The sequence below is a fragment of the Candidatus Accumulibacter propinquus genome (assembly GCF_056856495.1).
In genome coordinates this window covers 1-57671 of record NZ_JBSEHC010000003.1, presented here as the reverse complement: position 1 = coordinate 57671, position 57671 = coordinate 1, and the positions used below count along the sequence as shown (strand labels likewise).

At 62.8% G+C, this 57671-nt stretch carries 47 protein-coding genes and 2 pseudogenes (1 of these 49 running past the window's edge); 21 read left to right on the top strand and 28 right to left on the bottom strand.

Annotated features, from left to right (window positions below):
- Window positions 1-564 carry the 3' portion of a YihY family inner membrane protein gene (locus tag AC15MQ_RS06410; protein WP_287667052.1) on the top strand. 279 nt of this gene lie to the left of the window's left edge, so 564 of the gene's 843 nt are visible here — the last part of the coding sequence; its start codon lies beyond the left edge, outside the window; it ends in the stop codon at window positions 562-564.
- Here the strand turns inward: AC15MQ_RS06410 and AC15MQ_RS06405 are convergent.
- The gene (locus AC15MQ_RS06405) at window positions 561-2081 is read right to left on the bottom strand and encodes a hypothetical protein (RefSeq protein WP_287667050.1); all 1521 of its coding nucleotides are present in this window, start codon (window positions 2079-2081) and stop codon (window positions 561-563) included. The two genes, AC15MQ_RS06410 and AC15MQ_RS06405, sit on opposite strands and share 4 nt — an antisense overlap.
- A 305-nt stretch (window positions 2082-2386) precedes the next feature.
- Here AC15MQ_RS06405 and rpsP point away from each other — a divergent pair, with 305 nt between their 5' ends.
- The 4 genes from rpsP to rplS are packed head-to-tail and all read left to right on the top strand — an operon-like array spanning window position 2387 to window position 4393.
- Window positions 2387-2641, top strand: a complete 255-nt coding sequence (rpsP, locus tag AC15MQ_RS06400) for a 30S ribosomal protein S16 (RefSeq protein ID WP_287653018.1) — start codon at window positions 2387-2389, stop codon at window positions 2639-2641.
- Window positions 2642-2644: 3 nt separating this feature from the next.
- Window positions 2645-3205 carry a ribosome maturation factor RimM gene (gene rimM / locus AC15MQ_RS06395; protein ID WP_483079693.1) on the top strand — a complete coding sequence of 187 codons (561 nt, stop codon included), beginning with the start codon at window positions 2645-2647 and terminating at the stop codon, window positions 3203-3205.
- The gene (gene trmD / locus AC15MQ_RS06390) at window positions 3202-4005 is read left to right on the top strand and encodes a tRNA (guanosine(37)-N1)-methyltransferase TrmD (RefSeq protein WP_287653022.1); all 804 of its coding nucleotides are present in this window, start codon (window positions 3202-3204) and stop codon (window positions 4003-4005) included. Before rimM ends, trmD begins: the two co-directional genes overlap by 4 nt.
- A gap of 22 nt (window positions 4006-4027) precedes the next feature.
- On the top strand, window positions 4028-4393 hold the full coding sequence (gene rplS / locus AC15MQ_RS06385; protein ID WP_287653024.1) for a 50S ribosomal protein L19: 366 nt from the start codon (window positions 4028-4030) through the stop codon (window positions 4391-4393).
- A 77-nt stretch (window positions 4394-4470) separates the two neighbouring features.
- Here the strand turns inward: rplS and folE2 are convergent, their stop codons facing one another.
- The 4 genes from folE2 to AC15MQ_RS06365 are packed head-to-tail and all read right to left on the bottom strand — an operon-like array spanning window position 4471 to window position 8399.
- Window positions 4471-5295 carry a GTP cyclohydrolase FolE2 gene (gene folE2 / locus AC15MQ_RS06380; protein ID WP_287653026.1) on the bottom strand — a complete coding sequence of 275 codons (825 nt, stop codon included), beginning with the start codon at window positions 5293-5295 and terminating at the stop codon, window positions 4471-4473.
- Window positions 5296-5310: 15 nt separating this feature from the next.
- Window positions 5311-7206 (bottom strand): 1-deoxy-D-xylulose-5-phosphate synthase, encoded by a 1896-nt coding sequence (dxs, locus tag AC15MQ_RS06375; protein WP_287653027.1) that lies wholly within the window; start codon window positions 7204-7206, stop codon window positions 5311-5313.
- A gap of 48 nt (window positions 7207-7254) precedes the next feature.
- A complete protein-coding gene (locus tag AC15MQ_RS06370; RefSeq protein WP_287653028.1) occupies window positions 7255-8178 on the bottom strand; it encodes a polyprenyl synthetase family protein in 924 nt (307 codons plus the stop codon).
- Window positions 8175-8399: an exodeoxyribonuclease VII small subunit gene (locus AC15MQ_RS06365; RefSeq protein WP_287653029.1), complete on the bottom strand. Its 225-nt coding sequence runs from the start codon at window positions 8397-8399 to the stop codon at window positions 8175-8177. Before AC15MQ_RS06365 ends, AC15MQ_RS06370 begins: the two co-directional genes overlap by 4 nt.
- Before the next feature lie 307 nt (window positions 8400-8706).
- Between AC15MQ_RS06365 and AC15MQ_RS06360 the strand changes: the two genes are divergently transcribed.
- Both AC15MQ_RS06360 and AC15MQ_RS06355 read left to right on the top strand, forming a co-directional pair.
- On the top strand, window positions 8707-9066 hold the full coding sequence (locus AC15MQ_RS06360; RefSeq protein WP_483079692.1) for a SpoIIAA family protein: 360 nt from the start codon (window positions 8707-8709) through the stop codon (window positions 9064-9066).
- Window positions 9063-9911 (top strand): sulfurtransferase, encoded by an 849-nt coding sequence (locus tag AC15MQ_RS06355; protein WP_287667047.1) that lies wholly within the window; start codon window positions 9063-9065, stop codon window positions 9909-9911. The genes AC15MQ_RS06360 and AC15MQ_RS06355 overlap by 4 nt, the downstream gene beginning before the upstream one ends.
- A gap of 4 nt (window positions 9912-9915) precedes the next feature.
- Here AC15MQ_RS06355 and AC15MQ_RS06350 read toward each other — a convergent pair whose 3' ends face one another.
- From AC15MQ_RS06350 to AC15MQ_RS06290, 13 genes are all read right to left on the bottom strand, one after another.
- Window positions 9916-10503: a TetR/AcrR family transcriptional regulator gene (locus AC15MQ_RS06350; RefSeq protein ID WP_287653032.1), complete on the bottom strand. Its 588-nt coding sequence runs from the start codon at window positions 10501-10503 to the stop codon at window positions 9916-9918.
- A gap of 5 nt (window positions 10504-10508) precedes the next feature.
- The gene (locus AC15MQ_RS06345) at window positions 10509-12533 is read right to left on the bottom strand and encodes an oxidoreductase (RefSeq protein WP_483079691.1); all 2025 of its coding nucleotides are present in this window, start codon (window positions 12531-12533) and stop codon (window positions 10509-10511) included.
- Window positions 12534-12740: 207 nt separating this feature from the next.
- Window positions 12741-13178, bottom strand: coding sequence for a hypothetical protein (locus AC15MQ_RS06340; protein ID WP_287653034.1), 438 nt, complete (start codon window positions 13176-13178; stop codon window positions 12741-12743).
- A gap of 13 nt (window positions 13179-13191) precedes the next feature.
- Complete coding sequence (locus AC15MQ_RS06335; protein WP_332337704.1) at window positions 13192-13587, bottom strand: CBS domain-containing protein; 396 nt, start codon at window positions 13585-13587, stop codon at window positions 13192-13194.
- A 51-nt stretch (window positions 13588-13638) separates the two neighbouring features.
- On the bottom strand, window positions 13639-13986 hold the full coding sequence (locus AC15MQ_RS06330; RefSeq protein ID WP_332337705.1) for a transcriptional regulator: 348 nt from the start codon (window positions 13984-13986) through the stop codon (window positions 13639-13641).
- Entirely contained in the window at window positions 13983-15491 is a 1509-nt protein-coding gene (locus AC15MQ_RS06325; protein ID WP_332337706.1) for a DUF1538 domain-containing protein, read from the bottom strand. The genes AC15MQ_RS06330 and AC15MQ_RS06325 overlap by 4 nt, the downstream gene beginning before the upstream one ends.
- Before the next feature lie 151 nt (window positions 15492-15642).
- Entirely contained in the window at window positions 15643-16692 is a 1050-nt protein-coding gene (murB, locus tag AC15MQ_RS06320) for a UDP-N-acetylmuramate dehydrogenase (RefSeq protein ID WP_483079690.1), read from the bottom strand.
- Between the two features lie 26 nt (window positions 16693-16718).
- Window positions 16719-20426, bottom strand: coding sequence for a methionine synthase (gene metH / locus AC15MQ_RS06315; protein WP_483079689.1), 3708 nt, complete (start codon window positions 20424-20426; stop codon window positions 16719-16721).
- Between the two features lie 66 nt (window positions 20427-20492).
- On the bottom strand, window positions 20493-21455 hold the full coding sequence (locus AC15MQ_RS06310; protein ID WP_332337707.1) for a transglutaminase family protein: 963 nt from the start codon (window positions 21453-21455) through the stop codon (window positions 20493-20495).
- Between the two features lie 5 nt (window positions 21456-21460).
- Window positions 21461-24022, bottom strand: a complete 2562-nt coding sequence (locus AC15MQ_RS06305; RefSeq protein WP_483079688.1) for a circularly permuted type 2 ATP-grasp protein — start codon at window positions 24020-24022, stop codon at window positions 21461-21463.
- A gap of 39 nt (window positions 24023-24061) precedes the next feature.
- Complete coding sequence (locus AC15MQ_RS06300) at window positions 24062-27436, bottom strand: transglutaminase family protein (protein WP_483079687.1); 3375 nt, start codon at window positions 27434-27436, stop codon at window positions 24062-24064.
- Window positions 27437-27558: 122 nt separating this feature from the next.
- The gene (locus tag AC15MQ_RS06295) at window positions 27559-30147 is read right to left on the bottom strand and encodes a [protein-PII] uridylyltransferase (RefSeq protein ID WP_287667033.1); all 2589 of its coding nucleotides are present in this window, start codon (window positions 30145-30147) and stop codon (window positions 27559-27561) included.
- Between the two features lie 8 nt (window positions 30148-30155).
- Window positions 30156-30551: a hypothetical protein gene (locus AC15MQ_RS06290; RefSeq protein ID WP_287653044.1), complete on the bottom strand. Its 396-nt coding sequence runs from the start codon at window positions 30549-30551 to the stop codon at window positions 30156-30158.
- Between the two features lie 425 nt (window positions 30552-30976).
- Between AC15MQ_RS06290 and gltA the strand changes: the two genes are divergently transcribed.
- From gltA to AC15MQ_RS06270, 4 genes are all read left to right on the top strand, one after another.
- Window positions 30977-32272, top strand: a complete 1296-nt coding sequence (gltA, locus tag AC15MQ_RS06285) for a citrate synthase (RefSeq protein ID WP_483079686.1) — start codon at window positions 30977-30979, stop codon at window positions 32270-32272.
- Between the two features lie 167 nt (window positions 32273-32439).
- On the top strand, window positions 32440-33858 hold the full coding sequence (locus AC15MQ_RS06280) for a circularly permuted type 2 ATP-grasp protein (RefSeq protein ID WP_287653046.1): 1419 nt from the start codon (window positions 32440-32442) through the stop codon (window positions 33856-33858).
- A gap of 18 nt (window positions 33859-33876) precedes the next feature.
- Window positions 33877-34812 (top strand): alpha-E domain-containing protein, encoded by a 936-nt coding sequence (locus tag AC15MQ_RS06275; protein ID WP_287653047.1) that lies wholly within the window; start codon window positions 33877-33879, stop codon window positions 34810-34812.
- A gap of 69 nt (window positions 34813-34881) precedes the next feature.
- Window positions 34882-35616 (top strand): proteasome-type protease, encoded by a 735-nt coding sequence (locus AC15MQ_RS06270; RefSeq protein WP_287653048.1) that lies wholly within the window; start codon window positions 34882-34884, stop codon window positions 35614-35616.
- 29 nt (window positions 35617-35645) lie between these two features.
- Here the strand turns inward: AC15MQ_RS06270 and AC15MQ_RS06265 are convergent, their stop codons facing one another.
- Complete coding sequence (locus AC15MQ_RS06265; RefSeq protein ID WP_287653049.1) at window positions 35646-36233, bottom strand: superoxide dismutase; 588 nt, start codon at window positions 36231-36233, stop codon at window positions 35646-35648.
- Between the two features lie 90 nt (window positions 36234-36323).
- On the bottom strand, window positions 36324-37733 hold the full coding sequence (gene xseA / locus AC15MQ_RS06260) for an exodeoxyribonuclease VII large subunit (RefSeq protein WP_483079685.1): 1410 nt from the start codon (window positions 37731-37733) through the stop codon (window positions 36324-36326).
- Window positions 37734-38071: 338 nt separating this feature from the next.
- On the opposite strand from xseA, the gene AC15MQ_RS06255 reads away from it, so the two are divergent.
- From AC15MQ_RS06255 to AC15MQ_RS06220, 8 genes and pseudogenes are all read left to right on the top strand, one after another.
- Window positions 38072-38680, top strand: a complete 609-nt coding sequence (locus AC15MQ_RS06255; RefSeq protein ID WP_287653052.1) for a MotA/TolQ/ExbB proton channel family protein — start codon at window positions 38072-38074, stop codon at window positions 38678-38680.
- 10 nt (window positions 38681-38690) lie between these two features.
- The gene (locus tag AC15MQ_RS06250; protein WP_287653054.1) at window positions 38691-39107 is read left to right on the top strand and encodes an ExbD/TolR family protein; all 417 of its coding nucleotides are present in this window, start codon (window positions 38691-38693) and stop codon (window positions 39105-39107) included.
- Window positions 39107-40153, top strand: coding sequence for a tetraacyldisaccharide 4'-kinase (gene lpxK, locus AC15MQ_RS06245; RefSeq protein WP_483079684.1), 1047 nt, complete (start codon window positions 39107-39109; stop codon window positions 40151-40153). The genes AC15MQ_RS06250 and lpxK overlap by 1 nt, the downstream gene beginning before the upstream one ends.
- A complete protein-coding gene (locus AC15MQ_RS06240; protein WP_287653057.1) occupies window positions 40134-40310 on the top strand; it encodes a Trm112 family protein in 177 nt (58 codons plus the stop codon). Before lpxK ends, AC15MQ_RS06240 begins: the two co-directional genes overlap by 20 nt.
- 56 nt (window positions 40311-40366) lie before the next feature.
- Window positions 40367-41135: pseudogene (kdsB, locus tag AC15MQ_RS06235) on the top strand (3-deoxy-manno-octulosonate cytidylyltransferase).
- A gap of 131 nt (window positions 41136-41266) precedes the next feature.
- Window positions 41267-41920 (top strand): adenylate kinase, encoded by a 654-nt coding sequence (adk, locus tag AC15MQ_RS06230; RefSeq protein ID WP_287653058.1) that lies wholly within the window; start codon window positions 41267-41269, stop codon window positions 41918-41920.
- 210 nt (window positions 41921-42130) lie between these two features.
- Window positions 42131-44548 carry a sodium-translocating pyrophosphatase gene (locus AC15MQ_RS06225; RefSeq protein ID WP_287653059.1) on the top strand — a complete coding sequence of 806 codons (2418 nt, stop codon included), beginning with the start codon at window positions 42131-42133 and terminating at the stop codon, window positions 44546-44548.
- A 402-nt stretch (window positions 44549-44950) separates the two neighbouring features.
- The gene (locus tag AC15MQ_RS06220) at window positions 44951-45991 is read left to right on the top strand and encodes a GGDEF domain-containing protein (protein ID WP_287653060.1); all 1041 of its coding nucleotides are present in this window, start codon (window positions 44951-44953) and stop codon (window positions 45989-45991) included.
- 88 nt (window positions 45992-46079) lie between these two features.
- Here AC15MQ_RS06220 and AC15MQ_RS06215 read toward each other — a convergent pair whose 3' ends face one another.
- The 7 genes and pseudogenes from AC15MQ_RS06215 to AC15MQ_RS06185 form a co-directional block, all read right to left on the bottom strand.
- The gene (locus AC15MQ_RS06215; RefSeq protein ID WP_287653061.1) at window positions 46080-46709 is read right to left on the bottom strand and encodes a YbhB/YbcL family Raf kinase inhibitor-like protein; all 630 of its coding nucleotides are present in this window, start codon (window positions 46707-46709) and stop codon (window positions 46080-46082) included.
- 20 nt (window positions 46710-46729) lie between these two features.
- A complete protein-coding gene (gene murJ / locus AC15MQ_RS06210) occupies window positions 46730-48268 on the bottom strand; it encodes a murein biosynthesis integral membrane protein MurJ (protein WP_483079683.1) in 1539 nt (512 codons plus the stop codon).
- Window positions 48269-48328: 60 nt separating this feature from the next.
- Window positions 48329-49443 (bottom strand): annotated as a pseudogene (locus tag AC15MQ_RS06205) (ISAzo13 family transposase).
- A 405-nt stretch (window positions 49444-49848) separates the two neighbouring features.
- Window positions 49849-52014 (bottom strand): 3'-5' exonuclease, encoded by a 2166-nt coding sequence (locus AC15MQ_RS06200; protein WP_287667016.1) that lies wholly within the window; start codon window positions 52012-52014, stop codon window positions 49849-49851.
- A gap of 106 nt (window positions 52015-52120) precedes the next feature.
- Window positions 52121-52882, bottom strand: a complete 762-nt coding sequence (locus AC15MQ_RS06195; RefSeq protein ID WP_287653065.1) for an ABC transporter permease — start codon at window positions 52880-52882, stop codon at window positions 52121-52123.
- Complete coding sequence (locus AC15MQ_RS06190; RefSeq protein ID WP_287653067.1) at window positions 52879-53805, bottom strand: ABC transporter ATP-binding protein; 927 nt, start codon at window positions 53803-53805, stop codon at window positions 52879-52881. The genes AC15MQ_RS06195 and AC15MQ_RS06190 overlap by 4 nt, the downstream gene beginning before the upstream one ends.
- Before the next feature lie 114 nt (window positions 53806-53919).
- Entirely contained in the window at window positions 53920-55014 is a 1095-nt protein-coding gene (locus AC15MQ_RS06185) for an isocitrate/isopropylmalate dehydrogenase family protein (protein ID WP_287653069.1), read from the bottom strand.
- 414 nt (window positions 55015-55428) lie between these two features.
- Between AC15MQ_RS06185 and AC15MQ_RS06180 the strand changes: the two genes are divergently transcribed.
- Window positions 55429-56457, top strand: coding sequence for an IS1595 family transposase (locus AC15MQ_RS06180; RefSeq protein WP_483079682.1), 1029 nt, complete (start codon window positions 55429-55431; stop codon window positions 56455-56457).
- A gap of 5 nt (window positions 56458-56462) precedes the next feature.
- Here AC15MQ_RS06180 and AC15MQ_RS06175 read toward each other — a convergent pair whose 3' ends face one another.
- Window positions 56463-56897, bottom strand: a complete 435-nt coding sequence (locus tag AC15MQ_RS06175; protein WP_483079681.1) for a hypothetical protein — start codon at window positions 56895-56897, stop codon at window positions 56463-56465.
- Between the two features lie 96 nt (window positions 56898-56993).
- On the opposite strand from AC15MQ_RS06175, the gene AC15MQ_RS06170 reads away from it, so the two are divergent.
- Window positions 56994-57125: a hypothetical protein gene (locus AC15MQ_RS06170; RefSeq protein WP_483080661.1), complete on the top strand. Its 132-nt coding sequence runs from the start codon at window positions 56994-56996 to the stop codon at window positions 57123-57125.
- Window positions 57126-57671: the final 546 nt, after the last annotated feature.

The following is a 57671-nucleotide window of genomic DNA, read 5'->3' as shown; positions in this document are numbered from 1 at the left end:
GTTACGGCCATCGGCCTGCTGGTTCTGGTGACGACCGTGCTGATGTTGCTGCTGACCATCGAACGGGCCTTCAACCACGTCTGGTCGGTCAGGGAAACGCGTCCGTGGTGGCAACGCCTGCGACTGTTTGCCGGATTGATCGCACTGTGGCCGCTGCTCATCGGTGGCGTGTTGCTTGCCACCTCATACGCCGTAACCATTTCGCTGGGCTTTCTGGACGAACCGCCGTGGGTCAGATGGCTGCTGGTAAAGGCGCTTGGGCTGATCATTGCCGGTTTGTTCTTGGGAGGGCTGTACCATGCGCTACCCAACACCCGTGTGGCGGCCGGCGACGCCGCGCGGGCCGGCGTGTTTGCCGCAGTCGGTTTTCTGCTGATGCAGCAGGCCTTCGAACTGTATCTGTCGAATTTCCCTTCGTATACGGCAGTTTACGGTGCCTTTGCGACGCTGCCGATGTTCCTCGTCTGGCTCTATCTGTCCTGGGCGGTAGTCCTCATTGGTGCACTGGTTGCCGCGACCCTGCCCGAGTTCAGATCCGGAGGGAACAGCGAGTCGGTACCCTAGAAAGGGTCCTGGTCAGGCTCGATCGACAGGATCTCGACGCTGCCCGTCTGTTCGTCAACGTAAATGCTCTTCACCTCGCGCACGGCGACGTTTTCTTCTTCGATGACGAGAAGCAGTTTATCGCGGTGTTTGGGTAGGGCACCCGCTGCCACAATCAGCCATTGACCGGTGCGCAGCTTCGGAATCTCCGGCAAGATGAGTACGCGCAGGTGTTCGGTGCCGGTGCTGCCGTCCGAAGGCTGCGCGAGAATCGCCGGCACAGCCCTTGGCGCCAGAATTTGCAGGCCCAGTTCAAGATGCTCCGGGTTCTCCGAAACGGCCCAACGAACCATGCAAATCTGCCAGTTCTGGTCGGATCCCGTACGCACGGCGGCAACGTCGCCAACCGACAGCGCTCCGATATTGCCGGAGACATGCATGACCGAATATCCTTCGGGACTTTCGTTGGTGATCATCCAGGTCGACAACTCAACATTGGCGGCCGTGCCTTTTTGACTGAGTTGCCAGAGGCCGTCGATGCCCGCGCCCACCAGCGCCCTCTGGTTCTGCATGCGGCGCTGAAAACGGCGCTTTCCCGAATTGCTCCAGCGCACCGACAAACGCACGAGAACGCCACGCCCGGCGGGCGTACCTGCGAAATCGGGCAGATTCAGCTCCTGTGGCGGTGTGCCGGCGTCGAGTTGGGCGATCTGCACCTTGAGCAGCGCGCAGAGCCCGGCGATCGAATAGCAATCCAGATCGGCTGTCGGCAGCGCAATCTTGCGGAAGGACGACATGGCTGCCGCGTCGCGCAATGGATCGATACAGAGAGTGGCTGCATTCACCGCCGCGGACGAAGAGAGTGGCTCAATTTGGTTGGCAAAGCGTTCAAAGTAGTCGGTGAGGAACAGCACTTCGCGTGCAGTCAACGACGCCGGTTGCGCCCAGCCAAGCAGGATTGCGGCGTGATAGAGATGCTGCAGGCTATGAACTTCGCCCCTGGGAACCGTCGCGTGCAATTGCAGCCTGCGTGCTTCAGCATAGGTCTGATGCAGCAGCAGCCAAGTGCCTGCGCGCGCGGGCGAGGCAATCAAGTCACTGATCATCAATTGCTGCGCCAGCACATATACGCTGCGCCACAGTGCCAGTTGACGCTCCTTATCGGGTGCGTGTTGCCGATCATGTTCGTCGAGTTGCGCAAGCGTGTCATCGGCAAGCATCTGCAACAAGTCCAGGAGGCTGCGGACGATGCGGCGCGTTTTCCGCGGCACTGGTAATACCAGATCGACGCTTAGCGAAGGAATCAGTCGGGAAGTAACCATCGTGCTGCGGGAGTACAAGCCGTCCAGTATGCGCACGCGCTGCGGCAGCGTTCCGTCAATCTCCCGCAAGGCCTTCAGATGTGCTCGCAGCAAGGGGAGTTCGTCGGCGGGCTGAGGTGCCAATGGCATCTCCAGCCACTGCTGGATGCTTCGGATGCCGGACGGAATCGTTGCGGTTCGTTCTGTGCCAGCGGCGTTGAATACGGTGTCGGTCATCAGGCCACCTGCCAAAGGGGGTTCCATTGTTGCCTGTCAGCCATGTCGCTGGGTACCTTTCGGCTGCGCAGGGCAACTTCCGTGCAGTCTGGGCGCAAGTCATAAAATCAATGCCTTGACCGACTGCCGCCGGTTTGCCGATTATACCTGTGAGGCCGCCTGCTGGGGGTCATCAAGTTTCCCCTGTTGTCCGGCTCGATGGTGTCCGGTAGCCCGGATTGTTCTCGAACCAGCCAACAGGTGCTTCATTATTCGCAATTTCTTGCTATAATCGTCCCCTTTTTCTGGATTCGGAAGAGACTATCATGGTTGTTATTCGTCTGGCCCGTGGTGGCGCGAAAAAGCGTCCCTTCTACAACATGGTGGTGGCTGATTCGCGCGCTCGTCGCGATGGCCGTTTCATCGAGCGCGTAGGCTTCTACAACCCGCTGGCCGCAGGCCAGGAACAGGGCCTGTACGTTGCCGTCGACCGCCTGAGCTACTGGCAGCAGCAAGGTGCCCAGACCTCGCCGACCGTTGCTCGTCTGCTCAAGCAGTCCGCCGCCAAGGTGGTAGCCTGAACCTTGCCTGACACGACTGGGTCCGCTGTTCCGGGACTCGACCCGCCGCCAGCCGATATCGTTGTCCTGGGCAAGATCATGGCCGCCTGTGGGCTGCAAGGCGAGGTGCGGGTTTTTCCGTTTGCCGATGATCCCCTCGGCTGGTCGCAGTTGCCCTACTGGTGGATCGGTCACGAGGGTGATGCGCCACAACTCTGGTGTCGGACAAGACTGATCACCTGCAAGCTGCGAAATGACCTGCTGGTGGCGCGGCTGGCGTCCGTGACCGACCGCACCGCTGCGGAAGCCATGCGCGGTGTTCTGGTGGGCGTACCGCGGGCCGCGTTGCCGCCGACCGATACGGGTGAATACTATTGGGCTGACCTGCTTGGCCTGACGGTGCTCAACACTCGGGAGCAGTCCCTGGGGCGGATTCTCGGCATGATCGAAACCCCTGCCAACACCGTTCTGCGGGTTGGCGATGGCGAGAGCGCCGAAAGGCTGCTGCCTTTCGTGGCGACGGTCGTACTGGATGTGGACCTGGCAGCAAGGCAGGTTCGTGTCGAATGGGAAATGGATTGGTGATTGCGTCGGAGCCGGTGCCGCCAGCAGCGGCTCCGTTCGTCGCCGATGTCGTGACCTTGTTTCCCGAGATGTTTGTCGCGCTGACGCAGTCGGGCGTGACCCGCAAGGCTCTGAATTCCGGCCGCTGGAGCCTGCGGCTGTGGAATCCGCGCGATTTCACCAGCGACCGGCATCGCACCGTCGATGATCGTCCGTACGGCGGTGGGCCAGGGATGGTGATGATGCCGCAGCCTCTGGAAGCGGCAATCAAGGCGGCGAAAGCGCGGCAACAGGCGCTTGGCGAGGCCAGCCGCGTCATCTGCCTGTCACCGCAGGGGCCACTGCTGACGCATCGGCGGGTGTTGCAGCTGGCGCAGGCCGGCGAAGCGCTGGTGCTGGTCTGCGGTCGCTATGAAGGGATTGACGAAAGGCTCATCGAGCGTTGCATCGACGAGGAGATTTCGATTGGGGATTTCGTTCTCTCGGGAGGCGAAGTCCCGGCCATGGCTCTGCTCGACGCCGTCGTCAGGCAGTTGCCGGGAGTGCTGAACGATGCCGAGTCGGTACTGCAGGATTCTTTTGTGGCGGGCTTGCTGGATTGCCCGCACTACACGCGGCCCGAGGAATACGACGGGTGGCGGGTGCCGGAGGTACTGCTGTCCGGTCACCACGAGGAGATACGGCGCTGGCGCCTGCAACAGGCGCTGGGTCGCACGTGGCAGCGGCGTCCCGAGCTGTTGGCGGGGCGTTTCTTGTCAAAATCGGAAACGCAACTCCTGGTGCAGTTTCAGGAGCAATGCGGTCAGGACAATAAAGCGTAATTCGCATGTATGGAGTTAGAAAATGAATCTGATCGAGCAACTTGAGCAAGAAGAAATCGCCCGTCTGGGCAAAGTGATTCCCGTGTTTTCGCCAGGCGATACCGTCGTCGTTCAGGTCAAGGTGAAGGAAGGCACGCGCGAGCGCCTGCAGGCCTACGAGGGCGTCGTGATCGCCAAGCGCAACCGTGGTCTCAACTCGAGCTTCATTGTCCGCAAGGTTTCCTCTGGCGAGGGCGTCGAGCGTACTTTTCAGACCTATTCGCCACTGGTGGCTTCGATTGAAGTCAAGCGCCGTGGTGACGTACGGCGTGCCAAGCTGTACTACCTGCGCGAACGCTCAGGCAAGTCGGCGCGGATCAAGGAAAAACTGATCCGCAAGCAGCGCTGAACACCAGCGTTGCTGCGAGGGACAAGAAGCGGGCGGAGTCGGCAGACTTCGCCCGCTTCTGCGTACCGGTAACAGATTCAGGTGGCGCTTGCCGAGCGCTTGTCGTTTTCGATCAGCGCGTACGCCGAATGATTGTGAATTGACTCGAAGTTCTCGGATTCCACCACATAGGTATCGATCCGACGCTCGGCGTTGAGCCGCGCCGCGACATCGCGCACCATATCCTCGACAAACTTCGGGTTGTCGTATGCGCGTTCGGTGACGAATTTTTCGTCAGGTCGCTTGAGCAGCCCGTAGAGTTCGCAGGAGGCCTCGGCTTCGACGAACTGAACCAGTTCCTCGATCCACAGGTGCTCATTGATGCTCACCGTCACCGTCACGTGCGAGCGCTGGTTGTGAGCCCCGCGTTCGGAAATTTCCTTGGAGCACGGACATAGGCTGGTCACTGGAACGACGACCTTGATGGTCGACTCGATCCTGCCGTGGCAGATCTCGCCGGTCAACGTCACATCGTAGTCCATCAGGCTCTGCACAGCGGAAACCGGTGCCGCCTTGTTGATGAAATAGGGAAAGCTCATTTCGACATGGCCGGTTTCCGCCTCCAGCCGATCTACCATTTCGCGCAGCATGGCCGGGAAATTCTCGACCGAAATCTCGCGCTCGTGGCTGTTGAGAATCTCCACGAAGCGCGACATGTGGGTGCCCTTGAAGTTGTGCGGCAGGCCGACGTACATGTTGAACATTGCGATCGTGTGCTGTATCCCGCCGGATTTGTCCAGGACCTTGACCGGATGACGGATCGCCTTGATCCCCACCTTGTTGATGGCGATCTGTCGGGTGTCGGCCGAGCCCTGGACGTCCGCCATGGTGGCGGGTGTGGGTCGCGTTTCGGGGGCGTTCATTGCTGCTCCTGGTAATTATTCTCCGCTGGTGGGACCCGCTGGTGTGCAGGAATCCGCCGCGCTGTCCTGGCTCTGGCGTACCGCCCGGACTATGCCGTCCCGGTCCAGGCCGATTTCGGCCAGCAGCAGTGCCTGGTCGCCATGCTCGATGAAGCGGTCGGGAATTCCCAGCCGCAGCAAGCGCACCGGGTTTCCGGTGTCTTCGAGAACGCGCGCGACTTCGGCACCTGCGCCCCCGATCAAAGCATTTTCTTCGACGCTGATCAGCAGCGAATGTTCCGCAGCCAGCGCCATGATCAACTCGCGGTCGATCGGCTTGACAAAGCGCATGTTGGCTACAGTCGCGTCGAGTTCCTCGGCGGCCGCCAGGGCGGGGGTCAGCATGCTGCCGAAGGCGAGCAGCGCCACGCCACTGCCCCGGCGACGGACTTCGCCCTTGCCGACGGGTAGTCCGACCAGTTTCTTGTCAATGACCGTTCCCGAACCGGTGCCACGTGGGTAACGCACGGCGGCAGGGCCGTCCAGGCGGTAGGCGGTGGTCAGCATCTTGCGGCATTCGTCCTCGTCGGATGGTGTCATCACCACCATGTTGGGGATACAGGTCAGGAAGGACAGGTCAAAGGCGCCGTGGTGGGTCGGACCGTCGGCGCCTACCAGGCCACCGCGGTCGAGCGCGAAGACTACCGGCAGGTTCTGCAGAGCCACATCATGCACCAGTTGATCGTAGCCGCGTTGCAGGAAGGTCGAGTAGATCGCCAGGACCGGGCGCAGACCTTCGCAGGCGAGTCCGGCGGCGAAGGTGACAGCGTGCTGCTCGGCGATACCGACGTCGTAATAGCGTTCCGGGAAACGTTCGCTGAAGCGCAGCAGGCCAGAGCCTTCGCGCATCGCCGGGGTGATACCGACCAGTTTCGGGTCGGCCGCCGCCATGTCGCATAGCCAGTCGCCGAAGATCTGGGTATAGCTGGGTTTGGCGCCGCTTGGCCCGTCGGCGATGCCGACATCCGGCTTGAATTTCGACACGCCATGGTAAAGAATCGGGTCGACTTCGGCCAGCTTGTAGCCCTGGCCCTTCTTGGTGATCACATGCAGAAACTGCGGCCCCTTCAGATTTTTCAGGTTCTGCAGCGTCGGAACCAGCGATTCGAGGTCGTGGCCGTCGATCGGACCGATGTAGTTGAAGCCCATTTCCTCGAACAGCGTACCGGGTGTCAGCATGCCTTTCACGTGTTCCTCGGCGCGTTTGGCGAATTCCCGCAGCGAAGGCGAGAAGTCGAGTATCTTCTCGCCCGCCTTGCGCGCAGCGTTGAAACTGCTGCCCGAGAAGAGGCGCGCCAGATAGCGGTTGAGAGCCCCCACTGCCGGTGAAATAGACATGTCATTGTCGTTGAGGACGACGAGCATGTCGGCATCCGCGACGCCGGCATTGTTGAGGGCCTCAAAAGCCTGGCCGGCGGACATCGCGCCATCGCCGATGATCGCCACGACCTTGCGTGTCTCGCCCTTGATCTTGGCGGCGAGCGCCATGCCCAGCGCGGCCGAGATCGAGGTCGACGAATGACCGACGCCGAAAGTGTCGTAGCTGCTCTCGCTGCGCTTCGGAAAACCCGAAACGCCGCCACGCATGCGCAGCTTGCCCATCCCCGAGCGACGACCGGTGAGTACCTTGTGTGCATAGGTCTGATGGCCGACGTCCCACACCAGGCGATCGTGCGGGGTATCGAAAACGTGGTGCAGGGCAACCGTGAGTTCGACCGTGCCCAGGTTCGACGAGAGGTGTCCTCCGGTCCTGGCGACCGATTCCAACAGAAAGGCGCGCAACTCATCGGCAAGTTGTGGCAATTGTCGGCGGTCAAGTTTGCGTACTTGCGCCGGTTCGCTGATGGTGTCGAGCAGAGGGTAACGGGTCATTTATTTTCCTGGTCCTGCGGAAACGCTCGGCGGCAAGTAGAGAAGGGGTCAGAACTTGCGCTGGGTAATGAAATCGGTCAACTCCACCAGGCGCTGGCTGCGTTCGCCGAAAACGGTGAGGGCCGCGAGTGCCTGTGCCCGCAGATCGGCAGCAAGTTCGCGGGCGCGCTCCAGGCCCATCAGGCTGACGTAGGTCGGCTTCTCGGAAGCCGCGTCCTTGCCGGCCGTCTTGCCCAGTGTTGCCGTGCTGGCCGTGCAGTCAAGAATGTCATCGACGACCTGGAATAGCAGCCCGGTGCGTTTGGCAAACCGATCCAGTGATTCACGTTCGGGAACGCTCAACGCCTTCCCGCACAGGCCGCCGAGTACCACGGCGGCACGAATCAGGGCGCCAGTCTTGAGCGCATGCATCAATTCGAGCTCAGGCTGGCTGAGTGACTTGCCGACTGATTCGAGGTCGATCGCCTGGCCGCCGGCCATGCCGCAGGAACCGCTCGCGCGCGCCAGGAGACACACCATTTCCAGTTGCCGGTGACTGTCACCAAACTCTTCGCGCGCCAGCAACTCGAAAGCCAGCGACTGCAGGCTGTCGCCAACCAGCAGGGCAGTCGCCTGGTCGTACTCGACATGACAGGTCGGCCGCCCGCGTCGCAGCACGTCGTCATCCATGCACGGCAGGTCGTCATGCACCAGTGAATAACTGTGGATCAATTCGACGGCGCTGGCGGCGACTGCCAGGCGTTCGCGTGGGGCGTCGGTCAGTTCGCCGGCGGCAAAAGTGAGCAATGGGCGCACCCGTTTGCCGCCGTCGAGGCTGGCGTAGCGCATCGCCTGGTGGAGACGGCCGGGAATGGCCTCGCCGGGAGGCAGGCAGCGCGCAAGCGCCGCTTCCACCTCGGTCTGGACGTTGCGCATCCAGTCCGGAAAGGACAGAACTCTGGGATTGGCGGGTGTCATCGGTGGCGTACTCATTTGGTTTCGCTGCCATCGGGTTCGAAATCGCGTAGCGTCCCATTTTCGAGAATCTGGATCTGGCGTTCGGCCGTGCTGAGTTGCTGCTGGCAGTGTCTGAGCAGTTCGCTGCCTCGCCGATAGGCCGCCAGCGACTCCTCGAGCGGCAGACGGCCCCCTTCCATGTTCTGGACGATCTGTTCAAGTTCGGCGAGCGCCGCTTCGAATTTCAGCTCAGCCATGCCGGTTGCTGTCGTGCCCGCGGCTTCTGCGTCGACAGGAGGCTTCGAGTTTGTTCGTGGCATTGTAAAGGCTCGAATCAAACTGGCGAAAATAGCCTATTAGTGGGCTTCCGGTCAAATGGAAAACTTTCTGCGCAGGGTGTTCGATCAATTGACGATACCCTCCTGTAGTGTCACTGCGCCGACGTGATGCCACGTAGCGCACGGCCGGGCGTTTGCTGCAAGGGCCTGGGCGCCATGCGGATGCGCCGCAAACCTGCCGGGCGGGACTGGTGCTAAACTGGGACAACAAAAAACGGAGTCTGCCATGATAGTCATCGAAAAACAGCCGAAGCGCGTCGAAGTCACGGTCTATGCCGAGTTCAGTCTTGCCGATTACAAGGAGTTCGAGAACGCCGTCAATTTCGCGATCCAGTTCGAGGGGCCGGTCGACCTCCTCTTCGACCTCCGCGAAATGGCCGATGTCACACTGGACGTGGCCTGGGAAGACATCGTCTTCGCACGCGCGCATGCCAACGATTTCAACCGCATTGCGGTTCTCACCCATAGCCAGTGGGTGGCTTGGAGCGCTTGGTTGGCGCAGATTTTCGTCCGTGCCGAGACGCGCCTCTTCGACGACGAACTCGACGCGCGTGCCTGGCTGACTGAAGAGGAGGGCCCGGCGTGATTGCGACAACTCTGGTCAGCAGCGCGCGTCTTGCCGATCGTCTCGAGGATCCACTCTGGCGCGTCTTCGACTGCCGCCACCTGCTGAACGATCCTGCCGCCGGGCGCGCGGCCTACGCCAGATCCCATCTGCCGGGGGCTTTCTTCCTGCATCTCGATGAGGACCTGTCGGGGCCGACCAATGGTCGCAATGGGCGTCATCCGCTGCCCGATCCGCTGCTCCTCGCCGGCAAGCTAGGTTCGGCAGGCGTCTCGGCAGAAACCCAGGTAGTCGCCTATGACGATTCCGGAGGCATGTTCGCTGCGCGCCTCTGGTGGTTGTTGCGCTGGCTGGGGCACACGCGGGTCGCCGTGCTCGACGGCGGCATCGATCAGTGGATTGGCGAAGGCAGAGCCGTCTCGACCGATGTGCCGACGTCCACCCCGGCAATCCTGAAGGTTGATCTGCGTGACGGGGTGGTGAGCAGTGACGACGTGCTCGCAGGTCTTGAAGCCCAGTGCTTCCGCGTCATTGACGCCCGCAGTCCCGACCGTTTTCGTGGCGAGAATGAAACCCTCGACGCTGTCGGCGGGCACATTCCCGGCGCAATCAACCGCTTTTTCCGCGACAACCTCGACGCGGGTGGCCACTTTCGCCCCGCGATCGACCTGCGGCGCGAGTTCCTGGCGCTGCTCGCCGGGATCGATCCGGCGCAGGTGGTCATGTCCTGTGGTTCTGGCGTGACCGCCTGTCACAATCTATTGGCGATGGAGATTGCCGGTTTGCCTGGGGCGCGTCTCTATGCCGGTTCCTGGAGCGAATGGTGTAGCGACCCGACGCGGCCGGTAGCGCGTCAGATCCCCTGAGACCTCAAGCCAGTACCATCTCGGCTGCAGCCTCGGCGATCTCGTCGAGCGAGAGTCCACCGTTGGATCGGTACCACTGGCGGCTCCAATTGAGCATGCCGAAGAGCAGGAGCCGCATCGGTTTCGCCGGAAGGCGCAGTTTTCCGCTGGCCGCCAACTGCTCAAGGGTGGCCTGCCACGCCTGCTGATAGCGGTCGCTGACGGCGGCGATTTCGGCCCTTGCCGTGATGCCCAGCGAACGCGATTCATAGACCAGCATCGGTGCGTGGCAATCGCCTTCGAGGAGGGTCCCGAGATGGCTGCGGATCATCACCCGCAGGCGCCGCTCGGGGTCGTCGATGCCCGCGACGGCAGCTTGCAGGCGCTGGTGGCCAGCCTCCAGCCCTTCGATCATCGCCGCCTTGAGCAGGTCCTGCTTGCTGCGGAAATGATAGAAAGGGCTTCCCGAGCGCATGCCGACCGCTTCGGCGATATCACGTGTGGTGGTGGCGTCGAAGCCCTTCTCGACGAACAGACGTGCAGCGGCGCGCAGCAACTCGTCGCGGCGGTTCGCCTCGAGCGCGCTCCCCTGGCGCTTGTGGCCCGTCGGCACGCGGCTCAGAGCGTCGCCGCCAGACGCGTGCCCTGGTCGATGGCGCGCTTGGCGTCGAGTTCGCGGGCCACGTCGGCACCACCGATCAGCGAAAGTGGTACCGCAGCAGCGCGCAGACCTTCTTCGAGGTCACGGCGCGGTTCCTGGCCGGCACAGACGACGACATGATCCACCGGCAGGCACTGCTGTTGACCGTCGACGATGATATGCAGGCCGGCATCGTCGATGCGCTCGTAGCTTACCCCCGAGAGCATCTGCACGCCACGTTTCTTGAGCAGGGTGCGGCGAATCCAGCCGGTGGTCTTGGCCAGCCCGTCGCCAACCTTGGACGTCTTGCGCTGCAGCAGCCACACCTGTCGCCGTACGGCTTCGTCGCTTGGCGGCTTGAGGCCACCGCGATTGGCGAAGTCGGGGTCGATACCCCACTCGCCCTGAAAACGCTCGAGTTCGTCCCGATCGTCGTCGGCATGGGTCAGAAACTCGGCGACGTCAAAACCGATGCCGCCGGCGCCGATGATCGCCACCCGTTCGCCGGCGATCCGATAACCCTCGATCAGGTCGGAATAAGCGATCACCTTTTCGTGCTCGATGCCCGGCAGTTCCAGCCGACGCGGTACGATGCCGGTGGCCAGGACGACGTGCTCGAATCCGGCCTCGACGAGGCTGGCGGCGTCGCAACAGGTGCCGAGTTCGAGCGAAACGCCGGCCTTCTGCAGGCGGCGATCGAAGTAGCGCAGCGTTTCGCCGAACTCTTCCTTGCCGGGGATTCGGCGCGCCAGATTGAACTGACCGCCGATTTCCGGGGCAGCATCGAAAAGGGTGACCCAATGCCCACGTTCGGCCGCGGTCAGCGCGCAGGCCATGCCCGCCGGGCCTGCGCCGACGACGGCGATTCTCCTGGGGACCTTGGCCTGTTCGATGATCAGTTCGGTTTCCCGACAGGCGCGTGGGTTGACCAGGCAGTAGGTCAGCCGGCCTTCGAAGATCTCGTCCAGACAGGCCTGGTTGCAGGCAATGCAGGTGTTGATTTCGTCGGCGCGTCCGGCAGCCGCCTTATTGACGAAATCGGCATCGGCAAGGAACGGGCGTGCCATCGAAACCATGTCGGCACAACCGGTAGCGATCACTTCCTCTGCCACCGCTGGGGTGTTGATGCGGTTGGTGGTGATCAACGGGATCCCGACCTGTCCCATCAGTCGCCTGGTTACCCAGACGAAGGCCGCGCGTGGGACCATCGTGGCAATTGTCGGGATGCGTGCCTCGTGCCAGCCGATGCCGGTGTTGATCAGCGTTGCCCCGGCAGCTTCGATGGCCTTGGCCAGAGACACGATTTCGTCCCAGGTGCTGCCGCCTTCGACGAGGTCGAGCATCGACAGACGGTAGATGACAATGAAGTTCTCTCCGGTGGCCTCGCGCACACGCCGCACCGACTCGACGGCGAAGCGGCAGCGGTTCTCGAAACTGCCGCCCCAGCGGTCCTCGCGGAAATTGGTCTGCTGGGCGACGAACTGGTTGATCAGATAACCTTCCGATCCCATTACCTCGACTCCGTCATAGCCGGCGATTTGCGCGAGCGCAGCGCAACGGGCGTAGTCGTTGAGCGTGCGCTCGATGTCGTCCTCGCTGAGTTCGCGGGGGCGGATCGGCGAGATTGGCGCCTGTGCTGCCGAGGGCGCGACGGCGCCCCGGTGGTAGGCGTAACGGCCGGTATGCAGGATCTGCATGGCGATCTTGCCTCCCGCCTGGTGGACCGCGTCGGTGATCTGCCGGTGGTTCTCGGCCTGCGCTTCGTTTTCCAGCACGGCCGCACCGGGCATAACCACGCCGTCCTGGTTGGGGGCAATGCCGCCCGTGACGATCAAACCCACGCCACCACGCGCCCGCTCGGCGTAGAAGGCGGCAAGGCGGGCGAAACCCTGTGGCGCTTCTTCGAGGCCGGTGTGCATCGAACCCATCAGGACACGGTTCTTCAGCGTCGTGAAGCCGAGTTTGAGCGGGGCGAGCAGGTGTGGATAAGCGTGACGCGGCATGCTGGAGGTCTCCTGAGACGAATGGGGCGTTCGGTGGGTGATCAATGATTAAGCAAGCAATTGCTTGTTGGATTATCCGGGATTGACCATGAACCCGCAAGTGTGTTGCAGGAGCCCTGTCACGTCGCTGGTCAAAGGCTTGCCGGGGCGCGATCGGGAGCGGCGGCTGCGTGTTCTGCAGCCGGTCCTATGCCTAGAGCGCGCACATCACTCGAAAACGCTGATTGCGAGTGGTGCCATCTCCTTGTAAAGGAGTGGCAGCGGTGATTTTTGCGAGAGGGTGATGATCCGGGTTCCCGGCGGGTAGATCAGATGGTAGGTCAGGTACATGTGCGCTTCTTCCGGTCCGAGCAGGAGTTCACGCAGGGCCGCATAACCGGGATGGCCGAGCACCGTCACCTCGTGGTAGTCATGTCGGTTGAGGCGCACCGAACGCTGCCGGAACTCGAGTTCTGGGGCTTTCTGCCCAAGCAGCTCGTGCATCAACAGGTGCCGAATCTCGGGCAGCAGGATCACGCCCACGCAGTCGGCGCCGATCAGCCACTCGACGGCCCGCGCCTCGCCACCGGGGTCCGGCACATGGTCGCCAAACGCCTGGCACCAGCGCGGGAAATGCGCCGAGTAGCGGTGAATGATCTTTTCCATCACCCTCCCGGGGCTAGCGGCCGCTTGCGGCGCGGTCGATGAGGCTGCTCACCACATCGGTGTCCGAGACGAAGCCCTGCAGTTCGTTGTTGTCGATCACCAGCACGCTCTTCACTGCGTACTGGATCATCAGCCGCGCCAGGTAACGGATTTCGAGGTGCTGGGAAACCTGCAGGGCCGGCTTCTGGGCGATGTCGTAGACATTAAGCAGGTCGATGTCGCCGTCCTCGGCGATCACCGCCTTGGCCACGTCGCGATAGGCGATCAGGCCGTAGGCGTCGCCGGAATGACGCTTTTCGACGACCAGCGACTTGACGTCGCGCTCCTTCATCATCATCAGCGCTTCACGCACCGTGGCCAGCGGGCTGATGGTGATGACGCTCCTTTTCATGATTGCGGCAACCAACATGGCAAGAACTCCTTCAGTCAGTAATCCAGCGGCGCCCGCTGGTCGGGGTGCTCACAGGTCTTCCTCGACTTCGCGGCGGAAGGCCAGCATCTGCTCCAGTCCGATGCCGATCACGCTGCCCAGGGGCAGCGAGAAACCCAGGCCACGGCCGGGCAGGTCCAGCTGCATTTGCATCTTCACTGACCTGAGAATGCGCATCGCCAGCTGCTTTTCGACCACGCACAGCAGCAGCGACTCCTTGCGCTCCAGACCGAGACCGAGGAAAGTCTTGCGTTCATTGTGCCGCAGACCCTTGCCCTTGAGGATGGTAAGGCCGGTGGCACCCGATTCCTTGAGAATCCCGACCGCCCGGTTCTCGTCTTCTTCCGGAACGATCAGCACCACAGCAGAAAATTTCATGGGCGTTGTTTCTCCTTGAGTGTCCTCGACCGCAGCAGCCACGTGGCCAGCATGCCATAGGACATGACGATGATCATCGGCAGCAGCGAGGCAAAGGCAATCAGGCCGAAACCGTCGATCATCGGGTCACGGCCAGGGGTACGTTCGGCCAGGCCGACGCCGAGCGCGGTCACCAGCGGCACGGTCACCGTCGAGGTGGTCACCCCTCCGCAGTCGTAGGCGATCGGAACGATGAAGTCCGGCGCGAACCTGGTCATCGCCAGCACCAGCAGGTAGCCGGGGATCAGCCAGTAGGCGATGTTGATGCCGTCGATGATGCGCGCACAGCCGATGACGATGCCGACGCCGACGCCGATCGAGACCAGCGTGCGTAACCAGAGGCCCTTGAGTTGCCCCAGGCTGACCTCGTCGGCCTTGATCGATAGTGCGATCAGTGCCGGTTCGGCCATGGTGGTGGCGAAGCCGATCAGGAATCCGTAGAGATAGACCGCCCACATCGGCACGTCGTCGCGCATCAGGCCGTTGGTCATCTCGTCGCCGAGCGGGAACAGCCCGACCTGCAGCCCTTCGTCGAACAGAAACAGGCCGACGGCGACCAGCACCATGCCCACCGCCAGTCCCTTCGGGTCGGCGAGCGGCCGCCGCAGGATGACGAAACTCGAGAACAGGACCACGGCAATGATCGGCAACAGGTTCCTGACCATGATCAGGAAATCGAGCAGCAACTCCAGCGCCGCGTACTGGTGCTGGTCGTCACTCGGCATCATCAGCACCGCCGTGCCTTGTGCGGCGGGAACAAAGAACAGAATGCCGTAAATCTGGATGATGATCATCGGCGCCAGGGCGCCGAAGGCAATCAGGCCGAAGCCGTCGAGCATCGGGTTACGGCCGCGGATACTGGTCGCCAGGCCGACCCCCAGCGCGGTCAACAGCGGCGCGGTGACGGTCGAGGCGACGACGCCGCCGGAGTCGAAAGCCAGACCGACCAGTTGCGGTGGCGAAAACACCGTCAATACGATGACCAGTAGGTAACCCGGGATCAGGTAGTTGCCGATCGAGTGCCCGAGGACGATGCGCCAGACACCGAGCATCACCGCCAGGCCGACGCCCAGCGCGGCGACCATGCGCAGGGTCAGTGCGCCCATGCTGCCGCCCGAGACCGCTTCGGCCTTGTAGGCGACGGCCATCAGCGCCGGCTCGGCGGCGACCGAGGCGAAGCTGATGCAGAAGGCAAAAAGCATCAGCCACAGGAAGGAGCCGCGGCGGGCGAAGTCGAAAGCCATCGTCTCGCCGGCCGGAAAGATCGCAGCGTCGAGACCCTTGACGAACAATGCCAGCCCGAGCAGGACGATCGCAAAACCACCGATCAGCGCCGCCGGACTGTCCGGCATGCGCTGGATGAAAAACACCTGGAAGAGAACGACAACGATCAGCGTCGGCGCCAGATCGCGCGCTGCCTCGTGCAGGAGTTCGCGGATGACGCGGACGAGCGAACTCAGGCCCATGTCAGATCCTCGCGACTACCCGCGAACGGCGGGTTTGGCCAGGAGAAGAGCCTTGGGTGGTAGCGTGTCATCGGCCCGGAAAGTGATCGGTCAGGTGGCAAGTCATCTTCGGCATGAGCATGCCGGAGATTGTCCGGCACGGCAAGTGTGTTCAGTTCCGGCTTCCGAGAAATACGGGTTCGGGCGTCAATTCGACGTGGAAACGCGCACGTACGTCGGCCTGCACCGCGTGCGCCAGGGCAAGCACTTCGGCGCCGCAAGCGCCGCCGCGATTGACCAGCACCAGCGCCTGCTTCTCGTACATCCCGACCCGCCCGAGGTTCCTGCCTTTCCATCCGCTGTGTTCGATCAGCCAGCCGGCGGCGAGTTTGATGCGGCCATCGGCCTGTGGATAACGCGGCAGATCCGGGTAGGCCTGCGCCAGTCGCTCGCCAAGCGCGGCGTCCACCAGCGGATTCTGGAAGAAGCTGCCGGCGTTGGGCAGCGTTGCCGGATCGGGCAGTTTGCGGCTGCGGATGTTGCTCACCGCCGTCGCGATCTGCGTGGCCGTCGGATCGGCGATCTGCCGACGGTCGAGTTCGGCCGCAAGATCGCCATAACCGGTCAGTGGCCGCCAGGCTTTCGGCAGCCGGAAGGTCACCCCGATCACCACGAGACGCGCGTCGAGGTGCCAGCCCTCCTGCTTGAAGACGCTGTCGCGATAGGCAAAGCGGCAGTCGGCACGATCCAGCCGTATCGTCCTGCCGGTGAGCATGTCCACAGCGTCGAGGCTGAGGACACGGTCGGCGACTTCGAGCCCGTAGGCGCCGATGTTCTGGATCGGTGCGGCGCCGACCGTGCCCGGGATGAGCGCCAGGTTTTCGAGTCCCGGCCAGCCTTGCTGCAGCGTCCAGCTGACCAGTTGATGCCAGTTCTCGCCGGCACCCGCGTACACATACCATGCCTCGGCGTCCTCGCCGAGCAGTTGCCGGCCGGCAATCGCCATGTGCAATATCAGGCCGTCAAAGTCGCCGCCGAGAACGAGGTTGCTGCCGGCACCCAGAACGAACTGACTCGGCCCGTGGCTGCCGGCAAGCTGCGCCAGTTGGGTGGCCGCCCGGATTTCGGCGTAGAACGCAGCTTGCCCGGGCAGGGCCAGCGTCGTGCGCCTTTCGAGGCTGACGGCGCGCTCTACGAAGTCCGGCAGTGGCTTGGCGGGCACGGCCGCGCCCAGGCTCCCGGCCTGGCTCAGAGCAGCGGCGCCAGCCAGTGCTCGGCTTCGGAGAGGCTGAAGCCGGTACGCTGCGCCCAGTCTGCGAGTTGATCCCGGGCGATCTTGCTGACCGCGAAATAACGCGCTTGCGGATGTGCCAGATAGAAGCCGGAAACCGCCGCGGCCGGCGACATGGCGAAGGACTCGGTGAGCGCCATGCCGGTGTGGCGTGGGGCGTCGAGCAATTCGAACAGTGCACCCTTGGCGGTATGGTCCGGGCAGGCCGGGTAGCCGGGGGCCGGTCGGATGCCGCGATAGTCCTCGCGGATCAGCGCTGCGCGATCGAGGTCTTCGTCACTGGCGTAGCCCCAGTAATCGCGTCGCACCTGCGCGTGCAACCACTCGGCGCAGGCTTCGGCAAAGCGGTCGGCGATGGCTTTCAACATGATCGCATGGTAATCGTCGTGCGCAGCGTTGAATTCGGCGAGTTTCTCCTCGATGCCGAAGCCGGCACCGACGGCAAACGCGCCGATCCAGTCCGGGGTGCCGCGTGCGGCGACGAAATCGCTCAGGCAATAGTGCGGTTTGCCCGCCGGCCGTTCCTGCTGCTGGCGTAGGTTGTGCCAGACCATCGACGGCTGGGTGCGTGCTTCGTCGGCATAGATTTCGATGTCGTCACCGACGCTGTTGGCCGGGAACAGGCCGAAGACGGCGTTGGTACGCAACCACTTTTCCCTGACGACCTTCTCCAGCAGCGCCCTGGCGTCATTGAATACCGCTCGTGCCGTAGCGCCGACGACGGCATCGTCGAGAATCTTCGGGTAGCTGCCGGCGAGATCCCAGGTCTGAAAAAACGGTCCCCAGTCGATATAGTCGACCAGGGTGGCGAGATCGATCTCGCGCAGTACATGCACGCCCGGTTTCTTCGGTGCCGTCGGTCGATAGGCGGCATCGCCGTTCCAGACGAAACGGTTGGCACGCACTGCCGGCAGCGTCAATAGCTTGATGCCTTTCTTGTTGGCGTGCTGGGCGCGCACTTTGGCGTGGTCGGCGGCCAGTTCGACCCTGAAATCGGCGGCGTTGTCGATCGACAACAGGCGGGTGACGACGCCAACGGCGCGCGAGGCATCCGGGACATAGACCACTGGCCCGGAATAGTTCGGCGCGATCTTGATCGCCGTGTGCGCACGGCTGGTCGTCGCTCCACCGATCAGCAGGGGAACCGGCGGGCCACCGTCGGCGCCGGCGGCAAAGCCGAGACGCTCCATCTCGGCTGCGACGTGGCTCATTTCCTCCAGCGACGGCGTGATCAGACCCGACAGGCCGACCGCTTGCGCGCCGTGCTCACGCGCTGCGTGCAGAATCCTGTCGCAGGAAACCATGACCCCGAGGTCGATGACATCGTAGCCGTTGCAGCCGAGCACCACGCCGACGATGTTCTTGCCGATGTCGTGCACGTCGCCCTTGACCGTGGCGATGACGATCCGGCCCTTGCTGCTGACGCCGGTGCGCAGCTTTTCGGCCTCGATGTAGGGAATCAGGTGCGCGACGGCCTGCTTCATCACGCGCGCCGATTTGACGACTTGCGGCAGGAACATCTTGCCGGCGCCAAAGAGGTCGCCGACGACATTCATGCCGTTCATCAAGGGGCCTTCGATCACCGCCAGGGGGGGCTTGCCGGCGGCGGCCAGCGCGGCCCGGCATTCCTCGGCGTCGGCGACGACGAAGTCGGTGATTCCCTTGACCAGGGCGTGCGTCAGGCGTTCCTGGACCGGCAGCTCGCGCCAGGCCAGGTCGGGGCCGGTGTCCCGACTTTTTCCCTCCCTGACGGTCTGGGCAAACTCGACCAGCGCCTCGCCGGCGTCAGGGCGGCGATTGAGCACCACCTCTTCGACCTTCTCGCGCAGCACCGGGTCGAGCTCATCATAGACCCCGAGCATGCCGGCGTTGACGATGCCCATCGACAGGCCGGCCTGGACCGCGTGGAACAGGAACACGGTGTGGATGGCCTCGCGTACCGGGTCGTTGCCGCGGAACGAGAACGAGACGTTGGACACGCCGCCGGAGATCTGCGCCCCCGGCAGTCGGGCGCGAATCCAGGCACAGGCCTCGATGAAGTCGACGGCATAGTTGTTGTGCTCTTCGATGCCGGTGGCGATGGCAAAGATGTTCGGGTCGAAGATGATGTCCGATGGCGGAAAACCCGCCTGCTCGGTGAGCAGCTTGTAGGCGCGGCCGCAGATTTCGGTCTTGCGCGCGAAGGTGTCGGCCTGTCCGGCCTCGTCGAAAGCCATGACCACCACCGCCGCGCCGTAGCGGCGCGCCAGTCTGGCCTGGCGCAGGAAGGCCTCCTCACCTTCCTTCATCGAGATCGAGTTGACGATCCCCTTGCCCTGGATACACTTGAGGCCGGCCTCGATGACCTCCCATTTCGACGAGTCGATCATGATCGGCACCCGCGAGATGTCCGGCTCGCTGGCGATCAATTTCAGGAAGCGATCCATCGCTGCCTTCGAATCGAGCATCGCCTCGTCCATGTTGATGTCGATGACCTGCGCGCCGTTCTCCACCTGCTGGCGGGCGACCGCCAGGGCATCGTCGAAGCGACCTTCGAGAATCATCCGCGCAAACGCCCGCGAGCCGGTGACGTTGGTGCGCTCGCCGACGTTGACGAACAGCGAGTCCCGGCCGACGTTGAACGGTTCCAGACCGGACAGGCGCAGCTTCGCTTCGATCCTTGGGACGACGCGCGGCGTGATGCCGGCAACACGCGTGGCGATGGCGGCGATGTGTTCCGGCGAGGTGCCGCAGCAGCCGCCGACGATATTCACGAAGCCCTTGCGCGCCCAGTCGGCGATTTCCGCCGCCAGTTGTTCCGGTGTTTCGTCGTAGCCGCCGAAGGCATTCGGCAGACCGGCATTCGGGTGCGCCGAGATGAAGCAATCGCAGCGCTGCGAGAGTTCTTCGACATACTGCCGCAGTTCACCGGCGCCGAGGGCGCAGTTCAGACCGAAGCTCAGTGGCCGCACGTGGTTGAGCGAATTCCAGAAGGCTTCGGCGGTTTGCCCCGACAGCGTGCGTCCCGAGGCGTCGGTGATCGTCCCCGAGATCATGACCGGCCAGCGTCTCCCGACAGTTTCGAAATGCTGCTCGATGGCGAAAAGGGCCGCCTTGGCGTTGAGCGTGTCGAAAACGGTTTCGACCAGCAGGATGTCGGCGCCACCTTCGCAGAGACCGCGCACGGCTTCGGCGTAAGTGCCCACGAGCTCGTCGAAGCTGGTGTTGCGGTAAGCTGGATCGTTGACATCCGGCGAAATCGACGCGGTGCGCGAGGTCGGTCCGACGACGCCGGCGACAAAGCGTGGCTTGGCCGGGTTGAGCGCCGTGAACTCGTCGCATACCGCGCGTGCCAGTTGTGCTCCGGCGACATTCAGCTCATGGACGATGGCTTCGAGATGGTAGTCGGCCTGCGAAACACGGGTCGCGTTGAAGGTGTTGGTCTCGATGATGTCGGCTCCGGCCGCCAGGTATTCTCCGTGGATCGCGCGGATCAGTTCCGGTCGGGTCAGCAGCAGCAGGTCGTTGTTGCCTTTCAGGTCATGCGCGTGCGCGGCGAAACGCGCGCCGCGGTAGTCGGCCTCCTGCAGGCCGTGGCGCTGGATCATCGTGCCCATCGCGCCATCGAGGACCAGAATGTGCTGTTCGAGGCGTGCTGTCAGTTCGGCGGTACGGTCAGGCTGCATGGTCATCTCTTGGTCTGTTCTCTGGTCTGTTGAGGCTCGGCAAGGCAGGCAATCCGTCGGTGAAAATCAGGGGAGGAATGCCGCCTCGCCGCGGGTTTCGACGACTGGCGTGACGGTGACGGCGACATCGAGCTCATGGGCGTCGCCCCCGAGAATGATCCCGCGCAGCGGCGAGACGTCGGCGAAGTCGCGGCCCCAGGCCAGGGTGATGTGCTGCGTGTCGGGCAGCAGGTTGTTGGTCGGATCGAAGTCTACCCAGCGACCCCCATCGAGTTCCGGGCAAAACACCGAAACCCAGGCATGCGAGGCGTCTGCACCGACCATGCGCGGTTGTCCGGGCGGCGGTTGGGTCAGCAGATAACCGCTCACGTAGCGCGCGGCGAGTCCCTGCGAGCGCAGACAGGAGAGCATCAGGTGCGCGAAGTCCTGGCAGACGCCACGCTTCTCGGCGAGGACCTTGAGCACCGGGGTGGCGACAGTGGTCGCCTCGGGATCGAAATCGAACTCGTCGTAGATGCGGCGCATCAGCGCCTGCACCGCATCGAAGACGGGTCTTCCGGGTGTAAAGGACGGACGTGCGTAGCTGGCAAACTCGTGCTTCACCCGGACATAGGGGGATTCGAACTGAAAGCGGCTGGCGTCGAGCAGGACCGGGCGCGAACCGTAGGCCAATGCTTCGCGCACCGTTTCCCACGTTGGCGAGGGGCCAGCCGACAGCGCCCGATCGGCGTGCGTGATGCCGGCCAGAGCGGGCAGATGCGGCAGCACGTCGATGGTGCTCTCGGCACGAACGCAGAGGCTGCGATGGGGAAACTCGATGGCCAGTTCCCTGACCGGATTGCCGAAGCAGTCGTTGCGCTCGCGCGCGGCAGTGACTTCAGGTTTGACGCTGATCTGATGTGCCAGGCAACGCTGCCAGGAGCAGTCTCGCGGCGTCAGGTGCAGGAGTTGGCGGGACAGCGAAACCGGCGTTTCGTAGCTGTAGCTGGTTTCGTGCACGATGTGATAGCGGGCGGCGGACTGGCTCACGGCGATCACGAGGCAAAGGTCTGCCGGCTGACGTCGCCGACATGGCTGAAATAGCGCATTGCCAGGCGATCCGAAAGCGTTGCCGCAGCGAGTGCGGTTCCGCTGAGCAGGCCGGCCAGTTCGAGGCATGGGTTGCAAGCCGAACATTCGCTGAAGCTCTGCCCCTCGAAACTGCCCAGGTCGAAGGCCTGCAGGCGCGTCAGCGCCTGCGGCAGGGCTTCGTCGCGCGGACCACCGAGCAGTCTCGCCAGGTTGTCGAGGTAACGCACCAGGAACTGTAACTGGAACGCTACCGAATGCGGGTTGCCGTCGTCGAAAACGATCAGGTCCAGCGCCGGCAGAAGCTGTGGCTGGATCATGTAGCGCGAGCGGTAAGTGATGATGCTGTCGGTCAGTTCCAGCAACCATTCGAGGCTGCCGGCGGCACGCGTCGATGGCAGGCGCAGGAAGCCGGCAACGGCGTTGGCGAGGAAAACGAGCCGTTCGATACGTCGGCCAATGATCAGGAAGCGCCAGCCGTCGTCGCGGGTCATGTTGTCCATCGCGAAACCGGCGAGCGACGAAGCGGTGAGCAGGACCTGATCGAGAAAGGCGAGTGCCTCTCCGAGTTCCGGTTGCGCGTCTTCGCCGGCCAGTGTCTCGCTGTACTGCTGCAGTTGATGCTGCAGCCGATTGATCGCATGCCAGTTGTCGAGCGAGAAGCGCTCGCGCACCTGTGTCGCAACCCACAACAGGCGGCGGATGTCGCCGGCGAGCCCCTCGCCCCACTCCTTGCTGCAAACGGCGTGCACCATCTGCGCATCCAGGGGCAGTTCCGCGGCGGCTTTCCTTGCTTTCGCGGCGGCGTGGGTATCGGTCTCGGCGGTCGGCAGCAGTTGCATGGTACGGCAGAGGTCGAGGGCTGAGTTGAGTGCCGGCAGCGTATCGGCGCCGGCATCGACCAGGCGCGACAGGGCGACGCGCAGGAGGCGCGAAGTCTTGTCACAACGTTCCGCATAGCGGCCGAACCAGTACAGGTTTTCGACGACTCGCGACGACAGGTTACGGCCGCCGCGCACGATGTCGGCCTTGCCGACCGACTGCTTGAGCAGGCTGAAGGTGTTGACCGCGGCGTCGGTGAGCACCCAGGTGTCCTTGCTCGACCCGCCGCGTTGCATCGAGATGACCCGTGCATTCGACGCCGCGGAAACGCGCGTCAGCCCGCCGGGCATCACCACGTGGCCACTCGGGGTGGCGGCGACAAAGACGCGCAGGCCGACGCCGCGTGGCAGCAGGCGCCGCGCGTGACTGGTGCTCCACGCCGGCGCTTCGGAAAAATTCACCAACTCCTGTGCGACATAGGCCTGCGGCCGGGCCCGCAGGCGGGCGATCATCTCCTCGCGTTTGCTGCCGTGCAGTTCGTTACCGAAAACCGGATCGAAGCGTTGCGAAGGGTACGAGCCCTTGATGACCAGTTCGTCGAGGTGTTCGATGGTGAACGCCAGCGCGGCCCGCTCGCCGCACCACCAGGTTGCTACCGAAGGCATTGCCAGCGGCTCGCCGAGCAGCTTCCTGCAGGCGCCGGGCAGGAATCCCGGTAGTGCGGCAGACTCGATCAGGCCACTGCCGAGGGCATTGGCGACCAGGACATTGCCGGCGCGCACGGCCTGCAGCAGGCCCGGAATGCCGAGCGCCGAATCGCCGCGCAGTTCGAGCGGATCGCAGTAGTCGTCATCCAGCCGGCGGAGCAGCGCATGCACACGCCGCAAGCCGCTGAGTGTTCGGAGGTAGACGCAATCGCCGCGCACCGTCAGGTCCTGTCCTTCGACCAGGGGAAAACCGAGATAGCGCGCCAGATAGGCGTGTTCGAAGTAGGTTTCGTTGTAGGGTCCCGGCGTCAGCAGGACGATCAGCGGCGCTTCGCCGGTACGCGGGGCCCAATGGGCGAGACTGTCCTGAAGTTGGCGGAAGAACGAGGCGAGATGCTGGACGTGCAGGTCGCGGAACTGCTCGGGAAAAACGCGGCCGACGATGGTCCGGTTTTCGAGGGCATAGCCGGCACCCGATGGGGCCTGCGTGCGGTCGGCAATCACCCACCAGCGGCCGTCGGGTGAGCGCGCGAGGTCGGCGGCGTAGAGATGCAGATAGGTATCACCGGGCGGTCTGATCCCCTGGCAGGGCCAGAGGAAGTTGTTGTGACCGAAGACCAGCGCCGCCGGCAGGCTGCCATCGGTGATCAGGGTCTGCGGACCGTACAGATCCTTCAGCACGGCGTTGAGCAGGCGTGCGCGCTGCGTCACGGCACCGGCCAGCTCCTGCCACTCGCCGGGCGAGAGGATCAGCGGCAGTGGATCGAGTTCCCATGGTCGGTCGGCGCCCTGCGGGTCGGCGTAGACGTTGTAAGTTACACCGTTCTCGAGGATGCGGCGCCGCACGTAATCGAGTCGGTGCCGCATCTGCTCGGGGGTTGCCGCAGCGAGGTGGGCCAGGAACGGTTGCCAGGACGGACGAACACTACCATCCTCGGCGAGCATCTCGTCGAAACGGTCGTTTTTCTTCTGATAGCTCGAAAGCAGGGATTGCGGCATGCAGGATGCGGGCGCGGGCTACACCCGCGCCCTGTGGTTTCAGGATCTCCGCAAGTCTAACGTAAACGGGAAGCCAGCATTCGCTGGCGCGGGCTGTACGTCGATCGTGCCGGGGGTATGGCCGAAGGGAATGAAGCGTGCCAGACGGCGACCTTCGGCTTCGTTGGCGTTGACCGGGTAGCGGTCGGGGTTGCGCCCACCGGGGTGTTCGACGTGATACTGGCAGCCGCCGAGCGAGCGTTTCATCCAGGTGTCGACCAGATCGAAGACCAGCGGGACGTGCACCCCGATCGTCGGGTGCAAGGCCGATGGCGGGTGCCAGGCGCGGTAACGCACGCCGGCGACAAACTCGCCGGTCTTGCCTGTCGAGCGCATCGGCAGGGCGCGGCCGTTGCAGGTCACGACGTAGCGGTCGCCGGCCATGCCGGTCGCCTTGAGTTGCAGGCGTTCCAGAGACGAGTCTACGTAGCGTACCGTCGCACCGACCGCGCCCTGTTCGCCCATCACATGCCAGGGCTCGAGGGCATGCCGCAGTTCCAGTTCGATGCCTTGTGCCGAAATGCTGCCGTGCAGTGGGAAGCGGAACTCGAAATGCGGTGCGAACCACGCGCTTTCGAGCGGGTAACCGGCGGCACGCAGGTCGCTGATCACGTCGTCGAAATCCTGCTGGACGAAATGCGGCAGCATGAAACGGTCGTGCAGTTCGGTACCCCAGCGCAGCAGCCGTTCCGGTGCGTAGGGTGTGCGCCAGAAGCGGGCGATCAGCGCCCGCAGCAGCAACTGTTGCGCCAGCGACATGCGTGCGTGCGGCGGCATCTCGAAGGCGCGCATTTCGAGCAGTCCGAGGCGGCCGGTTGGGCCGTCGGGCGAGTAGAGCTTGTCGATGCAGAACTCCGCGCGGTGCGTATTGCCCGACGAGTCGATCAGCAGATTGCGCAGCACACGGTCGATGATCCACGGAGCGACGCACGCCGCGGCGTCGGCGCCCGGCTGCGGGAACTGGCTGAAGGCGATTTCCAGTTCATACACCGAATCGTTGCGTGCTTCATCGACGCGCGGCGACTGGCTGGTCGGGCCGATGAACAGGCCCGAAAAGAGGTACGAGAGCGAAGGATGGTTGTGCCAGTAACTGATCAGGCTGCGCAACAGGTCGGGTCGTCGCAGGAAAGGCGAATCGAGTGTCGTGGGTCCCCCGAAAACGAAATGGTTGCCGCCGCCGGTACCGGTATGGCGACCGTCAAGCATGAACTTTTCGGTACACAGGCGGGACAGATGCGCGGCTTCGTAAAGATGCGTGGTGCGTTCGACGAGTTCGTCCCAGGTGGCGGAGGGCTGAATGTTGACTTCGATCACGCCGGGATCGGGTGTGACGCGGAAGTTGGTCAGGCGCGGGTCGGACGGTGGCTCGTAGCCCTCGAGAATCACCGGCGTGGCGAGAGTTTCGGCGGTGGTTTCGACGGCGGTCACGAGTTCGAGGTAGTCATCGAGCGTCTCGGTCGGCGGCATGAAGAGGTACAGCACGCCGTTGCGTGCCTGTGCCGAAAACGACGTGCGGGTGACCGATACCGCCGACGCGCCGCCCAGTGGCGGCAGTTCGGCTGCATGCAGGAAAGCGCCCTCGATGCGCTCGATGCCCTGCGCGGCGAAGTGTTCGCCGGTGACCGCGGCCTCCTCTGCACCGGCATCCTGGCTGCGGCTGATCGCACACTGCGCCTGGATCTCGGCGTGGGCGGGCAGTGGCGCGAAGGTCTGCGTCGGATCAGGGGTGTGGATGTAGGGATAGTCGGCCTTCGCCACCCAGGGCTGTGAGTCGAGCGGCAAGCGATAACCGATCGGCGAATCGCCCGGGACCAGGAAGCAGCGGCCGGCGCGCAGGAACCACTGTCCGCTTTGCCAGCCACCCTGCGGCCGGCGCTTCAACGGCAGCACGTAACCGATCACCCGATCGAGTCCCTGGTGGAAGATTTTCGCCAGTCGTTCACGTTCCAGAGGGTCGTCCAGGCGGGCATTCGACACGTCGACGTTGATCGGCAGGCGGTGCTCGCGCCACAGGTAATAATAGGCATCCTCGCAGGCCGGGAAGACGTGCTTCGGGTTGACCGCCAGTACCTCGGCGAGCTGCCGCAGGAAGCGGCCGGCGAGAACCTCGTCGGCACCGTAGTCGCGGCTTTCGTCGGCATACAGTGCGGGATTCTTCCATACCGGCTGGCCGTCGCGCCGCCAGAAGCAGTTCAGCGACCAGCGCGGCAATTGCTCGCCGGGATACCATTTGCCCTGGCCGAAGTGCTGCAGCCCCTGCGGAGCGTACTTTGCGCGCAGCCGCTGAAAGACTTCAGCGGCGCGCAGGCGCTTGGTCGGCCCGAGGGCGTCGATATTCCATTCGGCGCCATCGTGGTCGTCGATCGAAACGAAGGTGGGTTCGCCGCCCATGGTCAGGCGAACGTCACCGCTGACCAGCTCGGCATCGATCTGGTGGCCGAGCGCCTCGATCGCCAGCCATTGCTGTTCGTCATACGGCTTGGTAACCCGCGGCGCTTCCCAGACGCGCTCGATTTTCATGCGGTGCTCGAACTCGCACTCGCATTCCTCGGTGAATCCGGTGATCGGCGACGCCGACGACGGTTGCGGCGAGCACGCCAGCGGGATGTGTCCTTCGCCAGCGAACAGCCCCGAGGTCGGGTCGAGACCAATCCAGCCGGCGCCCGGCAGGTACACCTCGCACCAGGCGTGCAGGTCGGTGAAGTCGTGATCGGTTCCCGAAGGCCCGTCGAGTGATTTCACGTCGGGCACCAACTGGATCAGGTAGCCCGAGACAAAGCGCGCCGCCAGACCGAGATGGCGCAGGAGTTGCACCAGTAGCCAGGCCGAATCGCGGCACGAGCCGCGTGCCAGTTGCAGCGTCTCCTCGGGCGTCTGTACGCCGGGTTCAAGGCGGATGACGTAGCCGACGGCGCGCTGCACCTGGCGATTGAGGTCGACCAGAAAGTCGACGCTGGCCTGCGGCGTCGACGCGATCGTGTCGAGGAAGCCACGCAGCAGGGGCGTCAGCGGCAGGCAGTTCAGGTACGGTTCAAGTTCTTCCTGCTGCCAGGCCTCGTATTTGAAAGGAAACGTCGTCGCATAGGGTTCGGGAAAGAAGTCGAAAGGGTTGATTACCGACATGCTGGCGATCAGGTCGACTTCGACGCAGAATTCGCGCGTCTTTTCCGGGAAGACCAGGCGCGCCAGATAGTTGGCCTGCGGGTCCTGCTGCCAGTTGATGAAATGCTGCCCCGGGGTGACCTTCAGCGAGTAGCTGAGGATCGGCGTGCGCGAGTGCGGCGCTGGCCGCAGTCGGACGACCTGCGGCGAAAGCGTGATCAAGCGGTCGTAGCGATAGTGAGTTACGTGGTTGAGGGCAACATGTATGGACACGGTCAACTCCAGGGCAATGGTTCATTGGCTTTCAAGCAAGAACCGATCCATGCTTGAGCCGTCGTGAAGGCACGAAAACCGCATTGTGGCACTTCAATGGGGCGTGCTGCAGCGTCGCTGACTCAGACCAGCAAATGCTTCAGCAAATCCGTTTCCAGCTTGACCCGCCCGGCGCTTTCCTCGAGATGCCCGCCGCTGATCAGGAAGGTGTCTTCGACCCGTTCACCGAGGGTGGCGATCTTGGCGGTGTGCAGATTGGCGCCGTGGTCGGCGAGTTTTCTGGCGATGACGAACAGCAGGCCGGGTCGATCGGCGGCAACGACGCTCAGCACGAACAGCTTGCCGGTCTCGTCCGCTTCGAGGCTGACCAGGGGTTGAATGCTCACCTGTGGCTGGATCGGGAAATGTTTGACCTGCCGCGAGATGCGCCCGTTGGCGGGTACGTCTGCCGGTGCCTGCCGCAGCAGGCGTTCGCCGAGTTCGTGTTCGATGTAGCTGATCATCGCACGGTCGCTGTCACGGCCACTGACGTCGAGCAGCATGAAGGTGTCGAGCGCATACCCATGGCGCGTAGTGTGGATTTTGGCGTCGACGATGCTGTAACCGGCACGGCTGAAGAAGCCGACCATGCGCACGAACAGGTCAGGCTGGTCGTGCGTGTAGACCATTACTTCGAGACCGGCGCCGAGCGAATTGATGCGTGCCCGCACCAGCGGCTGATCGATCTCGATCCGCTCGTGCAGGGCGCACGCGTGCCAGGCAATTTCCTCGGCCGACTGGCGCAGGAAATACACCGTGTCGAGTTGTTGCCAGAGGCCTTCGTGCGCCTTCTCGGGTAGCGCGAAAAAGCGCATCAGGCGCATTGCTTCCTGCTGACGCTGGGCAATGATGCCCTGGATCATCAGGGTACTATCATTGGACAGGAGGAAGCGCCGGGTGGCGTTGAACAGTTGCTCCAGCAGTTGTCCCTTCCAGGCGTTCCAGACCTTCGGGCTGGTACCGCGGATGTCGGCAACGGTCAGCAGGTAGAGCGCGATCAAATGCCGCTCGTCGCCGACGATCGCGGCAAAGCGGGCGACCACGCCAGGGTCGGAGATATCCTGCTTCTGGGCGACGCTGGACATTAGCAGGTGGCGGCGAACCAGCCAGACCACCAGTTCGGTGTCTGCCGCCGCCAGGCCGTGGTCCTCGCAGAACTGCTGCGCATCGACCGCACCGAGTTCGGAATGATCGCCACCCCGCCCCTTGGCGATATCGTGAAACAGGGCGGCAATATAGAGTACCCAGGGGCTTCCGAGGTCGCTGAGCAGGCGACTGCAGAACGGGTATTCGTGGGCGAACTCTTCCATCGAGAAACGGCGCAGTCGGCGTACCACCTGCAGGATGTGCTGGTCGACGGTGTACACGTGGAACAGGTCGTGTTGCATCTGACCGACGATACGTCCGAAACCCGGCAGATAGCGACCCAGGACGCCAAGCTGGTTCATGCGCCGGAATTCCTGGACCAGGCGACGCCCTTGCTTGAAGAGTTGCAGGAAATGCTGCCGGTTCTCGGGCCGGCGACGGAAATCGTCGTCGATCAGATGGCGTGCGCGCCACAGCGCACGCTGCGTACGCGCACTCATGCCCTGCAGTTCGGCATGTTGCTGAAGCAGCAGAAAGGCTTCGAGGAGGGCGCCGGGGTTCTGGTTGAAAACATCCTCGTGCACCACATCGAGGAACTCGTTCGCATTCTGGAAGCGTTCGTTGATCGGTTGCGGCGGGCCTTCCGGCGGTGGAAACAGCGCCGCGCCGATGTTCTGCAAAACGATCGCATTGATCTGGGTGACCGCCTTTGCCGTCCGGTAGTAGCGCTGCATCAACTGCTCGCTGGAGCGGCGCGTGGCGGTGGCAGAGAATCCCAGTCGTTCGGCCAGCGCCGTCTGATATTCGAACAGCAGGCGATCCTCACGGCGCCCGACGTGCAGGTGCAGGTGAGTACGCAGGCGGCACAGGAAGGCCTCGCAGGTTTCGAGCAGTTGTTGCTCCTCGGCGGTGATGAAACCGCGCTGTTCGAGATCCCGCCAGCACCTGCCGTAGCCTGCCGCCTGGGCGATCCAGAGGATCAGTTGCAGGTCGCGCAGTCCCCCGGGCCCTTCCTTGCAGTTCGCTTCGAGGCTGTAAGGGGTGTCGCTGAAGCGCTGGTGGCGGTCCTCCTGCTCCATGCGCTTGGTCTGGAAGAAGGCGGGAGCGTCGAGACTGGCCTTGAGGACCGCGGTAAATCCCTGAAAAAGCAACGCATCGCCGGTGAGCAGGCGGGCCTCGATCATCGCCGTCTGCACGGTGATGTCGGCACTGGCTTCTTCCAGGCATTGTTCGATGGTCCGCACACTATGGCCGGTTTCGAGGCCGATGTCCCAGAACACGCAAATCAGTCGTTCGAGCCGGGCAGTCAGGGCGCTGCCGGGTTGTTCGGGAAGCAGGATCAGCAGATCGACGTCGGAAGCCGGGTACAGCTCGCCGCGGCCGTAGCCGCCAACGGCGACCAGCGCCAGCGAGGCCGGCAGATCAAGCTCGCGCCAGAGTTCGCACAACACCTGGTCGACAAGGCGGCAGCGTTCGACGAGCAGTCGCGCTGCGTCACCGTCGGCTGCGAAATGCTCGCGTATGGCGCGCTGTCCTTCCTGCAGGTGGGCCTTGAAGTGCGCGATCAAGGCGTTGTGGGCAAGCATTTCCGGCTTCACCGTTCCCTGCCCGGGGGCACGTAGCCACCGGCACGCGGCAGCCGCACCGCCGGAGCAGGCCCGGCAAAGTGCCGACTACCTTCGAGGTGGAGTTTCCAGGTGTGCAACGAAGCATCGATCGGCGCCAGCCAGTTCCTGGTGAGCCGGGACCAGTGTTCCACGCCACTCTGCAAGAGTAGCCACGGCCAGGTCAGCAGGGAAACCGTCTGCCTGCGCTCCTCCTGCAGCAGGCGCAACAGGGTCTGCACCGCCGTGCCCCAGTAGGAAGAGCCGTCCCGCTGGCCAGTGATTTGCGCGGCTTGACGACACGCTGTCGGCCATAGCGCTTCGGCGCGACCAATGCTCACGCCAGCCCTGCGCGCGAGCCAGGGGAGTACCATCGGTGGATTCATGTGATCTTCAACCTTTTCAACGCCGCCTGCACGGGCGGTTGGACATGTGCTTGCCGGCCGTGTCGGCACGCCGCCGTGCGGAACCCAGATGATGAGCCGCTCCGGGGCGTCTGCCGTGAATAAAGCAAAATCCGTACCAATTACGGGTTTCCGGCGGGAATATCTTTTGCTTTGTTCGGCTGGCAGAGGGGGCGCCGTGCGCGCTGAACGTTCGTCGTAGAGCGCTGTGCGGCCTCCGGGCCAGGCCGGTCCGGGCAGAGGACTTCAATTCGGAGGGCGCGGGGGCACAGCGCCGGTGCGCAAGGTGCCGACGAAGCCCCAAAACAGGGCGGCGGAGGCAAGGGTGCGGCTGTCCGGCGTGTTCATGGGCCGGGTGTCCGCCTTCTGCAAGCGCGGTCTTCGAGGAATCTGAAAAGGAGGAAGCCATGGTCAGCGAGCGCAATGCCACCTTGAACATAGTTGGCGAGCCGGCAGTGCATTTTTCACTCTTGGTGCCGACACACGGTAGCGACTGCCTGGATATTCGTACGTTGGGCGCCAGGACCGGTCGCTTCGCGTACGATTCAGGCTTTGAATCGACTGCCAGTTGCAAGTCGAAGATCACCTTTGTCGATGGCGAGAAGGGAGAACTGCTTCATCACGGCTACCCGATCGAACAACTCGCCGAACAATGTGACTTCCTGGATGTGGCCTACCTGCTGAAGCACGGGGAATTGGCTGACGCCGGGCAGAAGGTGGCGTTCGAGTCCGCGATCAGAAAGCACACGTCGTTGCACGAGCAGATGGTGAAGTTTTACCAGGGTTTTCGCCGTGACGCCGATCCCATGGCCGTGATGGTCGGGGTGGTGGGTGCGTTGTCGGCGTTTAATCACGACGCGGCAGACTTTTTCGATACTGCGCAACGCAACCTCAATTTCCACCGGATCGTTGCCAGGATGCCGACGATCGTCGCCATGGCCTACAAGTACTCGATCGGCGAACCGTTCATGAATCCGTGCGCCGACTTCGGGTATGCCGCCAACTTCCTGCACATGATGTTCGCTACCCCGCGCGAGGAGTTTCGGCCGAATCCGGTGCTGGTGCGTGCGCTCGACAGGTTGTTCATTGTCTTCGCCGACCAGGGACAGGATGCTTCGACCTCGACGGTCCGAATGGCCGGTTCCTCGGGCGCGAATCCCTTTGCCTGTGTGTCGGCGGCCATCGCCTGTCTGTCAGGGCCCGCGCATAGTGGAGCGAGCGAGGCGTGCCTGGCCATGCTCCAGGAGGTCGGCGATACGTCGCGCCTCGGCGGATTCGTCGCCCGTGCCCGCGACAAGAGCGATGGCTTCACGTTCAGCGGTTTCGGGCACCCGGTGTACCGGCACTTCGACCCGCGTGCGCAGTTGCTGCGGGAAGTCTGCGACGAGGTCCTGCAGGAACTGGGGCTGGAGCAGCATCGCCTGTTCGCACTGGCAAAGGCGCTAGAGAAATTGTCGCTGGAGGACCCATATTTCGTCGAGGAGGATCTCTATCCGAGTGTTGATTTTTATTCCGCCATTTTGCAGAAGGCGCTGGGTATCCCGACATCGATGTTCGCGTGTATCCAGGCTCTCGCCCGCACCGCCGGCTGGATGGCGCAATGGGAAGAAATGCTGGCCGACTCGGAATACAAGATCGCGCGCCCACGGCAGCTTTATACCGGAGTAAACCGACGTGATCTGTCGGCGGCGATGCTACCCTGACGCAGGGCGGGCCGCGGATGCACCAGTAGGGGGCGCAAAGCGCTGGCCCCGCACCATGTTCTGGCATAGCATGGCTTATTCGGCGCCCGCTTTCCCGACCTTTCGATGCTTTTTATTTGGCACGATTCATGCTTGTTAGTTGCAGACCCAACCTGGTGGTGAGCATCATGAACGCAGACTTCTATAACGAGATGTACGATTCGGCCGGGACCCTGCGGCCACACTACAGCGCCTTTGCGGAATGGCTGGCAGGGATGCCGCCGGAACGCCTGGAGCGCAAGCGCGCCGAGGCCGACACGGCTTTCCACCGCGTCGGTATCACTTTCGCGGTCTATGGCGAGGAGTCGGGTACCGAACGCCTGATTCCGTTCGATATCATCCCGCGCATTATCCCGGCAGCCGAGTGGCAGGCGCTGCAGGCTGGTTTATGGCAGCGGGTGAAGGCGCTCAACGCCTTCCTGCACGACATCTACCACGAGCAGGCAATCCTCAGGGCAGGCGTCATTCCGTCCGAGCAGGTCCTGAACAATACGCAGTTTCGACGCGAGATGATGGGCGTCGACGTGCCGTCGGGCATCTACGCCCATATCGCCGGTGTCGACATCGTGCGTGCCGGCGCCGGCGAGTCCTACGTCCTGGAGGACAACCTGCGCGTGCCTTCGGGCGTCTCGTACATGATCGAAGACCGCAAGATGATGATGCGGCTGTTTCCTGAACTGTTCTCGCGGCATCTCATCGCCCCGGTACAGCATTACCCCGACATGCTGCTCGAAAACCTGCGTACCGTGGCGCCGAAAGGGGTTGCCGACCCAACGGTCGTGCTGCTGACGCCGGGGGCCTACAACAGCGCCTATTTCGAACATACCTTCCTGGCGCAGCAGATGGGCGTCGAGCTGGTCGAAGGCCGGGACCTGTTCGTCAAGGACGAGACGGTGTTCATGCGCACCACGCAGGGACCGCAGCGGGTAGATGTCATCTATCGTCGACTTGACGATGACTTCCTGGATCCGCAGGTCTTCAACAAGGATTCGATGCTCGGCGTGCCGGGTTTGCTGGCCGCCTATCGCGCCGGTCATGTCACGCTGGCCAACGCCATTGGCACCGGTGTTGCCGACGACAAGTCGATCTATCCGTATGTACCGGAGATGATCCGCTTCTACCTCGGCGAAGAGCCGAAGCTCAACAACGTTCCGACCTGGATGCTGCGCAAACCGGATGACCTCCAGTACGTCCTGGCACACCTGCCGGAACTGGTGGTCAAGGAGGTGCATGGCGCCGGTGGCTACGGCATGCTGGTCGGGCCGGCTTCGACGCACGCCGAGATCGAGGATTTCCGCGCCCGTATCCTCGCCGCCCCCGAGAAGTATATCGCGCAGCCGACGCTGGCGCTGTCCAACTGTCCTACTTTCGTCGACGCGGGCATCGCCCCGCGTCACCTTGATCTGCGTCCTTTTGTCCTGTCCGGAAAGCGCGGCATCGGGATGGTGCCGGGCGGTCTGACGCGCGTAGCGCTGCGCGAAGGCTCGCTGGTTGTGAACTCGTCGCAGGGCGGGGGTACCAAGGACACCTGGGTGTTGGAAAACTGAGATGCACGGAGAGCCGAGATGTTGAGCCGCACAGCCGATCACCTGTACTGGATGGCGCGTTACACCGAACGCGCCGAGAACCTCGCGCGTCTTCTCGACGTGTCCTACCAGATGTCACTGGTGCCGCAGTCCGTTGCCTCGCAGAACGAGAACTGGCGCGCCATTCTCGCCCTCAACAGCCTCGAGGCCGCTTTTGCGCTGGTCTACAACGAGGTGAATGTCGAGAACGTCCTGCGCTTCATGGTTTCCGACCCGTCCAATCCCTCGTCGATCTACAGTTGCCTGCGTGCCGCGCGCGAAAATGCGCACGCCGTGCGCGGCACGCTGACCGCCGAGATGTGGGAAAGCGTCAACGCCACTTGGATCGAACTGCGCCAGCAAAATTTCGAGCACATCCTCGCGCGCGGGGTCAGCGAATTCTTCGACTGGGTCAAACTGCGTTCGGCGGTCACCCGCGGGGTGACCTTCGGGACCATGCTCAAGGACGATGCGCTGCATTTCATCCGCCTCGGTGGCCTGCTTGAACGCGGTGACAACACCGCGCGGATTCTCGACATGCAGTACCACATCCTGCGCCAGAATGACGACGAGGGAGCCAGTGACTTCTATCGCTGGGGGGCGCTGCTGCGCTCATTGTCGGCGTTTCAGGTGTACCGCAAGGTTTATCGCGACGCCATCACGCCGGGCCGGGTCGCCGAGTTGCTGATCCTGCGCATGGACATGCCGAGATCGCTACATGCCTGTGCCGACGGCATCGTCCGGATGTTGCAGCTGATTGCCAATGGCGCTTCCGCGGAAACCGAACGTCAGGCGGGTGTGCTGCATGCCAGGCTGCATTTCGCGCGCATTGACGATGTACTGGCCGGTGGACTGCACGAGTACCTGACCGACTTCATGGATCGGATCTACGAACTTGGCGATGGTATCAGTCGCGATTTCCTGATTCCTGGCTGAGCGCGCCGTGGCCTCGGCCTCGCCCAGCGTGCCTGCCGCCGCGGCGCGCCGCCAGCGTGGCCGTCGGACATGACCTACTGTGTCGCCATGCGGCTGGATGCCGGCCTGGTGTTTCTGTCCGACTCGCGGACCAACGCCGGCGTCGACCACATCAACACCTTCCGCAAGATGACGGTGATCGAGCGCGTCGGTGATCGCGTGCTGGTCCTGATGACCGCCGGCAACCTTTCGGTCAGTCAGTCGGTGGTGAATATTCTCCGCGAACGCCTGGATCGCAGCGACCAGGAGAACCTCTGCAGTCTGCCCAACCTCTTCGAAGCCGCGCGCCATGTCGGCAGCGTCGTGCGCGAGGTGCATCAGCGGGATGCCGCGGCACTGCAGGAATTCGGTATCGAGTTCAACGCGTCGATCATCTTTGGCGGTCAGATCGGCGAAGAAGATCCGCGCCTGTTCAACATCTATGCAGCCGGCAACTTCATCGAAGCCAGCGAAGACACCCCGTATTTCCAGATCGGCGAATCAAAATACGGCAAGCCGATCATCGACCGCGTCGTGAACCGCCGTACCACCTTCGAGGAAGCGGCCAAGTGCGCGCTGATTTCGATGGATTCGACGATCCGCTCGAACCTCTCGGTGGGCATGCCGCTCGATCTGCTGATTTACGAGCGGGATGCCCTGCGGGTACGCGATCATGTCAGCATTGGTTCGCAAAACGCCTATTTCAACACCATCCGCACGCTCTGGGGCGAGCGCCTGCGGCAGGCATTCACCGAGTTGCCCGACCCGGACTGGGGCAACTTCTGACGCCCGCGCGAGCGGGCGTCGACGGTTTGCTATGCGGCAAAGTTCTGTTCGGCGAAACGCCAGTTGGCGAGGCTGCCGAGGAAGGTTTCGACGAACTTCGGACGCAGGTTGCGATAATCGATGTAGTAGGCGTGTTCCCAGACGTCGATGCACAGCAGCGCCTTGTCGCCGGTGGTCAACGGGGTGCCGGCGGCACCCATGTTGACAATGTCCAGCGAACCATCGGCCTTTTTGACCAGCCAGGTCCAGCCGGAGCCGAAATTGCCGACCGCGGAAGCCTGAAAGGCCTTGGCAAAATCCGCAAACGATCCCCATTTGCCATCGATGGCCGCAGCCAGGTCACCGCCCGGCGCGCCGCCACCGTTTGGCGTCAGGCAGTTCCAGAAGAAAGTGTGGTTCCAGACCTGCGCCGAGTTGTTGTAGATGCCACCCGCCGGAGCCTTCCTGACGATCGCTTCGAGGTCGAGGGCTTCGAACTCGGTACCCTTGATCAGGTTGTTCAGGTTGGTGACGTAGGCCTGGTGGTGTTTGCCGTAGTGGTATTCCAGAGTCTCCCTGGACATGTGCGGGGTGAGGGCGTCGAGAGCGAAGGGCAGTTGCGGCAATTGATGTTCCATGAATGTTCTCCGTAAGGGTCGTTATGAGGGAAAGAGGGCTGATTTAATGCCTGCTGTGAACCTGCTTCGCTGGCGCTCCAGCAGGCGATTCTAGTCTGCGCTTGCGGTGCTGGCAATGCCGCCGCCGGCAAGGGGGCCTGCGGGGTCTTCGGAAATTGCCCGTACCGTCGCTTCGGCGCTGCCCCGGTGGAAGAAGACAACGATTGGCTGCCCAGGTTCAAGCGACCTGCTCTCGCGCACGACTTGTCGCTGCGCGTTGGCGACGATGCTGTAACCACGCGCCAGGACCGCCGTCGGGTTGAGGTGTTCGAGACCGGCTGTGAGACGGGCGAGATCGGCGTAGCGGCCCTGCAGTGTCCTGCTCCAGGCGCCACGCAGGCGCGGCGCCAGCGTTTCGAGGTGGTCGGCCTGGCGTGCTGGATCGGGGCGGGCCAGCAGCAGGCGACGGTTGAGGCCCGCCAGCATCGCGCGCGCGCGCGCGCTGGCTTGCAGCAGTCCAGCACCGAGGCGGCGCTGCAGGTTTTCGAGGCGCTCATGCTGGCGTGCGAGGTACAGCGCCGGGTGCTGCAGCCGGTGTGCCAGCCAGTCGAGGTGCTGGCCACGCTGATTGAGCTGCTGCTCGATCTGACGGCGCAAGGCGAGTTCGCCGGCGGCGAGCCGGGCGAGCAGCGCGGCCCGTTCGGGCGCCGCGATTTCGGCGGCGGCGGTGGGGGTCGGCGCCCGCTGATCGGCCGCAAAGTCGGCAATGGTGAAATCGGTTTCGTGACCGATGCCGCAGATCACCGGTAGCGAACACGCACGAATGGCCCGTGCCACGGCCTCGTCGTTGAATGCCCAGAGGTCTTCGATGCTGCCGCCTCCGCGGCAGACGATCAGCAGCTCGCATTCCCGACGCGCACCGGCACCGAGAATCGCCTCGGCGATTTGTCTGGCCGCCCCTTCACCTTGTACTGGAGTCGGGTAAAGCACGATGGCCACGTGTCCGGCGCGGCGTCGGAGCGTACTCAGGACGTCGCGCAGCGCCGCCGCCTGCGGCGAGGTGATGATGCCGATGCGCTGCGGAAACGTCGGCAAGGAGCGCTTCGCGGCGCTGTCGAACAGTCCTTCGCTGGCGAGCTGGTCCTGCAGCCGAAGGAAACGCTCGTAGAGGTTGCCGATGCCGCCACGACGCGCCGCTTCGACGTTGAGCTGGAAATCCCCGCGTGCCTCGTACAGCGTCACCAGCACGCGCGCCTCGATCTGCTGGCCATTCTCCAGTCGCCAGCCAAGAATCTGCGCGCGGCTCCGGAACATGACGCAGCGCACCTGCGCGGCGCTGTCCTTGAGCGAAAAATAGAGATGCCCGGACGCCGCATGGCTGAGGTTGGAAATCTCGCCAGCCACCCAGCACAAGGGAAAGGTCGCTTCGAGTCGCTCGCGCGCGAGGCGATTGAGGAGCGAAACCGGAATCACCGGTGCCGACCCGGGCAGCCCGATGTGTGCGCATGCAATATCTGACATGCGCCAATTCTACATGGCTGCCTGCCGCTTGCGCCGGGAATGGGCCGTGTCGGCCGCAGCAGGGGAGGTCAAGGTCAGGCGAAGCGTCCCTGGCGGTCGCCGACGCCCGCTGTGTGGCGACCGCTATCCGACGGCTCGCTGCCGCGATTTCCGGCACCCGGAAAAACTCCTTTTCCGCTCTGGACTTGGCTGTTTCCCCAACAGCCTGAGGGCATGGTTATCCACAGTTGCTGTGGATAGCCGGCCGGTCCCGGTGAAGGCTGTGCCGATCCCGGGGCTTGCTGCAAACGCCGGCGCAGGCTAAAGTGCCCGCCTGAGAAATTCTCCTGGAGGAGAACGTGTTTTCCATCATTCAGGCTGCTGGTTGGCCGATCTGGCCCTTGCTTATGGCGTCGATCATCGCCGTCGCGCTGATCATCGAGCGCCTTGCGGCGCTGCGGCGCAGCAAAGTCGTCCCACCCGGCCTGTTGCAGCGGGTCGTCGCCGAGTATCGCCAGAATGGCGTGACTGGCGCCATGGTCGGCGACCTCGAGGCGCATTCCCCGCTCGGCCGCGTTCTCGGTGCCGGTCTGCGCAATGTCGGCAGTTCACGCGAGATCATGAAGGAAGCGATCGAGGAGGCAGGCAGCGTGGTGTCGCACGATCTCGAACGCTATCTGACGACACTGGGCACCATCGCTGCCATCAGCCCGCTGATGGGTTTGTTCGGTACCGTCGTCGGCATGATCGAGATTTTCGGTTCGCAGGCACCCAGTGGCAGCAACCCGATACAACTCGCTCACGGCATTTCGGTAGCCCTGTACAACACCGGCTTTGGCCTGCTGATCGCCATTCCGAGCATGATCTTCTGGCGCCATTTCCGTGCCCTGGTGGATAGTTTCGTGATCGAGATGCAGCAGCAGGCGGTGCGCCTGGTCGAGGTTCTGCACGGCCAGCGCAAGTCTTGAGGGTCCGGCGATGAACTTTCGACGCGGTCGCGGCAGTGATGTGCCCGAGATCAACCTGATCCCGTTGATCGACGTGCTGCTGGTAATCATCATTTTCCTGATGTTGACCACCACCTACGCCAAGTTCTCAGGACTCGAGATCAGTCTGCCCACCGCCGACGCCAACAAGCAGACGGAGCAGCCCAACGAGATCAATGTCGCACTGACGGCGGCCGGCCAGGTGCTGGTGAACAAGATACCGCTGGCCACGGCCAGCGTGCCGGCGATCAGCGACGCGCTGCGCCGCGCAGCCGGAGACACCAGGGAACCGGTGATCGTGATCAATGCCGACGCCCGGGCCAACTATCAGAGCGTCGTCGATATCATGCAGGCGGCGCAGACCGCCGGCTATCCGCGCATTTCCTTCGCCACCCAATCGCCGCACTGATGGCCGTTTCCGGCCTGGCGCGGCGCCTCCCCGGCTGGTGGTACCAGCGTCGCCTGGTCGTCGCCTTGTGGCCGCTGCTGCCGGTATCCTGGCTGTTCGGCGTACTCGGCCGGTTGCGGCGCGGCCTTTACCGCTGCGGCGTGCTGCGTACCGATCACCTGCCGGTGCCGGTGGTCGTGGTCGGAAACCTGACCATAGGCGGTAGCGGCAAGACCCCGCTGGTACTGTGGCTGGTCAGTCGTTTGCGCGACCAAGGCTGGTTCCCGGGTATCATCAGTCGCGGCTACGGTGGATCTGGCGAGTCGGTGCGTCCGGTATTGCCTTCCTCGCCTTGCTCGGTGGTCGGTGACGAGCCCCTGATGCTGGCCAGGCGCAGTGGTGTGCCGGTCTTCGTCGGTCGTGATCGCTTCGCCGTCGGGCAGGCTCTGCTGGCAGCACACCCTGAATGTAACGTCATCGTCGCCGACGACGGCCTGCAGCACTACCGTCTGCAGCGCGCGGTCGAGTTGGTGGTGTTCGACGGACGCGGCATTGGTAACGGCCACCTGCTGCCGGCTGGCCCCTTGCGCGAGCCCTTGCGGCGTTTGTCGGGGGTGGCCGCGGTGATCTGGAACGGTCTGCCGGAGGCGCGTGCCGCGGCGGCTGCCCGACACTTGCCGCAGTTCGAAATGCAACTGGTCGGCGAGCGCTTCGTCGCCGCGGCCGGCGCACGGCGCGTCTGCGATGCCCCCTCACTGATGAACAGCAAACTGTACGCGATGGCCGGGATCGGCGATCCGCAGCGATTTTTCCGGCAGTTGCGAACCCTGGGACTCGATTTCGAAGAGCATCCCTTTCCGGATCACCATTCGTACGTCGCCGGGGATCTGGCTTTCGCCCAGGACGGCGTGCTGCTGATGACCGAAAAGGATGCGGTAAAATGCGCCAATCTGGCCACCGGCGAGGCCTGGGTGCTGCCGGTCGAGGCGGTGATCGGCACACCGCCCGGTCATGCTGGTCTGTTCGAGACAATTCTGGAGAAACTCCATGGACGCACGCCTGCTTGATATTCTTGTCTGCCCGGTCTGCAAGGCCAATCTGGAGTACCGCAAGGCACGCGCCGAACTGGTGTGCAAACCGTGCCGCCTGGCTTTTCCGATCCGTGACGGCATCCCGATCATGCTCGAAGACGAGGCGCGCCAGTTGCCGAGCGAAGATCGTTGAATACCTCGGATGGTTCCAGTGACGAAGTCGCGGAGTGCGCAAGGGCCGGAGCGCACCTGCCGTTCAAGGTGGTCATTCCCGCCCGTTACGGATCGACGCGCCTGCCGGCCAAGCCCTTGCTGGATCTCGGCGGCAAGCCGATGGTCGTGCGCGTGGCCGAGCGCGCACTGTTGTCGGGAGCTGAGGAGGTGGTGGTGGCCACCGACCACCGGGACGTACTGGTCGGCGGCCGAGCGGCACGGCCTGAGAGCCTTGCTGACGCGTACCGAACACGCCAGCGGCACCGATCGTCTCGCCGAGGTGGTCGAGTTGTCGGGCTGGAGCGACGATACGATCGGTGGTGAACGTGCAGGGTGACGAACCCCTGATCGATCCCGGATTGATCACCCTGACCGCGGCTCGTCTGGCGACAAGCGGCGCCGATATCGCCACGGTGGCTCATCCTGCTAGCCGGATGCGGCCGACTTCTTCAACCCGCATGTCGTCAAGGTGGTGCTCACGGCGAGCGGCGATGCGCTGTATTTCTCGCGCGCACCGATTCCCTATGCGCGCGACCACTTTGCGCGCGAGGCCGGTGGCGAAACCCTGCCTCCCGGGATGCACGCCTACCGGCATGTCGGCCTGTACGCCTATCGCGCGCGCTTCCTGCGCACCTACGCCGGCCTGGCGCCGTCACCGCTCGAATCGCTGGAGGCACTCGAACAATTGCGTGCCTTGTGGCATGGCTTCCGCATCAGCGTGACGATTGCCGATCACCTGCCACTCGCCGGTGTAGACACCCCGGAGGACGCCCGTCGCTTGCAGGAATGGTTCGAAAAGGTTTGACCGTGCGCCCATTTGAGGGTAAGTTTCCGCCTGTTGACCACGACAACGTGATGCTGCGGTCCCGTAATTGAGATACAAGTATCTGAAATACCGGACAAACTGTTTCATTTGATTTTCTCAAAAGGCGAACCATGAAACTCATCCTGCTAGGCGCGCCAGGTGCCGGCAAGGGCACCCAAGCCCAGTTCATTCGTGAAAAATTCAGCATCCCGCAGATCTCCACCGGTGACATGCTGCGCGCGGCAGTGAAAGCCGGTACTGCTCTCGGCCTGGCAGCGAAGCAGGTCATGGACGCCGGCGGCCTGGTGTCGGACGAGATCATCATCGGTCTGGTCAGCGACCGCCTGCAGCAGGATGATTGCCAGGCGGGTTATCTGTTTGACGGTTTTCCGCGCACTCTGCCGCAAGCAGAGGCGATGAAGGTCGCCGGTGTGGCGCTCGACTATGTTCTCGAGATCGACGTTGCCGACGAAGAGATCATTGAACGGATGAGCGGCCGTCGGGTGCATCCGGGTTCCGGTCGCACCTACCACATCCGCTTCAATCCGCCACGGGTGGCAGGCAAGGACGATGTCACCGGCGAAGACCTGATTCAGCGCGATGACGACCAGGAAGAAACGGTCAGGAAAAGGCTGCAGGTTTACCACTCGCAAACCAAGCCGCTGCTCGATTATTACCGGGACTGGGCTGCAAGTGGCGATCCCAGGGCGCCGAAGTGCCGCAGAATTGCCGGTGTCGGAAGCGTCGACGACATCCGGAAGGCGGCTTTCGAGGCCTTGCAGTAACCGGTCGTACTCCCCGAGTCATACCACGGCGCCACCACGCACAGTTTCGGCGGCGCCGATCCTGTCGTTTCGCCAGCGCCGTGACGGCCCTGCAGGACCGGGGGGGGTTGCCGATTTAGCGTTGTTTGTTTCGTCGTTCAGCTGTAGGGAAAGACCGGCCCGTGGGGACTCTCCGGGAGGTTTGGGTCACTTTAGAGAGGGAGGTTGCTTATGTCTTCAGGTTTGATGTTCGCGCTGATATGCGCGGTCATTGCGGTGCTTTATGGCGCAGCAATGACGAAGTGGATTCTCTCGTTGCCAGCCGGCAACCCACGTATGCAGGAAATCGCCAAAGCCATCCAGGAAGGTGCCTCGGCTTATCTCGCCAAGCAGTACACGACCATCGGCCTCGTCGGGGCCGTACTTTTTGTGTTGATCTGGTTTGCCCTGGGCAAACTGATGGCCATAGGCTTTCTGATCGGTGCGGTATTGTCGGGTGCTACCGGATTCATCGGCATGAACGTTTCGGTGCGCGCCAACGTGCGTACCGCCGAAGCGGCACGCAGCGGCATTTCTGCGGCACTCGACGTGGCCTTCAAGGGCGGTGCGATTACCGGCATGCTGGTCGTCGGTCTGGGCCTGCTTGGCGTCGCTGGTTACTACGCCTTCCTCAAGGGCGGCGCGGTTGACTTTCAGCACAGCGTCGAACCGCTGGTTGGCTTGGCCTTCGGCGGCTCGCTGATCTCGATCTTCGCCCGACTGGGTGGTGGCATCTTCACCAAGGGTGCGGACGTCGGTGCCGACCTGGTCGGCAAGGTCGAAGCCGGAATTCCGGAAGATGATCCGCGCAACCCGGCGGTGATTGCCGACAACGTCGGCGACAACGTCGGCGACTGTGCCGGCATGGCCGCCGACCTCTTCGAGACCTACGCGGTCACCGTCGTCGCGACGATGGTGCTCAGCGCGATGATGCTCAAGGGGGTCGTCGGTGCCAACGACAACCTGATCGTCTATCCGCTGGTGCTTGGCGGAGTGTCGATCATTGCCTCGATCATCGGCTGTTTCTTCGTCAAGGCCAGCGATGGCGGCAAGATCATGAACGCCCTCTACCGCGGCTTGGCCGTGGCCGGCGTGCTGGCGCTGATTGCCTTCTATCCGGTCACCACCTACCTGCTCGGCAACGGTGTTACCCTCGCCGACGGCACCCTGATCACCTCGATGAACATCTTCTGGGCAGCGTCCGTCGGGCTGGTACTCACCGGATTGCTGGTGTGGATCACCGAGTACTACACCGGTACCGACTTCTCGCCGGTCAAACGCGTCGCTGAAGCTTCGACCACCGGCCACGGGACCAACATCATCGCCGGTCTGGCCGTTTCGATGAAGGCTTGCGCCCTGCCGGTGATCTCGGTCTGCGCCGCGATCTACATCACCTATGCGCTGGCTGGCCTGTACGGTATCGCCATCGCCGCCACCTCGATGCTGTCGATGACCGGCATCATCGTGGCACTCGACGCCTACGGTCCGATCACCGACAACGCCGGCGGTATCGCCGAGATGTCCGGTCTGCCCAAGTCGGTTCGCGACGTGACCGATCCGCTAGACGCCGTCGGCAATACCACCAAGGCAGTGACCAAGGGCTACGCCATCGGTTCTGCGGGCCTGGCAGCGCTGGTGCTTTTTGCCGACTACACGCACGCTCTGGAAACCAATTTCGGCGGCAGCCTGCGTTTCGATCTTTCCGATCACATGGTGATCATCGGCCTCTTCCTCGGTGGCCTGATCCCTTACCTGTTCGCGGCCATGGCCATGGAGGCGGTGGGCCGTGCGGCCGGTGCCGTGGTCATCGAAGTGCGTCGGCAGTTCAAGGAAATCAAGGGCATCATGGAAGGCAAGGCCAAGCCTGATTACTCGCGTGCGGTCGGCATGTTGACCGCCGCGGCGATCCGGGAAATGATCGTGCCATCGCTGCTGCCGGTGCTCGTGCCGGTGCTGGTGGGTCTGCTGCTCGGGCCGAAGGCGCTTGGCGGACTGTTGATGGGGACCATCATCACCGGCCTGTTCGTGGCCATCTCGATGACCACCGGTGGTGGCGCATGGGATAACGCCAAGAAGTACATCGAGGACGGCCATTTTGGCGGCAAGGGTTCCGATGCCCACAAAGCGTCGGTGACCGGCGACACCGTCGGCGACCCCTACAAGGATACGGCAGGTCCGGCGGTCAACCCGCTGATCAAGATCATCAACATCGTTGCCCTGATGATCGTGCCCTTGATGGTACCCGCGTCGGCGGCCAAGCCGGTTGCAGCCGCCGCCCCGGCCACCGCGGCGGTGACCGTGCAGGTCGCCAAGCTCTACTTCGCGGTTGGCGTGGCGGAAGTGCCGGCCGATGCCGGCAAGACGCTCGAAGGCGTTGTCGCTCATGCCAAGGCCAATCCCTCGGCCAAACTGGTGATCGCCGGCTTCCACGACACCAGCGGCAGCCAGGCCGCCAATGAAGAAGTCGCCAAGAACCGTGCCAAGGCCGTACGTGACGCGCTCAAGAACGTCGGCATTGCCGAGGAACGGATCGAGTTGAAAAAGCCCGAGGTGACCACCGGTACCGGCGATCCCGCCGAAGCGCGTCGCGTCGAGGTGAGTGTGCAATAACCCTTCGTCGGGCAGCGGCAGGCACACGCCGCTGTCGGAGAAAAGGAAACGGGCCGCAGTAGCGGCCCGTTTCCTTTTCTGGCATCGGGCCGCGATAGGCTATGGCAAGGGCCCCCATGATGCGCAGCAGGCTGCTGTGGAGATCGCGTTGACGCCCACACGGACAAGCGACCTGCACCCGGATCGGTACTGGAGTACGAATTCGATCCGCACATCTCCTGTAAAAAGGATAATCGTTATGATGTGCGCTGTATTCGGAAAGCCATTCCGGAGGCGAGTTGCGATTCAACAAGCTTCCGGTCGTGCCGTTGCCGCCATCGTCGTCCGCGGTGTTCCACCGCCGTGGCGCCGAAGCCGGCGAGTAAACGTGGGGGGACCATGAGCAAGGGCGAGAGACGGGCAATGGCGACCGATTTGGCCGGGTCGGGCGGCAAGATTCTCGCGGGCGGGTTTTCGCAGCGGCTTTGCCGGCGGCTAACGGAGTGCATCGCCGCCCTGGTCGCACTGGAGAAGATTGCCTCTCCGATCGTCCCCTATATCGCCGCCTGGCGCGAGCACGAGAAGATCATCTGGTATGAATACGTAGGCGCGCGGTTTCTCGCCCTTCTCGGCTGCGAGCGGCGGGAAGTCGACGAGGTTTTTCGGCAAAGTATCGTCGATCGTCGGCTTTACCGTTACGCGGATCGGGAGAGCAAGGTCGAGGAGGATATCGTGACGCGGGCGGAACTGCGTGGTGAGCAGGCCAGCTTGCGCGAGGAAGTGAAAAAGGCCGGGGCAGTGGAGTGTGTCTACCAACTGGCCTTGCCGGGAGGGAAGAAGATTTGGTTGAAGGACCAGGCCAACATCGAGGTCTTTGTCGAGGACCAGATCTGTCTCTCCATGGGCTGCCTGACCGAGGTCACCAAGGAGATGGAACAGAAGCATCTGCTGGAAAAAATCGGCTATTTCGACGAGCTGACCAAGTTGCCGAAACGAACCATCCTGCAGCGGATTATCGAGATGAATATCGGTAACCTCCACCGCGGCCATATCAACGATTTTGTCTTTCTGTTGCTGGACCTCGATTACTTCAAGACGGTGAACGACATCCATGGCCATCAGGCCGGGGACCAGGTATTGGTCAGCCTGGCGAACGTGATGCGCGCCACCAAGCGGCATGAGGATGAGATCGGTCGCTATGGCGGCGAGGAGTTTTACGGGATCTCAGTCGGCGGCTTGAAGAACGGCGTCCAGTTTGCCGAGCGCTTGCGACTGGCGGTGGCCAAAACCGATTTCATTTTCAACCGTGAGCGGATCCCGGTCACCGTATCCGTCGGCCTGGTCGCGGCGAGCCAACTCGCGGGAGTGGAGAAAATCAGTGTCGAGGAGTTGGTGCGGGTTGCCGACAGGCGCTTGTATGTGGCCAAGGAAGAGGGGCGGAATCGGGTGGTATTTCGAGGCTGACGCCCGAGGAACTGCCGGAAACGGTTTCCTGCCTTCGCCTACAGCAACCGCGCAAACCCGATCACGCGGTTGCTGCTCTGCCCGCCTCCTACGCCTTGAGCAGGGGATTGAGCGTGTAGGTGCCGGTCAGACTGGCCTCGGCGAGGATGTGACCGTGCATTGCCGCACGGACCTGCTGGCCGGTGAGTTTGCCCTCGACCGGCAGCGTCGGTATATCGAGAGCGAAAAGGGTAAACACGTAGCGGTGGATGATCTCGTCGTTCCATGGCGGGCAGGGACCATCGTAGCCGTAGTAGTCGCCGCGCATGTCATTGTCGCCGGCAAACCAGTCGGTGTAGTCGTTGATTCCCTGGCGTGTGTTGTGGGGCGCATGCGGTCCGGACTTGCCGCGTGGCGTGACATCGTTGGAAAACTCGCCCTCCCTGATCTCGCGCAGACCAGCCGGCAGATCGAACAGCACCCAGTGGAAGAAATCGATGCGCGGCAGCGAGGCCGGCACTCTCCGATTTTCCTGGTTGACGTCGTCGCCCCGGCTCGGCACATCCGGATCGTGGCAGATGAGGACGAACGACCGGGTTTCGGCGGGGATATCACTCCACGCCAGGCGCGGGTTGCGATTGCTGCCGAGGCAGACATGGTGCTCCGGGTCAGGGGTACAAAAGGCAAACTCACCCGGGATCGGCTGCCCATCACTGAAACTGCTGCTGGTCAATATCATCGCTCATCCTCCAGATTGATTTAATCCACGGCGCTGCGTTTGAAGTCGCGCAGGCGAAAGCCTGCAACCCATAGTGTAGCGAAATAGACGCTCGCCCCGAAGCAGACGAGCAAGGAAAGATGCAACAGGCGGGTGGTGAGCGGCCAGATCAGCCAGTCGGCCGTGGCGCCACCGGCAAACCACAGCGAAACGCCCATGCTCGACAAGGCGCAGGCCAGCTTGCCGTAGAACGCCAGCCAGCCCGGCTGCGGCGTATAGATGCCGAGCTGGCGCAGGCCGCGATAGAGCAGGCAGGCGTTGAGGCTCGCGGCGAGGCCGATGGACAGGGCCAGTCCAGCGTGTTCGAGCCAGCCGATCAGCAGCAGGTTCAGCACCTGTGTGACAAAGAGCGTCAGCAGGGCGATCCTGACCGGGGTGCGGATGTTCTGGAGGGCGTAGAAGCCGGGTGCCAGCACCTTCACCAGGATCAGCCCGAGCAGGCCGATGCTGTAGGCGGCCAGGGCGTCGCGGGTCCTGAACACATCGGTGGCGGTGAAGGCGCCGTGGTGGAAGAGCGTGGTGATCAGCGGCACGGCGAGAATGGCGAGCGCCAGCGCTGCCGGCGCGGCGAGAAGGAAGGTCAGGCGCAGGCCCCAGTCGAGCAGGCGGGAGTATTCCTCCGGTCGCTCGGCGGCGTGGCACTTGGCCAGCGAGGGGAGGAGCACGGTGCCCAGGGCGGCGCCGAGCATTCCGGCCGGGAACTCCATCAGGCGGTCGGCGTAGTAGAGCCAGGAGACGCTGCCGGTATTGAGGAAGGAGGCGAATACGGTGTTCAACAGCAGGCTGACCTGCGCTACCGAAACCCCGAGTACCGCCGGCGCCATCAGCCGAAAGATACGTCGCACACCCTCGTCCTGCAGGTTGATCGAGAATCGCGGCAGCATGCCGATGCGCCGCAGGCTGGGGATCTGGAAGGCAAGTTGCAGGGCGCCGCCGATAAACACCGCCCAGCCGAGGACCATCACCGGCGGTTCGAATTGCGGTGCGGCAAAGAGCGCCATCAGGATGAACGAGACGTTGAGCAGTACCGGCGTGAATGCCGGTACGGCAAATCGGCTCCAGGTGTTGAGAATGCCGCCGGCAAGCGCCACCAGCGACATGAACAGGATATACGGGAAAGTAAGGCGGGTGAGACTGACCGTCAGGGCGAACTTGTCCGGATCGTCGGTAAAGCCGGGTGCCGAGAGATAGACCAATAGCGGCGCGCCGGCCATGCCGAGCAGGGTGACGGCGAAGACCACCAGCAACAGCAGGCTGGCCACACGGTCGACGAGCTGCCGGGTTTCCTCGACCGGACGCGTGTTGCGATACTGGCCGAGCACGGGCACGAAAGCCTGCGAGAAGGCGCCTTCGGCAAACAGGCGGCGCAACAGGTTGGGAAGCTTGAAGGCTACAAAGAAGGCGTCGGTGAGCATGCCGGCCCCGAAGGCGCGCGCGATCACGAAGTCGCGGACAAAACCGAGGATGCGCGACAGCAGGGTCATGCTGCTGACGGTAGCGAGAGTCTTCAGGAGGTTCATGCGGGATCCGGAGGCGCGGCAAGCGCAAAGCCCGTCATCTTAGGTGATTTCTACGATAGTTCATACCGTGCCGACTGGTCGGATCAAGATGTCCCACTTGGGTAGGAGCGGGTGACGTTCCAGCCGGGACTCGACCGCTTGCATAGCCTCCTTGGCCACCGTTACTCCTTTCTCGTAGACCGTGCGGCTCAGTTCGACGACGGGATGAACGCCTTTCCAGGTCATGGTCTTGGCCCACTCCAGCATCATTTGGGTATCGGTCAGCTTGGCACCGTTCCAGTGCTTTTCCAGGATTCCCCAGCAACGCTCCACCGGATTGTATTTGCTGTGGTATGGCGGATAGTAGAGGAGGCGGATGGACCTGCCGATGTGATCGGCGAACTGGACCATGCGCTTGAGGAATTGCGTACGCTGGCCATTGCTCTCCGGTCCGTTATCTGCCTTGATCTGGAGGTGTGTGACGCGAGCACGCTCCTCGGGTGCTTGACGCTCCCACCAGGCGTAGAGACTGTCGATGATGAAATCGCTGGTCTTCGCCGAGCTTCCGAAGGACAGATGGAGAGACCCACTGTCTTCATTGACGACACCAAACGGCGTGTGTTTTTCCTCGCACCCCATGTCGTGGTCGGCAGCCCGGTGGTCACCCCGCGTCTTGCCGCCACGCGAGTAGTCGCCAATCTTCACCGTCGCCTTGCAGTCCATGCTCAGGCGCATGACGGCTTCGTCTTGGCTATCGCGGTCACGTTCCCGGATGTTGGCGAAAATGGCGTCGGTTTCAGGGACTTTTTTTGGGGTTTGGCCTTGAGCACCGGGCGCAACCGGTACCCGTTGCGGTTCAACACTCTCGACATACCGCTTCGGGAAGGCAGGACATCGTCCGCAAATCCCTGCGCTCGCAACTGCTTGATGGCTTCCTCCGCCGTCAGGCGGGTGAACGACAAGGTCGTGCGAAAAGTCGGGTCTTGTTGCGCATGACTTTCCGCCAGTTCCCACAGGGCTTGCGCCACCTCGGGGTGTTTCTTCTCCCACAATTTCGCACCGCAGCAGAACGCGTGCAGCCCCAGACAGATGATACCCGTACGTTTCTCATGCAGACCGAGCTGCACGGCCTGCCGACTCCAGCCGAACACCTCCTCGGCACGCCGAGCACTGCCACTACAATATTTCAACGCCATCTCCGCCTGAAACGCCCTGCGCCTCGCACCCGTCATCTTGCTCGCAGCAAGCCGGATATCTTCCAGGTGCTCGGCTTCAAGAGAAATCTTCCTTTCCGCTACCGTGGCGACTCCCATTCGCAAGACCTCCAATCGTAGAATCGGCTAAAAGTATCGCACACAACGGTATGAAGAATTGGGGATATCACCTTAGCCCCTGAACGCTGCCAGGCAAAACGTGCCATGCCGTTCGCCAGCCCTGACCACGAGCCGGCCGGCTCGGACCCGCAGGCCGGTGACTCCTGCTTTCGCCGTCGGTGTGGTCAGATCGCGGCGGACTGCCGGAAAAGGAGAGCTTGCGGCGTGGGGTCCGAGAGGAAACTTTCGGGCGGTCGTGGGTGACATACCGGTTGCGCGCAGTCCCGCTCAGTACTTCACGCGCGCAAAGTAGGTCTTCTCGGAAGCCTCCAGTGCCTGCCGCAGCGTGACGATTCCGATCTGAGCCAGCAGTGGCAGCATTTTCAGGAACACCTCGCCAGTGGTGCAGGCATCGCCCAGCGCACTGTGGCGGCCGGTGACCGAAACGCCCAGCCGTTCGGCGATGCAGTCAAGCTGGTGAGAGTCCTGGTTGGCATGCAGCACACCCGACAGCAACAGGGTGTCGAGTACCGGCTGGCTGAAGGCCACTCCGGTACGTTCTTCCTTCATCTGCAGGAAGCGCATGTCGAACGCCGCGTTGTGCGCGACGAGTACAGTGTCGCTGCAGAAATCATGGAAGGCGGGCAGCACCACGTCGATGTGCGGCTGACCACGCACCATGTCGTCCGTGATGCCGTGGATGCGGGTGCCTTCGGGGCGCAGAAAGCGCTCTGGATCTACCAGTTGATTGAAATTTTCGTTGCGCAGGAGGCGGCCGTTGACGATGCGCAGCGCACCGATCTGGATGATTTCGTCGCCGGCTGCGGGTTCGAGGCCGGTGGTCTCGGTATCGAAGACCGTGTAGACGAGGTCCGACAGTGGTCGATCCAGGTCGGCGCTCTGATCCCGAAAATGGAACAGGTCGAAGTCGTAATACTCCGGGCGCACGTCGCCGACGTCGACGCTTTCACCGACTGCCATGTTTTCCGGAGGCACGACGGGCAGGACAAAGCGGAAGAATGCACGATGTGCTGCCTTTTCGCGGTCGTACCAGATTTCGCCGCCGTGGCGGTCAATGACGTCGCGCAACGACAGGGGTGAGCTCTCGTTTCCCACCTGCATGGCATCCGTCTCCCAGGTGTAGAAAGTTTCCGATGACATGGCGTGTCCGGCCCAGATGAGGTCGAGATAGGCCAGCTTGCCGAATGGCAGCAGCCGGAAGCGCAATTCCTTGATTTGATAATGATCGACCAGGCGGGAGGCAAGGAAGCAGATCGAGAATACCAGAGAGAAGCTCTCCGCTCTCAACCACAACCCTTCGTCGATCTCTTCCATCTTGCTCGGCAGTTTCAGCCGTGCTTCGATGCGGCGCTGGGCTGCGGCGATGAGGTCGATTCCGAGGACGTCTTCGAGTGGCCAGCGGGTTTTCAGCGAATCGGCAAACTCGGTCATCGTCTGATCGAGACGCTGACTCATGCGCACGACTTCATCACTGATGATGCTGACGAAGCGCTCGCGTATCTCCAGTTCCATGTCCGGGTAGTCCATCAGGTTGCCGACGGCCACCCGGATGTTGGCCAGGCAGCCCCGGCTGCCGTCGGTCAGCGACTGTAGCACCTGATCACGGCGCGATTCCTGTTCCAGGCTGCGGGTGATGTTTTCCACGGTGAGCACGTAACCGCTCATTTCGCGCTGCTGGGACTCGTCGCGGGACGACAGCACCGGTACCAGTTGAACCCGCAGAAGCTGCCCGCCGCGGGCAGTCGTAATGAAATTGGCGATTGCTGCTGCTGCGCCTTTATGCAATCGCTGGCGCACGACCTCCAGCGCGTGGTCAATCTGATTGCGTTCGAGAATCGAGAAGATCGAACGTCCGAGGCCGATCAGCGCGCCGCTGGCCAGGGCTGTGCCAGCTTGTGCCAGACCACTGAATTGCAGGCGCGCGCGGCTGTTGTAGAGCAGGATGCGACCGTCGCGATTGCAGACCACCACCGCCTGCGCCAGTTCGGACATCAGCGCGGCCAGGCGGTTCTTCTCTTCCTCGACCGACGACTTGGCAGCGGCGATCTGGGCATCGACATCATCCATCAGACCATCGCGCTGCTGCGCCAGATCATTCGTCGCCTGGGCCAGCAACTGGACCTCCGGTGGACCCTCCGGCGTCACTCTGAAATTGCGGTTTGCCGACAGCATCAGGCGCAGGCTCTCGGCCATCTTGAGCAAACCCTGTACGTACTGGCGGAACAGGTAGCGGATGACCAGCAAACCGACGATGAACCCGAAGGTGGTCATCAATGCGCCGAGTGACAGGTGTGGCGCGATCAACTGGATGAGCAGCGTCTGCTCTGCCGGTTGCGCATCGGCCCAGATCAGGACTGCCGTGATCAGGAAGGGTCCAGTCATCAGCATGCCGAGAACGATGACGGAAACGATGAAACGTATGCGCGCGTTCATTTTTCAGACCTGTTCAACCTGCAGTCCGGCCATTCTACCGGCGATCTTCCGAAAGCGCCCGCGTATGCACTGTGCCGGTGATCCCGACGGCGTCGAGGTCGCAGAACTAGTTCTTGAGCCGATAACCGGTCTTGAAGATCCATGCCACGATCGCCAGAAACACGGCCAGGAAGAGCAGGGTCATGGCCAGGCTGATGCCGACAGCAACGTCGGCGATTCCGTAGAAGCTCCAGCGGAACCCACTGACCAGATAGACCACGGGGTTGAACAGGGTGATCGTCTGCCAGACGGGAGGCAGGACATCAATCGAGTAAAAGCTGCCGCCAAGGAAGGTCAAGGGGGTGATGATCAGCAGCGGCACCAGTTGCAACTTCTCGAAATTGTCGGCCCAAATGCCGATGATGAACCCGAAGAGACTGAAAGTGACGGCAGTAAGAACAAGGAAAAGGATCATCCACCAGGGATGTGCGACCTGCAGCGGCACGAACAGGCCGGCTGTCGCCAGGATGATCAGGCCGAGGACGATCGACTTGGTGGCGGCCGCGCCGACATAACTGGCAGCGATCTCGAGATACGACACCGGGGCGGACAGCAACTCGTAGATGGTTCCGGTGAATTTCGGAAAGTAGATCCCGAAGGAGGCATTGGAGACGCTTTGCGTCAGCAGTGACAACATGATCAGCCCGGGCACGATGAAGGCTCCATAGCTGATGCCGTCGACCTCGGCGATGCGTGCGCCGATGGCCGCACCGAAGACGACAAAATACAGGGACGTTGAAATCACCGGAGAGACGATGCTTTGCAGCAGCGTGCGCCGGGTACGCGCCATCTCGAAGAGGTAAATGGCGCGCATGGCATGCAGGTTCATCTGGTGTCCTTCAACAGGCTGACAAAGATGTCTTCCAGGGAACTCTGCGTGGTGTGCAAATCCTTGAACGCGATGGACGCGTCATTGAGATCCTTGAGCAGCGCGATGATGCCGGTACGCTCCCCGCTGGTGTCATAGGTATAGGTCAACTCGCTGCCGTCGCTGGACAGTTCCATCTGGTAGGCCGCGAGTGCGGGCGGAATAAGCGCCAGCGGCGTCTGCAACTGCAGCGTCATGCGCTTTTTGCCCAACTTGCGCATCAACTCGTCCTTGTCTTCGACGAGAATGATCTCACCCTTGCGGATTACCCCGATCCGGTCGGCCATCTCTTCGGCTTCGTCGATGTAATGCGTGGTCAGGATGATGGTCACGCCGGTGGCCTGCAATGAGCGTACCAGTTGCCACATGTCGCGCCTCAGGTTGACGTCGACTCCCGCGGTCGGTTCGTCGAGAAACAGGATCTGCGGTTCATGGGAAAGTGCTTTGGCGATCAACAGGCGACGTTTCATGCCGCCGGACAGGGTGATGATCTTGTTGTCTTTCTTGTCCCATAGGGAGAGCTCGCGCAGTACCTTTTCAAGGTAGGCGGGATTCCTTGGCCGGCCGAACAGACCACGGCTGAAGGACACGGTCGCCCATACCGATTCGAACGCATCGGTGGTCAGTTCCTGTGGTACGAGGCCGATCGTGGCGCGCGCGGCACGGTAGTCCTTGATGATGTCGTGGCCGTCTACCCGCACACTACCTTCGCTGGCATTGACGATTCCGCAGATGATGCTGATCAGTGTCGTTTTTCCGGCGCCGTTTGGACCAAGCAAGGCGAAAATTTCGCCGCGGCGAATGTCCAGACTGACCCGCTTGAGCGCCTGGAACCCGGAAGCATAGGTCTTGGAGATACCGGATACGGAGAGGATTGCCTGCATGTTCGCGACCATAGCATAGATGCGCCAGGAGGCGCTTGCCGACCACGCCGACTTTACTCAAAGCGACAGGAGTGCCGGAAACGGGGGCACGGAAGCGAACGGCTGTGACCTGCCTCAGGCCTTGCGAATCTGGGTAATGACCGCTCTGGTAATCGCCGCAGTGCCGTCCTGGCCACCGAATTCAATCGGGCAAATGCCAGTCAGCGCCTTTTCAACCGCGTGTTCCAGAATGCGTGCGCCATGCGCCAGTCGTGGCTCGCTGTGCTGATCGGCCAGCCAGTCGAGCATCAGGGCAGCTGAAAGAATCTGTGCCACCGGGTTGGCGATTCCCTGACCGGTAATATCTGGCGCACTGCCATGCGCCGGCTGGAAGACCGCATGCTTTTCACCGATGTCGGCGGAAGGGGCCAGTCCGAGGCTGCCGACAACTCCGGCCGAAAGGTCGGAAAGGATGCCGCCGAAGGCATTCTCGGTCACCAGTACATCAAAGTCCCACGGCGCCTTGACCAGCTTCATGGCGGTGGCGTCGACGTAGGCATATTCGGTCTTGACATCCGGGTACGTCGCCGCGACCTCGCCAAATACCTTGCGGAAGAAGGCCATCGCAGACAGTACGTTGGCCTTGTCTACGCAGGTGACCTTGCCCGGACGCCGTCGGCTCTTGGCGCGTCTTTCGGCGATCCGGAAGGCAAACTCGGAAACTCGGCGACTGCCGTTACGCGAGATCATCATCGTCTCCCAGGCGACCCGGTCCTCTTCCACAGTACCTCGTCCACGCGAGTACAGCAGACCTTCGGTCTGCTCGCGAACCAGGACGAGATCGACCAGGGCCGCGCGCTTGTCGGCCAGAACTCTCGGCAGGTTCGGGTAGCTACGGATCGGGCGCAGACCGGCGTACAGGTCCATTTCAATGCGCAAGTCAAACTGGGTGGCGATTTCAGTTCCGTCCGGGTAACGGACATCGGGCAACCCGATCGCACCAAGCAGCACCGCATCGGCATGCTTGCACTCGGCCATGCTTTCGTCGGCAAAAGCGGTTCCGGTTTTCTGGTAATGTGCGGCGCCACCCTCGAGCTGCCGGAATTCGAAACCAATTCCGCCCAAGCGCTCTTGTAGCACTTCCAGGACCTGCAGGCATGAAGCCATGATTTCCGGGCCGATGCCATCGCCGGGAATGACCGCGATGCGAAAACGCAAATCTCTTTTCATGGTGGTCTTTCATTGACAGAGGTGCACTCATAAATAAAACACGCTGCGTGGTCAAGTGCTTTCCTCACAATTTTCGCCATCGTGGCACCTGTAGAGCGTGCGAACGCGACCGATGACCTCGGTGGGCGTGTCAGTCACGGCGGCATGGCACACGCTGTTGCGTAACACCACATTTGATTCCGTTGGCCGTGCTCACAATCGTCTGGGCAAACGTGTATGTGGCCATCAATTCTCTGTCGACATCCTGGAACAAATTCGGTAGGTCGTCACGTCGGCACCTGCGGCATTATGGAGCAGCCACCCCAACCTCCTGGGGGCCGTCCCGGCGCCGACGCTTTTTTCCGGCAAGCGCATCCGGTGAGCCCGGCCACGGATACACTGGTGCACACGACATACCCCCCGTGAGCCCCTGCGATGAGTCTGCATTTCCTGCTGAAAGCCGAAGCCCGGACGCGGTCCCTGGTGGAAGTCCTGGGTATGAGCGACGATGATGCCTTTACCCTGTTCCGGCGCGTGCGCTGGGGCGATGGGGACGAAGTGATCTGCCCGCACTGCGGGCTGGTGCACCGGCACTACTTCCGGTCGGCGCGCCAGATTTGGCGCTGCGCAGGTTGCCAGGAGGATTTCTCCGTCACATCCGGAACGATTTTCGCCTTCCACAAGCTACCTTTGCGCCTGTATTTGGCGGCGGTGATCCTCTTCGCTAACGCCGTGAAGGGCATTTCTGCCCTGCAGATGGGCCGCGACCTGGGCGTGTCCCACAAGACCGCCTACGTCCTCCTGCACAAGATACGGGAAAGCCTGCTGGTGAACCGGGATGAATCGGCCCTGACGGGTCACGTTCACGTGGACGGGGCGTATGTCGGCGGGAAGGTGCGCCCGGAGAACAAGAAGAAAGACCGGGTGGACCGGCGCCTGGCCGAGAATCAAGACCCGGACAAGCGCTGCATCCTGGTGATGCGCGAGGCGCACACCGAGGCGGAGGTCGAGGCCGGCCACACCGGGGCCAGGAAGACGCTCACCTTCATCGTGAAGAATGAGAACCAGGCCGACCTCGGCAAACTGGCGCCAGCCTACATCGCTCCGGGTACGGTGATCTGTGCCGACGAATCGGACGCCTACGACCTGCTGCCTGCCAAGTACGAACTCCGCCGGGTGAACCACAGCCAGGAGTACCGCGCCGATGACGGCACGACCAACAACCTGGCCGAATCGTACTTCTCCCGTTTCCGTCGCTTCCAGATCGGCCAGATCCACAAGCTTGCGCCGAAATACCTCGACAACTACGCCAACGAGATGGCCTATCGGGAAGACACCCGGCGCTGGAGCAACGGCCACATTTTCCTGGATATCGTCGGCAAGTGCGCCCGTGCCCTGGTCAGCCGGGATGGGTGTGGGTACTGGCAGGGCAACCACCGGCTGGGGGAAAGCCTGGCGCTGTGAGGGTGTCATGCGACTGACCAGGTTGCGCCGTGTCCGTCACGGCCCGCGGGAATCAGAGTGCCGGTGCGCTCCAGGCGATGCACGACGGCAATGGCGTTCTTCCGCATCGGTTCGATCATGACCGTGGTGGATTCCAGGCCTTGGCGTGCCGCCAGGGCTTCGCCGATCTGGCGGCTGCTCAGCGCCGCGCCCTGAGCCTCGCGGAAGATGTCCAGAACCATGCGCTGGCATTCCCCCGGCCGGAAGAAGCGGTTCCGCGTCCGGTGTTCCTTGGCGCGGAGCGTCCGCAGGTCGATTTCCGGGGAAAACAGCTTGAGGGTCGCGTCCAGGTGGGCCAGATCAGTTGCCAGTCGCCCCATTTCCTTCCTGTGATGCTCGATCAGCCCGGCCATCTCGGCACGCTTGGTTACCAGGGCCGTCACCACGTGGCTCTCTGCCATGAAAAATGCTCCTGTTCGTCGAAAACAAGTGCATTTTGGCTGAGCCGACGGCTAGGCGCTGGGGGTGGTTGCTCCATAATGCCGGGCGATCGGGGGGTGATCAAAGCCAAGGGAAAAGCGGCGCTGTCGGCGCGGGGCTTCAGTTATATTACCGCCCTGACAAACGCCTGTCTGCGTCAGGCCTTCGGTACCACTGAAAACACAAAGGCTCGCAAGGCCATCGTGTAGGCAGACGCCTTTCTTGCGGCATCCTCTATGGCTTCAATCAACCTATTTTCCTCAGTTTGATTCTCAAGAAGTGGTGCAAACCGTACTCGGCACCTGGCTGGTGGCGATCCTGGATGGGCAGCCGCGCTATGCACTCGACCCGTAGTCAGTCCGGCCGCCGCTGCCGCGACACTTTCGCCAGTCTCAAGAAAACTTGCCACAAGAACCGGCTGTCCTTCTGGCAATACGTTCAGGACCGCGTCTTCGGCTGGCATCGGATTGCTCCGCTGGCGCAGTGGATCTTCGAAACCACGCCGACGGTGGCGACCGTTCCCCTACATGGCCCCGCAAGCTGCCTACCAGGCTGCCAACTGGCTCTGCTCTGGACAAACCAGCGGCCGCGGAACGCTCGATGTTCACCACCAGGCCCTGCTGCCTATCAAAACCGTCTGGGTCTATCCGCTCGACAGGCACTTCAGACGGGTGCTCTGCGGATGGGTGCGTCGCTCCGAAGCCAACCCAGAGCCATGCTCACGCCCGGGGTTTTTGAGAAGTTACCTGTTGTCA

Coding starts and splice junctions, on each gene's coding strand:
- AC15MQ_RS06340 (WP_287653034.1), bottom strand. CDS start 13,178: ATGGAAAAGATCATTCACCGCTACTCGGCGCATTTCCCGCGCTGGTGC.
- AC15MQ_RS06240 (WP_287653057.1), top strand. CDS start 40,134: ATGGACGCACGCCTGCTTGATATTCTTGTCTGCCCGGTCTGCAAGGCC.
- AC15MQ_RS06360 (WP_483079692.1), top strand. CDS start 8,707: ATGATAGTCATCGAAAAACAGCCGAAGCGCGTCGAAGTCACGGTCTAT.
- AC15MQ_RS06275 (WP_287653047.1), top strand. CDS start 33,877: ATGTTGAGCCGCACAGCCGATCACCTGTACTGGATGGCGCGTTACACC.
- AC15MQ_RS06305 (WP_483079688.1), bottom strand. CDS start 24,022: ATGCCGCAATCCCTGCTTTCGAGCTATCAGAAGAAAAACGACCGTTTC.
- dxs (WP_287653027.1), bottom strand. CDS start 7,206: ATGACCCGTTACCCTCTGCTCGACACCATCAGCGAACCGGCGCAAGTA.
- folE2 (WP_287653026.1), bottom strand. CDS start 5,295: ATGAACGCCCCCGAAACGCGACCCACACCCGCCACCATGGCGGACGTC.
- AC15MQ_RS06330 (WP_332337705.1), bottom strand. CDS start 13,986: ATGAAATTTTCTGCTGTGGTGCTGATCGTTCCGGAAGAAGACGAGAAC.
- AC15MQ_RS06405 (WP_287667050.1), bottom strand. CDS start 2,081: ATGACCGACACCGTATTCAACGCCGCTGGCACAGAACGAACCGCAACG.
- gltA (WP_483079686.1), top strand. CDS start 30,977: ATGGTCAGCGAGCGCAATGCCACCTTGAACATAGTTGGCGAGCCGGCA.
- metH (WP_483079689.1), bottom strand. CDS start 20,426: ATGCAGCCTGACCGTACCGCCGAACTGACAGCACGCCTCGAACAGCAC.
- murJ (WP_483079683.1), bottom strand. CDS start 48,268: ATGAACCTCCTGAAGACTCTCGCTACCGTCAGCAGCATGACCCTGCTG.
- AC15MQ_RS06185 (WP_287653069.1), bottom strand. CDS start 55,014: ATGAAAAGAGATTTGCGTTTTCGCATCGCGGTCATTCCCGGCGATGGC.
- AC15MQ_RS06220 (WP_287653060.1), top strand. CDS start 44,951: ATGGCGACCGATTTGGCCGGGTCGGGCGGCAAGATTCTCGCGGGCGGG.
- AC15MQ_RS06175 (WP_483079681.1), bottom strand. CDS start 56,897: ATGGCAGAGAGCCACGTGGTGACGGCCCTGGTAACCAAGCGTGCCGAG.
- AC15MQ_RS06295 (WP_287667033.1), bottom strand. CDS start 30,147: ATGCTTGCCCACAACGCCTTGATCGCGCACTTCAAGGCCCACCTGCAG.
- AC15MQ_RS06335 (WP_332337704.1), bottom strand. CDS start 13,587: ATGTTGGTTGCCGCAATCATGAAAAGGAGCGTCATCACCATCAGCCCG.
- AC15MQ_RS06250 (WP_287653054.1), top strand. CDS start 38,691: ATGAACTTTCGACGCGGTCGCGGCAGTGATGTGCCCGAGATCAACCTG.
- AC15MQ_RS06325 (WP_332337706.1), bottom strand. CDS start 15,491: ATGGGCCTGAGTTCGCTCGTCCGCGTCATCCGCGAACTCCTGCACGAG.
- AC15MQ_RS06370 (WP_287653028.1), bottom strand. CDS start 8,178: ATGAGTACGCCACCGATGACACCCGCCAATCCCAGAGTTCTGTCCTTT.
- AC15MQ_RS06180 (WP_483079682.1), top strand. CDS start 55,429: ATGAGTCTGCATTTCCTGCTGAAAGCCGAAGCCCGGACGCGGTCCCTG.
- AC15MQ_RS06225 (WP_287653059.1), top strand. CDS start 42,131: ATGTCTTCAGGTTTGATGTTCGCGCTGATATGCGCGGTCATTGCGGTG.
- AC15MQ_RS06265 (WP_287653049.1), bottom strand. CDS start 36,233: ATGGAACATCAATTGCCGCAACTGCCCTTCGCTCTCGACGCCCTCACC.
- AC15MQ_RS06270 (WP_287653048.1), top strand. CDS start 34,882: ATGACCTACTGTGTCGCCATGCGGCTGGATGCCGGCCTGGTGTTTCTG.
- AC15MQ_RS06290 (WP_287653044.1), bottom strand. CDS start 30,551: ATGAATCCACCGATGGTACTCCCCTGGCTCGCGCGCAGGGCTGGCGTG.
- AC15MQ_RS06365 (WP_287653029.1), bottom strand. CDS start 8,399: ATGGCTGAGCTGAAATTCGAAGCGGCGCTCGCCGAACTTGAACAGATC.
- AC15MQ_RS06190 (WP_287653067.1), bottom strand. CDS start 53,805: ATGCAGGCAATCCTCTCCGTATCCGGTATCTCCAAGACCTATGCTTCC.
- rplS (WP_287653024.1), top strand. CDS start 4,028: ATGAATCTGATCGAGCAACTTGAGCAAGAAGAAATCGCCCGTCTGGGC.
- AC15MQ_RS06215 (WP_287653061.1), bottom strand. CDS start 46,709: ATGATATTGACCAGCAGCAGTTTCAGTGATGGGCAGCCGATCCCGGGT.
- AC15MQ_RS06345 (WP_483079691.1), bottom strand. CDS start 12,533: ATGCCGCGTCACGCTTATCCACACCTGCTCGCCCCGCTCAAACTCGGC.
- xseA (WP_483079685.1), bottom strand. CDS start 37,733: ATGTCAGATATTGCATGCGCACACATCGGGCTGCCCGGGTCGGCACCG.
- AC15MQ_RS06195 (WP_287653065.1), bottom strand. CDS start 52,882: ATGAACCTGCATGCCATGCGCGCCATTTACCTCTTCGAGATGGCGCGT.
- adk (WP_287653058.1), top strand. CDS start 41,267: ATGAAACTCATCCTGCTAGGCGCGCCAGGTGCCGGCAAGGGCACCCAA.
- rpsP (WP_287653018.1), top strand. CDS start 2,387: ATGGTTGTTATTCGTCTGGCCCGTGGTGGCGCGAAAAAGCGTCCCTTC.
- lpxK (WP_483079684.1), top strand. CDS start 39,107: ATGGCCGTTTCCGGCCTGGCGCGGCGCCTCCCCGGCTGGTGGTACCAG.
- AC15MQ_RS06200 (WP_287667016.1), bottom strand. CDS start 52,014: ATGAACGCGCGCATACGTTTCATCGTTTCCGTCATCGTTCTCGGCATG.
- AC15MQ_RS06280 (WP_287653046.1), top strand. CDS start 32,440: ATGAACGCAGACTTCTATAACGAGATGTACGATTCGGCCGGGACCCTG.